The sequence below is a fragment of the Longispora sp. NPDC051575 genome, from assembly GCF_040681875.1.
In the GTDB taxonomy this organism is placed as follows: Bacteria; Actinomycetota; Actinomycetes; order Mycobacteriales; family Micromonosporaceae; genus Longispora.
In genome coordinates this window covers 228168-283219 of the sequence record NZ_JBFAZP010000006.1, presented here as the reverse complement: position 1 = coordinate 283219, position 55052 = coordinate 228168, and the positions used below count along the sequence as shown (strand labels likewise).

The 55052-nt window shown below is 72.9% G+C and carries 52 protein-coding genes, 1 tRNA gene and 2 pseudogenes (2 of these 55 cut by a window edge); 21 read left to right on the top strand and 34 right to left on the bottom strand.

Annotated features, from left to right (window positions below; genetic code table 11):
• From AB0M43_RS18845 to AB0M43_RS18820, 6 genes are all read right to left on the bottom strand, one after another.
• Nucleotides 1-326, bottom strand: the 5' end (the start) of a protein-coding gene (locus AB0M43_RS18845) for an insulinase family protein (protein ID WP_363726271.1). It extends 1354 nt beyond the left edge of the window; the window shows 326 of its 1680 coding nt (coding positions 1-326); its start codon is at nt 324-326; the stop codon falls past the left edge of the window.
• A gap of 4 nt (nt 327-330) precedes the next feature.
• Complete coding sequence (locus AB0M43_RS18840; protein ID WP_363726269.1) at nt 331-1275, bottom strand: hypothetical protein; 945 nt, start codon at nt 1273-1275, stop codon at nt 331-333.
• Nucleotides 1276-1427: 152 nt separating this feature from the next.
• Nucleotides 1428-1568: transfer RNA gene (locus tag AB0M43_RS18835), tRNA-OTHER, on the bottom strand.
• Nucleotides 1569-1688: 120 nt separating this feature from the next.
• On the bottom strand, nt 1689-2420 hold the full coding sequence (locus AB0M43_RS18830; RefSeq protein WP_363726267.1) for a hypothetical protein: 732 nt from the start codon (nt 2418-2420) through the stop codon (nt 1689-1691).
• A gap of 11 nt (nt 2421-2431) precedes the next feature.
• Nucleotides 2432-3322 carry a phosphotransferase gene (locus tag AB0M43_RS18825; RefSeq protein WP_363726262.1) on the bottom strand — a complete coding sequence of 297 codons (891 nt, stop codon included), beginning with the start codon at nt 3320-3322 and terminating at the stop codon, nt 2432-2434.
• A gap of 181 nt (nt 3323-3503) precedes the next feature.
• The gene (locus AB0M43_RS18820; protein ID WP_363726261.1) at nt 3504-3995 is read right to left on the bottom strand and encodes an ACT domain-containing protein; all 492 of its coding nucleotides are present in this window, start codon (nt 3993-3995) and stop codon (nt 3504-3506) included.
• 90 nt (nt 3996-4085) lie between these two features.
• On the opposite strand from AB0M43_RS18820, the gene AB0M43_RS18815 reads away from it, so the two are divergent.
• Complete coding sequence (locus AB0M43_RS18815; RefSeq protein ID WP_363726259.1) at nt 4086-4817, top strand: SDR family oxidoreductase; 732 nt, start codon at nt 4086-4088, stop codon at nt 4815-4817.
• Between the two features lie 819 nt (nt 4818-5636).
• On the opposite strand, the pseudogene AB0M43_RS18810 reads toward AB0M43_RS18815, so the two are convergent.
• Nucleotides 5637-6827: pseudogene (locus AB0M43_RS18810) on the bottom strand (DEAD/DEAH box helicase); the annotation flags it as partial.
• 348 nt (nt 6828-7175) lie between these two features.
• Nucleotides 7176-7844: a hypothetical protein gene (locus AB0M43_RS18805; RefSeq protein ID WP_363726257.1), complete on the bottom strand. Its 669-nt coding sequence runs from the start codon at nt 7842-7844 to the stop codon at nt 7176-7178.
• 77 nt (nt 7845-7921) lie between these two features.
• Here AB0M43_RS18805 and AB0M43_RS18800 point away from each other — a divergent pair, with 77 nt between their 5' ends.
• Nucleotides 7922-8407, top strand: a complete 486-nt coding sequence (locus AB0M43_RS18800) for a hypothetical protein (protein WP_363726255.1) — start codon at nt 7922-7924, stop codon at nt 8405-8407.
• On the top strand, nt 8404-8895 hold the full coding sequence (locus AB0M43_RS18795; RefSeq protein ID WP_363726253.1) for a DUF2203 family protein: 492 nt from the start codon (nt 8404-8406) through the stop codon (nt 8893-8895). Before AB0M43_RS18800 ends, AB0M43_RS18795 begins: the two co-directional genes overlap by 4 nt.
• Nucleotides 8896-8929: 34 nt before the next feature.
• Here the strand turns inward: AB0M43_RS18795 and AB0M43_RS18790 are convergent, their stop codons facing one another.
• Together AB0M43_RS18790 and msrB are read right to left on the bottom strand one after the other, a co-directional pair.
• Entirely contained in the window at nt 8930-9277 is a 348-nt protein-coding gene (locus AB0M43_RS18790; RefSeq protein WP_363726251.1) for a DUF1801 domain-containing protein, read from the bottom strand.
• Nucleotides 9278-9286: 9 nt separating this feature from the next.
• Nucleotides 9287-9700 (bottom strand): peptide-methionine (R)-S-oxide reductase MsrB, encoded by a 414-nt coding sequence (msrB, locus tag AB0M43_RS18785; RefSeq protein ID WP_363726249.1) that lies wholly within the window; start codon nt 9698-9700, stop codon nt 9287-9289.
• 39 nt (nt 9701-9739) lie between these two features.
• Between msrB and AB0M43_RS18780 the strand changes: the two genes are divergently transcribed.
• Nucleotides 9740-10186, top strand: coding sequence for a hypothetical protein (locus AB0M43_RS18780; RefSeq protein WP_363726247.1), 447 nt, complete (start codon nt 9740-9742; stop codon nt 10184-10186).
• Nucleotides 10187-10266: 80 nt separating this feature from the next.
• Here AB0M43_RS18780 and AB0M43_RS18775 read toward each other — a convergent pair whose 3' ends face one another.
• Nucleotides 10267-11223, bottom strand: coding sequence for a helix-turn-helix domain-containing protein (locus AB0M43_RS18775; RefSeq protein WP_363726245.1), 957 nt, complete (start codon nt 11221-11223; stop codon nt 10267-10269).
• Between the two features lie 70 nt (nt 11224-11293).
• Between AB0M43_RS18775 and AB0M43_RS18770 the strand changes: the two genes are divergently transcribed.
• Nucleotides 11294-11848: a rhodanese-like domain-containing protein gene (locus AB0M43_RS18770; protein WP_363726244.1), complete on the top strand. Its 555-nt coding sequence runs from the start codon at nt 11294-11296 to the stop codon at nt 11846-11848.
• Nucleotides 11849-11898: 50 nt separating this feature from the next.
• Here the strand turns inward: AB0M43_RS18770 and AB0M43_RS18765 are convergent, their stop codons facing one another.
• The gene (locus tag AB0M43_RS18765) at nt 11899-12735 is read right to left on the bottom strand and encodes an aldo/keto reductase (RefSeq protein WP_363726242.1); all 837 of its coding nucleotides are present in this window, start codon (nt 12733-12735) and stop codon (nt 11899-11901) included.
• A 108-nt stretch (nt 12736-12843) separates the two neighbouring features.
• Between AB0M43_RS18765 and AB0M43_RS18760 the strand changes: the two genes are divergently transcribed.
• Nucleotides 12844-13071, top strand: coding sequence for a DUF6289 family protein (locus AB0M43_RS18760; protein WP_363726240.1), 228 nt, complete (start codon nt 12844-12846; stop codon nt 13069-13071).
• 18 nt (nt 13072-13089) lie between these two features.
• Here the strand turns inward: AB0M43_RS18760 and AB0M43_RS18755 are convergent.
• Nucleotides 13090-13416: pseudogene (locus tag AB0M43_RS18755) on the bottom strand (GNAT family N-acetyltransferase); the annotation flags it as partial.
• A 282-nt stretch (nt 13417-13698) separates the two neighbouring features.
• On the opposite strand from AB0M43_RS18755, the gene AB0M43_RS18750 reads away from it, so the two are divergent.
• Nucleotides 13699-14040, top strand: coding sequence for a hypothetical protein (locus AB0M43_RS18750; protein ID WP_363726238.1), 342 nt, complete (start codon nt 13699-13701; stop codon nt 14038-14040).
• A 113-nt stretch (nt 14041-14153) separates the two neighbouring features.
• Here the strand turns inward: AB0M43_RS18750 and AB0M43_RS18745 are convergent, their stop codons facing one another.
• Together AB0M43_RS18745 and AB0M43_RS18740 are read right to left on the bottom strand one after the other, a co-directional pair.
• On the bottom strand, nt 14154-14627 hold the full coding sequence (locus tag AB0M43_RS18745; protein WP_363726236.1) for an NUDIX domain-containing protein: 474 nt from the start codon (nt 14625-14627) through the stop codon (nt 14154-14156).
• The gene (locus tag AB0M43_RS18740; RefSeq protein ID WP_363726234.1) at nt 14624-15340 is read right to left on the bottom strand and encodes a TauD/TfdA family dioxygenase; all 717 of its coding nucleotides are present in this window, start codon (nt 15338-15340) and stop codon (nt 14624-14626) included. Before AB0M43_RS18740 ends, AB0M43_RS18745 begins: the two co-directional genes overlap by 4 nt.
• 632 nt (nt 15341-15972) lie before the next feature.
• On the opposite strand from AB0M43_RS18740, the gene AB0M43_RS18735 reads away from it, so the two are divergent.
• Nucleotides 15973-17169, top strand: coding sequence for a helix-turn-helix transcriptional regulator (locus AB0M43_RS18735; protein WP_363726232.1), 1197 nt, complete (start codon nt 15973-15975; stop codon nt 17167-17169).
• Here AB0M43_RS18735 and AB0M43_RS18730 read toward each other — a convergent pair.
• From AB0M43_RS18730 to AB0M43_RS18685, 10 genes are all read right to left on the bottom strand, one after another.
• The gene (locus AB0M43_RS18730) at nt 17159-17617 is read right to left on the bottom strand and encodes a GNAT family N-acetyltransferase (RefSeq protein ID WP_363726978.1); all 459 of its coding nucleotides are present in this window, start codon (nt 17615-17617) and stop codon (nt 17159-17161) included. The two genes, AB0M43_RS18735 and AB0M43_RS18730, sit on opposite strands and share 11 nt — an antisense overlap.
• Before the next feature lie 33 nt (nt 17618-17650).
• Complete coding sequence (locus AB0M43_RS18725) at nt 17651-18352, bottom strand: hypothetical protein (RefSeq protein WP_363726230.1); 702 nt, start codon at nt 18350-18352, stop codon at nt 17651-17653.
• Nucleotides 18337-19821, bottom strand: a complete 1485-nt coding sequence (locus AB0M43_RS18720) for an alpha/beta hydrolase (RefSeq protein WP_363726228.1) — start codon at nt 19819-19821, stop codon at nt 18337-18339. Before AB0M43_RS18720 ends, AB0M43_RS18725 begins: the two co-directional genes overlap by 16 nt.
• A 13-nt stretch (nt 19822-19834) precedes the next feature.
• On the bottom strand, nt 19835-20026 hold the full coding sequence (locus AB0M43_RS18715) for a hypothetical protein (RefSeq protein WP_363726226.1): 192 nt from the start codon (nt 20024-20026) through the stop codon (nt 19835-19837).
• Nucleotides 20027-20106: 80 nt separating this feature from the next.
• Nucleotides 20107-21027, bottom strand: coding sequence for a DNA double-strand break repair nuclease NurA (locus AB0M43_RS18710; RefSeq protein ID WP_363726224.1), 921 nt, complete (start codon nt 21025-21027; stop codon nt 20107-20109).
• Between the two features lie 12 nt (nt 21028-21039).
• Nucleotides 21040-23469, bottom strand: a complete 2430-nt coding sequence (locus AB0M43_RS18705; protein WP_363726222.1) for an SMC family ATPase — start codon at nt 23467-23469, stop codon at nt 21040-21042.
• Complete coding sequence (gene sbcD / locus AB0M43_RS18700) at nt 23469-24599, bottom strand: exonuclease subunit SbcD (protein ID WP_363726220.1); 1131 nt, start codon at nt 24597-24599, stop codon at nt 23469-23471. Before sbcD ends, AB0M43_RS18705 begins: the two co-directional genes overlap by 1 nt.
• 190 nt (nt 24600-24789) lie before the next feature.
• Entirely contained in the window at nt 24790-26508 is a 1719-nt protein-coding gene (locus AB0M43_RS18695; protein WP_363726218.1) for an ATP-binding protein, read from the bottom strand.
• Nucleotides 26509-26619: 111 nt separating this feature from the next.
• Nucleotides 26620-29742: a BTAD domain-containing putative transcriptional regulator gene (locus AB0M43_RS18690; protein ID WP_363726216.1), complete on the bottom strand. Its 3123-nt coding sequence runs from the start codon at nt 29740-29742 to the stop codon at nt 26620-26622.
• A 130-nt stretch (nt 29743-29872) separates the two neighbouring features.
• A complete protein-coding gene (locus AB0M43_RS18685; protein ID WP_363726214.1) occupies nt 29873-30874 on the bottom strand; it encodes a potassium channel family protein in 1002 nt (333 codons plus the stop codon).
• Nucleotides 30875-30912: 38 nt separating this feature from the next.
• Between AB0M43_RS18685 and AB0M43_RS18680 the strand changes: the two genes are divergently transcribed.
• Complete coding sequence (locus AB0M43_RS18680) at nt 30913-31236, top strand: hypothetical protein (RefSeq protein WP_363726212.1); 324 nt, start codon at nt 30913-30915, stop codon at nt 31234-31236.
• A 155-nt stretch (nt 31237-31391) separates the two neighbouring features.
• On the top strand, nt 31392-33131 hold the full coding sequence (locus tag AB0M43_RS18675) for an ABC transporter substrate-binding protein (RefSeq protein ID WP_363726210.1): 1740 nt from the start codon (nt 31392-31394) through the stop codon (nt 33129-33131).
• A 39-nt stretch (nt 33132-33170) separates the two neighbouring features.
• Here the strand turns inward: AB0M43_RS18675 and AB0M43_RS18670 are convergent, their stop codons facing one another.
• Nucleotides 33171-33899 (bottom strand): winged helix-turn-helix domain-containing protein, encoded by a 729-nt coding sequence (locus AB0M43_RS18670; protein WP_363726208.1) that lies wholly within the window; start codon nt 33897-33899, stop codon nt 33171-33173.
• A 247-nt stretch (nt 33900-34146) separates the two neighbouring features.
• On the opposite strand from AB0M43_RS18670, the gene AB0M43_RS18665 reads away from it, so the two are divergent.
• Nucleotides 34147-35055: a GNAT family N-acetyltransferase gene (locus AB0M43_RS18665; RefSeq protein WP_363726206.1), complete on the top strand. Its 909-nt coding sequence runs from the start codon at nt 34147-34149 to the stop codon at nt 35053-35055.
• A 111-nt stretch (nt 35056-35166) separates the two neighbouring features.
• Here AB0M43_RS18665 and AB0M43_RS18660 read toward each other — a convergent pair whose 3' ends face one another.
• Nucleotides 35167-35658, bottom strand: a complete 492-nt coding sequence (locus AB0M43_RS18660) for an Lrp/AsnC family transcriptional regulator (protein WP_363726204.1) — start codon at nt 35656-35658, stop codon at nt 35167-35169.
• 78 nt (nt 35659-35736) lie between these two features.
• On the opposite strand from AB0M43_RS18660, the gene pdhA reads away from it, so the two are divergent.
• Genes pdhA through AB0M43_RS18645 form a run of 3 tightly spaced genes read left to right on the top strand, consistent with a single transcriptional unit; the run spans nt 35737 to nt 39274 of the window.
• On the top strand, nt 35737-36891 hold the full coding sequence (pdhA, locus tag AB0M43_RS18655) for a pyruvate dehydrogenase (acetyl-transferring) E1 component subunit alpha (protein WP_363726202.1): 1155 nt from the start codon (nt 35737-35739) through the stop codon (nt 36889-36891).
• Nucleotides 36888-37907, top strand: coding sequence for an alpha-ketoacid dehydrogenase subunit beta (locus AB0M43_RS18650; RefSeq protein ID WP_363726200.1), 1020 nt, complete (start codon nt 36888-36890; stop codon nt 37905-37907). The genes pdhA and AB0M43_RS18650 overlap by 4 nt, the downstream gene beginning before the upstream one ends.
• Nucleotides 37904-39274, top strand: a complete 1371-nt coding sequence (locus AB0M43_RS18645; RefSeq protein WP_363726199.1) for a dihydrolipoamide acetyltransferase family protein — start codon at nt 37904-37906, stop codon at nt 39272-39274. The genes AB0M43_RS18650 and AB0M43_RS18645 overlap by 4 nt, the downstream gene beginning before the upstream one ends.
• Before the next feature lie 57 nt (nt 39275-39331).
• On the opposite strand, the gene AB0M43_RS18640 is transcribed toward AB0M43_RS18645, so the two are convergent.
• Nucleotides 39332-39580 (bottom strand): hypothetical protein, encoded by a 249-nt coding sequence (locus AB0M43_RS18640; protein WP_363726197.1) that lies wholly within the window; start codon nt 39578-39580, stop codon nt 39332-39334.
• Nucleotides 39581-40145: 565 nt separating this feature from the next.
• Between AB0M43_RS18640 and AB0M43_RS18635 the strand changes: the two genes are divergently transcribed.
• Both AB0M43_RS18635 and AB0M43_RS18630 read left to right on the top strand, forming a co-directional pair.
• Nucleotides 40146-42659 (top strand): LuxR C-terminal-related transcriptional regulator, encoded by a 2514-nt coding sequence (locus AB0M43_RS18635; protein WP_363726195.1) that lies wholly within the window; start codon nt 40146-40148, stop codon nt 42657-42659.
• A 183-nt stretch (nt 42660-42842) separates the two neighbouring features.
• Nucleotides 42843-43406 carry a hypothetical protein gene (locus tag AB0M43_RS18630; RefSeq protein ID WP_363726193.1) on the top strand — a complete coding sequence of 188 codons (564 nt, stop codon included), beginning with the start codon at nt 42843-42845 and terminating at the stop codon, nt 43404-43406.
• A gap of 50 nt (nt 43407-43456) precedes the next feature.
• Here AB0M43_RS18630 and AB0M43_RS18625 read toward each other — a convergent pair whose 3' ends face one another.
• The 4 genes from AB0M43_RS18625 to AB0M43_RS18610 all read right to left on the bottom strand — a co-directional run bounded on the left by AB0M43_RS18625 (nt 43457) and on the right by AB0M43_RS18610 (nt 46631).
• Nucleotides 43457-43762, bottom strand: coding sequence for a hypothetical protein (locus tag AB0M43_RS18625; RefSeq protein WP_363726191.1), 306 nt, complete (start codon nt 43760-43762; stop codon nt 43457-43459).
• A gap of 65 nt (nt 43763-43827) precedes the next feature.
• On the bottom strand, nt 43828-44532 hold the full coding sequence (locus AB0M43_RS18620) for a helix-turn-helix domain-containing protein (RefSeq protein ID WP_363726189.1): 705 nt from the start codon (nt 44530-44532) through the stop codon (nt 43828-43830).
• Between the two features lie 255 nt (nt 44533-44787).
• Entirely contained in the window at nt 44788-46137 is a 1350-nt protein-coding gene (locus tag AB0M43_RS18615; protein WP_363726187.1) for a hypothetical protein, read from the bottom strand.
• 104 nt (nt 46138-46241) lie between these two features.
• Nucleotides 46242-46631 (bottom strand): hypothetical protein, encoded by a 390-nt coding sequence (locus AB0M43_RS18610; protein ID WP_363726185.1) that lies wholly within the window; start codon nt 46629-46631, stop codon nt 46242-46244.
• A gap of 339 nt (nt 46632-46970) precedes the next feature.
• Here AB0M43_RS18610 and AB0M43_RS18605 point away from each other — a divergent pair, with 339 nt between their 5' ends.
• A complete protein-coding gene (locus AB0M43_RS18605) occupies nt 46971-47654 on the top strand; it encodes a response regulator transcription factor (protein ID WP_197004746.1) in 684 nt (227 codons plus the stop codon).
• 82 nt (nt 47655-47736) lie between these two features.
• On the opposite strand, the gene AB0M43_RS18600 is transcribed toward AB0M43_RS18605, so the two are convergent.
• Nucleotides 47737-49002 (bottom strand): HAMP domain-containing sensor histidine kinase, encoded by a 1266-nt coding sequence (locus tag AB0M43_RS18600; RefSeq protein WP_363726183.1) that lies wholly within the window; start codon nt 49000-49002, stop codon nt 47737-47739.
• A gap of 600 nt (nt 49003-49602) precedes the next feature.
• On the opposite strand from AB0M43_RS18600, the gene AB0M43_RS18595 reads away from it, so the two are divergent.
• A complete protein-coding gene (locus AB0M43_RS18595) occupies nt 49603-50856 on the top strand; it encodes a glutamate-cysteine ligase family protein (protein ID WP_363726181.1) in 1254 nt (417 codons plus the stop codon).
• 11 nt (nt 50857-50867) lie between these two features.
• Entirely contained in the window at nt 50868-51467 is a 600-nt protein-coding gene (locus AB0M43_RS18590) for a TetR/AcrR family transcriptional regulator (protein WP_363726179.1), read from the top strand.
• 121 nt (nt 51468-51588) lie between these two features.
• Here AB0M43_RS18590 and AB0M43_RS18585 read toward each other — a convergent pair whose 3' ends face one another.
• On the bottom strand, nt 51589-52722 hold the full coding sequence (locus AB0M43_RS18585) for a CaiB/BaiF CoA-transferase family protein (RefSeq protein WP_363726177.1): 1134 nt from the start codon (nt 52720-52722) through the stop codon (nt 51589-51591).
• 77 nt (nt 52723-52799) lie between these two features.
• Here AB0M43_RS18585 and AB0M43_RS18580 point away from each other — a divergent pair, with 77 nt between their 5' ends.
• Together AB0M43_RS18580 and AB0M43_RS18575 are read left to right on the top strand one after the other, a co-directional pair.
• Complete coding sequence (locus AB0M43_RS18580; protein WP_363726176.1) at nt 52800-54374, top strand: AMP-dependent synthetase/ligase; 1575 nt, start codon at nt 52800-52802, stop codon at nt 54372-54374.
• Nucleotides 54367-55052: the 5' portion of an acyl-CoA dehydrogenase family protein gene (locus tag AB0M43_RS18575; protein ID WP_363726174.1), read on the top strand. 421 nt of this gene lie beyond the right edge of the window; 686 of the gene's 1107 nt are visible here — the first part of the coding sequence; its start codon is at nt 54367-54369; its stop codon lies beyond the right edge, outside the window. The genes AB0M43_RS18580 and AB0M43_RS18575 overlap by 8 nt, the downstream gene beginning before the upstream one ends.

Sequence of the window (55052 nt, the reverse complement as noted above, 5' to 3'; positions counted from 1 at the left end):
TCGGTGCGCAGGATCTCCTTCTCCGTCTCCAGCCGCTCGACGGGCAGGTCGGTCAGCGACTCGCACACGCCGGTCAGGTAGGCCACGATGTCGGACTCGGAGCCCTGCATGTGGAAATGGGTGACGACCCCGCCGGTCGTGCCGTTGAAGTGGTAGTCGGTCTGGCCGTGCCGGTGCAGGGCCAGGTGCTCGACCAGGTGGGTGACGCCCGACCTGGCCAGGGTCTCGTCGGCGGTGCCGACCCGGAAGAACAACCCGGCCTGCATGGGGCCGCTGATCGGGGCGAGGAGGGTCGGTACCCCGTCGACCTCGGTCTCGTGGATCATCGGATCAGCCCTTCGCCCGAGCGTTCTTGCGGAACCACAGGAAACTGGTCACGTTGTCGTTGCCGTGGTAGCTCCAGGGCAGTGCGGTGGCCTCGGCCCCGATCATGTGGAAGTAGCGGGCGGCGGCGGTCTGGTCCCCGTGCAGGGCCGTCGCCATCGCGAACGTGTTCAGCGCGTACGCGGCCCGGTAGCCCGCGCGCCGGAACGCCGGGTGGTCCACGGACCGCGCGGCGGCCTCGGCCACCTCGGCGCGGACGTGCGCCTGGACGATGTACCTGTTGGCCTCGGCCCGGTCCATGGACAGCCAGCGTTCCAGGTGCCAGGTGGCCACGAGCGCCCCGCTCAGGGAGCCCTCCGGTGCGGCGAGCGCGCACTCCCGGGCGAAGGCGTGGGCGTCCTCCCAGGTCCCGCCCCACTTGGGGCAGAGCTGTTGCAGGATCTGGGCCTGGGTGCCGAAGCTGTGCGGGGCGTGCCGGGCGGCGTGGTCGTAGCGCCGCCGCGCCTCGGACTGGCCCAGTTCCAGGCCCCGGGTCGTCAGGAGACGCATGGTCCAGGCGCTGGTGTCGGCCGGTTCGCGGGCGGTCACCTCGATCAGGAGCCGCTCGGCCTGGCGCAGGTACTCGTGGAAGGCGCGGAACTGGACCTGGGAGACGTGCTCCGCCCCGTAGCCGGAGCGGGCCTCCCACCCCAGTTCGATCAGGCGGGCCGCGAGCAGGGTCATCGGGAGGGTCGCCCCGGGGGCCTGTCCGACGACCGTCCGGAGGAAGTCCTCGCTGCCGCCGATCTCGCCGACGAACCGCACCACGAAGCTGTGGTCGTCGGGGTCGTCGAGTCCGCCGAGGAACGCCGACACGGCCGGCCAGTCGTGGCTCCGCACGGCCGCACGGAGCGCCGCGAGTTCGGGTCGGGTCGCCGCGGGGTCCGTACTCACGGGGGGAAGGTCGGTCACCGGCAAGATCATAGGGGTAGTTGGTGAAGCCCGGGGGTGTAGCCAACCCCCGGGCCTCTCGTTGCCGCCCAATTGCTGACACCAGCACTTTTAAGGGAACGGATCAGTCGTTACAGACTCGCGTCCTACCGTTGGACCATGTCCCCACGAAGCGGGGACAGCGGGAGTTGAACCCGCATCTCGACGTCGAATCGTCCGTACCCGGTCGATCTGGTGTTCGGCGGCGAATGCTGAAGCTGGAGCGAGAGTCTGAGTTTGCGGGACGGCTGCCTCTGCCAGTTTGGGCCACTCCCGCGCGAGTGCGGGAGGGAGGATTCGAACCCCCACCTGTACCTAGCCCCATCAGTCTGAACGTCTCAGTTTCAGTGTGCGCTTCCGCGCGTCCCCGGCTCCCCGGAGACGTCTTCCTTCGACTACCGGAACAGGTAGCCGAAAACCTTGTCGCCCGTGGCGCGGTCGGTCACCTCGGTGTTGTTGGCCTCCTCGCGGGCGAACTTGACCGCCTGCTGGAGCTTCTCGACCCGCTCCAGGAGTTCGGCGACCCGCTTGGCGGGCAGGGCGCCGGAGAACTTGACCGTGGTCCAGTACCCGATGGCGATGTCCTCGTAGTAGACCTCGACCTGCGCCGGGTGCTTCTCGGTGGCCTCGGCCTTCACGTGGTTGCGGGGCACCTTCTTCGTCCGGATGGTGCGGACCGGCTCGGTGGACCAGCAGTCGGCCGAGTCGTTGAACACCCAGGACTCGGCGGCGTCGAGCACCGGCAGCTTCTTGACGAACGTGTGCAGGTCGGTGAGCTGCTTCTCCAGGAACAGCAGGTACGTCACCGGCACGTCGGACAGCAGCACCCGCTCGTCGACGACGACGTCGGCGCGGGCCACGCAGTTCGTGGCGTCCTTCGAGGCGGTCACGTCGAACAGCTTGGTGAGCCCGACGCCGACCTGGCGGAGCACGTCCTCGGCCCGGGTCTGGACCTTCGTGGACTCCGGCGGCAGCTGCTCGCCCTCCTCATCCTTCGGCTGGTAGCTGCGGGAGATGCCGGACAGCAGGGCCGGCTTCTGCACAGCGTGGTGCGCCTCGGTGAGTTCGTGGAAGGACTTGCTCTTGACGCCCTTCTCGACGGCGATGATCTGGTTCAGCTTTGCCATGGTCGCAGAGCCTAGGCGACCGCGAACTCCCGTCGCAAAGCGATTTCGTCCAACCGTTCGACAACCTCGTCCAGGGTGGACAAACCGGTGCGCCAGCGGCCGGCCCGCCAGACCAGGCTGCTCATGGCCCGCAGGTCGGCCAGCAGCGGGACCGCCGCGAGCTCGGCGTCGGTGAGGTCGACCCGGGACCGGTAGCCGCGCAGGAACGCCGCAACCTCCTCCGCCGTGTCCGTGCTCTGCGCCAGCCCGGCGGCCAGGTCGTTGACCCGCAGGTCCAGGCCGGCGATCTCGAAGTCCAGCACGGCCGTGACCCGGCCCCCGTCGAGCAGCGCGTTGCCGGGCGCGAAGTCCAGATGACAGATCGACACCGGAAGATCCACGAGCATTTTCCGGTACGCCGCGTCCGTCTCCCGCGCGCATCGGTCCATCCTGTCCAGCCCAGGATGCGGCCCGCAGGCGGCCCGCAGGTCCCCGAGGAGCACGTCGAGTCCGGGCACGGCCGGGTGCACCTCGTCCAACGACACCCGCCAGTCCGTCGGGGCCAGCCCGGGGTCCAGCGTGCCCAGGGCGGCGTCCAGCTCCCCGAGCGCGGCCCCGAGCGCCTCCCCGTCGGCGCCGCGCCGCCCGGCCGTCCCCGGCAGGTACTCGAACAGCGCCGCCGGCCCGTCCGCCGTCTCCCGGACCGGCCCGACCGGGGTGGGCACCCGGAAGGACAGCCCCGCCGGGCCCAGCGCCGCGAGCAGCCGGTGTTCGGCGAGCACCCGGTCGAGGCCGAGATTGCGGTAGACCCGCAGCACGTACGTGTCGTCCAGGGTCCACACGGCGTTGTTGGTGCCCTGTTCGGGCCGCCGGACCGACCGGGCGCGCACGCCCCAGCCCCGCGCGAGTTCCACCGGATCCATCCGGCCAGGCTAGGCGGCCGCCTCCCACCCCGCACCCCGATTCCGGCCGCCCCGGTCGATCTACCCCGAGCCCGGGCATTCCCGACGCGAACCGCCAGCACCCCCGCCCCCGGCCCGCCCCCGGCGCGTCCATTCCGTTCGGCCCCGCCCGGACGCGGGCCGCAAGCGGCCCGCCACGCCCCTACACCGCAGGCAACTCCCGAATCCCCGGCGCCTCGAACAACCCCGCCAACGCCGGCTCCACATGCGTCCCCATCCCCCCGCGCGCCGCGACCATCCCCACCAGCACCGGCCCGGTCACCGCCCCCGGCGCCACGACCAGGAACTCGTCGATCACCTTGTCCCCCAACGGATGCACCTGGATGGTGAGGATGTTGACGTCCAACTCGGCCAGTCCCGTGCACAGCGCCGCGAGCCGCCCCGGGGAGTCGGCGACGGTGGTCCGGATCCGCCACAAGGTGTCCCCGGTCGCGGCCGGGGTCCGGGGCGCGCGGACGTGCCGGTGCGCCCACCAGCGGTGCGCGCCGGAGCACAGGACCAGTGCGGCGGCCAGGCCGACGAGGATCCACGGGCCGCCCTGGCCGTGTCCGAGGGCCCCGGCGAACAACTCGGCCACGGCGACGGCCGTGAACAGGGCGGCGAGCTCGATCAGGTCCTTCGACAGAGTCTTCATGCGCCACAGCCTGGTCACCATCCGTTACGGCTGTGCTGTTCCGCTGTGACGTTCGTGTAGCCGATTCCTACTTCCCGGTACGGTCGGGACATGACGGAACTCGTGACTGTGGTGACCGGCGGCAGCCGGGGGATCGGGGCGGCCACCGTGCGCCGGCTCGCGGCCGGGGGGCATGCCGTGGTGGTCGGCTACCACGCGGACAAGGAGGCGGCGTCCGCGCTGGTGGCGGAGGTCCGGGCCGAGGGCGGCCGGTGCGTCGCGGTCGCCGGGGACACCGTCGACGAGGGGTACGTGGCCCGGCTGTTCGGGGCCGCCGCCGAGTTCGGGCCGGTCACCGGGCTGGTCAACAACGCGGGCGTCACCGGTCCGCTCGGCCCGCTCGCCGACCAGACCACCGAGAACCTGCGCCGGGTCGTGGACGTCAACGTCGTCGGCTACCTGCTGTGCTGCCGGCACGCGGCCCGGACCATGGCGGCCGGCGGCGCGATCGTGAACGTGTCCTCGGCGGCGGCGACCCTGGGCAGCCCGGGGGAGTACGTGCACTACGCCGCCACCAAGGCCGCCGTCGACGCGATGACCGTCGGGCTCGCCAAGGAGTTGGGCCCCGCCGGCCTGCGGGTCAACGCCGTGGCTCCCGGCACGGTCTACACGGACATGCACGCGACGATGGGCGACCCGGGCCGGCCCGACCGGATCGGCGCGGGCACCCCGCTGGGCAGGTCCGGGCAGCCGGAGGAGATCGCGGCGGCCATCGCGTGGCTCCTGGGCCCGGACGCCTCGTACACGACGGGCACGGTCCTCCGCGTCTCCGGCGGCCGCTGACCAGCCCACCGCCGCCGTACGGGGCGCGAGGCCACCGCGTCGGCCCGGAGTGCGGCTTCCGGCTCCCGCGTAGGGCAGTGGACCAGCGGGCGCAGCCCTGGTCGGGGCCGTCGGTGTCCCGGGTGTCGCCGAGGGCGCGCGTCCCCGGGGGCCGAGGCCGCCCGGTGAGGGTGGCCGGGGTTGGCGGGGCGGGCGGGCCGGCCGACGGAGACCGGGTCGGGGCCCACCGTAGCCGTCGAAGGATCTTCAGGTGTGAAAGAGCCCCCGGCAGGTCGGTGACCGTGCCGGGGGCTCTGTCGGAGAATGTCAGCTGCCGCTGCGACGGCCGCCCGCGCGGGACTGCGTCGAGAACGCCACGATCCCGCCGTTGCGGGCCGGGGAAGCGCCCGCCGAGGAACCGCCCCGACGCGGCGACGGCACACTGCCGCCCGCCCCGCCCGAGGCCCGGCCCCGACCGGAACCGGCGGCGCGCCCGGCACCGTCGGAACGACCCGCGCCCTCGGCCCGACCGGCACCGGCCGACCGGCCCGAACCCGCCTGGCCCTGCGCGGAACCGCCCTGGCCCGAGCCGCCGCGACCCCGCCCGGCGGAAGCCGCCCGGCCGGAACCCTCGCCGCGACCGGAGCCGCCCGACGCCGCGCCGCGACCGGAGCCGCCAGCGGCAGCCCCCGCCCGGCCGGAACCGTCCCCGCGACCGGAGCCGCCGGAACGCCGGCCACGGCCGGAGCCGCCGGCCGAACCGCCGAGCGTGCCACCGGCCCGCGCGGCCTCCAACGACATCGCGACGCCCACGGCCGCCTCGGACGGCGCGACGAAGACGCGCTCGCCCGGGGCCAGCTCCTGCAGCAGCGGGTGCCCGGGGCTCAGCTTCGTGGTGGTCGGCGAGATGCCGGCCTTGCGGGTCAGGTCACGGACGTCGCTGACCTGCTCGTTCGTCATCAGGGTGATCACGGTGCCGGAGTTGCCGGCCCGGGCGGTGCGCCCCGAACGGTGCAGGTACGCCTTGTGCTCGACCGGCGGGTCCGCGTGGATCACCAGGGTCACGTCGTCCACGTGGATGCCGCGCGCCGCGATGTCCGTGGCCACCAGGGTCTTCGCCGAACCGTCGGAGAACGCCGCGAGGCTGCGGGTCCGGGCGTTCTGGCCCAGGTTTCCGTGCAGCTCCACGGCCGGCACGCCCGCCGCGTTGAGCTGGCGGGTCAGGGTCTTCGCCCCGCGCTTCGTCCGGGTGAACACCATCGTGCGGCCCGGGGCGGCGGTCAGGTCCGCGAGGATCGGCAGCCGCTCCTCCTTGCGGATGTGCAGCACGTGGTGCGCCATGTCGACGACCGGCGACTGGGCCGAGTCGACACTGTGCGTGATCGGGTTGCTGAGGAACCGCTTGACCAGGACGTCGATCCCGCCGTCGAGGGTCGCGGAGAACAGCAGCCGCTGACCCACCCGGGGGGTGGCGTCCATCAGCCGGCGGACGACCGGCAGGAAGCCCAGCTCGGCCATGTGGTCGGCCTCGTCCAGGATCGTGATCTCGACCGCGTCGAGGTGCACGTTGCCGGTCTGCAGGTGGTCGGCGAGCCGGCCCGGGCAGGCGACGAGGATGTCGACCCCGGCCTTGAGTGCCTTGATCTGCGGGCCGGCGCCGACGCCGCCGAAGACGGTGAGGGTACGCAGGCCCATCGCCTTCGCCAGCGGGGCCAGCGTGGCGTCGATCTGGGTGGCCAGCTCGCGGGTCGGGGCCAGGATCATCGCGCGGGGACGGCCGGCGCGGCGCGGGGTGCCACTGGCGGCCAGGCGGGCCATCAGGGGCAGCGCGAACGCGTACGTCTTCCCGGAGCCGGTCCGGCCCCGGCCGAGCACGTCGCGCCCGGCGAGGGAGTCGGGCAGCGTCGCGACCTGGATGGGGAACGGCGACAGGATGCCGTTGTCCTCGAGCACCTTGACCAGCGGCGCGGGCACGCCGAGCTCGCTGAAGGTGGCGTCGGTAGAGGTGGTGATGGGGCGGCTAGCCGCCATGAGAACTCCGAACGTCGAAGGGTCGTCCTGCCCGGCGCAGACCTCGTAGGTCGCGGCGCGTGGTGGGCGACATGAGAATCGGTCCGCGGCAGAACCGGGCGGACCACGATCCAGTCTACGCTATGCGCCCAGGTCAGAGGGATGGGTTCCTGGTCACGGTGGACGTGTCGGGGAAGATGGGTGTTCGGTAGGTGTTGGGGGGAATGGGCCGGGGAGGTCGGTTCCGGCCCTGGGCTGCGGCTCCGGAGCCGTGACCGGCTGGCTCAGCCGCGCGGCTGACGCGGGCAGGGGTGCGACCGGCTGACCTGGCCGCGCGGCTGACGCGGGCAACCGGACGGTCCGCGTCGCCTACCGCCCGAGCAGGTCCGCCACCCGGGCCAGCGGCGCCGCCATCCCCGGCACCCGGGCCACGTCGATCCGCCCCTGCTCCCACATCAGCAGCTCCCGCCCCCGCAGGCTCCACACCGGCACCGTCCCGGACAGGTGCGCGTGGATCAGGGCCGGCCCGACGAGCCGGAGCGCGGACCCCGGATCCTCCGCCACCACCTGGAACAACGCGTCGAACTGCCCGTGCCCGGTGGCCGCGCCCCGGTCCCCGAACAACTGCCGCCCCAGCTGCGAGACGACGCCGCGCCGCTGCACCGACACCGCCGGGAACTCCTGGTCCAGCATCAGGGTCACCACCACGTACCGGTGCGTGGTGGTGGACGTGTTGTCCCCGCTGCCGGTGGTCTCCGTGTACGAGTACTCCCCGACGGCGGTCGGCCGGGCCCCGAACCGCCCGAACAGCGCCAACGACACCCCGCGCCGGTTGCGCCCCGGCAGCCTCGGGGTCCAGTCCGTGGCCGGGGCCGGCGCGAACGTCCACCCGTTGGCCACGGCCCACTGCCGCAGGCCCTCCCGCCGGGCCCGCTCGGCCTTCGCGGACGCCTGCGCCAGGAACACGACCGCCACGACGACCCCGACGAGGACGAGCACGCCGACGCCGCAGCAGGCCAGGAGCACGATCGGCTTCATGGGGCCACGGTAGTGCGGCCCCGCCACCCGTCCGACCGATCACGCGCGGTGTCGGTGCCGCGTGCGATCCTGGGCGGATGGACAAGCCCTGGCAGCACCTGCCCCCTCGGGCCCGCGCGATCGCCACCACCACGACCGAGGCGGTCGACGCGGCCCGGGCCGGCGATCCCGAAGCGTTCGGCGAGGCGACCGGCCGGCTGGCGGAGTTCAATCCCGAACAGATCCGACTGGTACTCGGCGCGGTTGTCCGCACCCTCCTCGAGGACCAGCACGCCGAGGGCCTCACCGGCGACGACGTGCAGGCCGGGCTCGCCCGCTGCGTCCGGTCCACGATCGACTGGTTCCCCGAACTCGACGCCTCCGTCCTGGTGGTCCTGGTGACCAGCGCGTTCGGTGTGCACCCCGAGGAGGACGAGGTCGCCGCGCCCACCCCGCTGGCGGTCGCCCGGCACGCCACCCTGCTGATCGCCGACCTGGTCGCCGCCGAGGACAGGCCCCTGGCCGGGTACCTGGTCGCGTCGCTCGCGGAGATCGCCCGCGCGGAGACCGTGGAAATGCCGTGACCGACCCCACCACCCCGGACCCCGACCAGCCCTCCGACCCGTCTCCGACCGGGGACGGGTCGTCGGAGCCGGATTCCGGCGCGCCCCACCACGACGGGCTCCTCGACCCGTCCCCGGGTCCGGCGCCCGACCCGGGTCCGGTCACCCTCGACGAGGCGCGCGCGGTCCTGGCCCGGCTGCGTCCCCGGCTCGATGCCCTGATCGCCCTGCGTGCCGACTTCGCGGAACTCCAGGTCGACCTCGCCACCGACGGGGTGAGTCCCCTCGGCGGCCTGGCCGAGGCCAAGAGCCTGGAGGCGCGCCTGTTCGCGGCGGTCGAGCACGTCGCCGCCCAGGGAGCGCAGGTCAAGGGCTTCGCCCCGCTGCTGCTGGACTTCCCGGGCGAACGCGACGGCGTGCCGGTGCTGTGGTGCTGGCTGGAGGGCGACCAGGACATCGACTGGTACCACCGCCAGGACGCCGGCTTCGCGGCCCGTCGCCGGGTGTAGCGGACCACCCGGGTCCGGTGCCGCGCCCGGCGGACTACCGGGCCCGCTGCCGGACCAGGTAGGTCACCACGCGCTCGATCAGGTCGTACGGCACCGGTGCGCCGAGCGGGAACCGCACCGTGGCCTTGGCGGACCGGTACGGGGCGAGGTCGCGTTCGAGGTCGGCGTCGACCGTGGTGACCGGGTAGAGGCTGACGTGGTGCTTCCAGCCGGCGTAGTACACCAGGTAGGTGCCGTCCAGGGTGAACGCCGGGATCTGGTAGCTGATCTTCTCGTCGGCGTCGGGCACCAGCAGCCGGATCCGCCGCCGGATCTCCCGCAGGATGCCCCGCACGTCCCCGGGGAACGAGTCGATGTACTCCTCGACGGTCGCGAAGGCCACGGGACCAGGCTAGTCCCCGGCGGGCTCCAGCGTCAGGCTGATGGAGTTGATGCAGTAGCGCTGGTCGGTCGGCGTCGGGTAGCCCTCGCCCTCGAACACGTGCCCCAGGTGCGAGTCGCAGTGGGCGCAGCGCACCTCGACCCGCTTCATGCCCAGGGTGGTGTCCTCGATCAGCTTCACCCGGTCCTCGGCGAGGGGGGAGAAGTACGACGGCCAGCCGCAGTGGCTGTCGAACTTCGTGTCGCTGCTGAAGAGCTCCGTGCCGCACGCGCGGCACCGGTACACCCCGATGGTCTTGGTGTCCGTGTACTCCCCGACCCACGGCGCCTCGGTGCCGGCCTCGCGGAGCACCCGGTACTCCGCGGGGGTCAGGCGCTCGCGCCACTCGGCCTCGGTCGTGGGCAGTTCGCTGTGCTCGGTCATGACACCAACCGTATGCGATCCCCGATCGTTAATCCTTACGTGTTGGTGAGCTATCGGCCCGGTTGGAAGCAGACCCTGTGCCGCACGGCGTTCCGGACCGCTCTGTGCGGGGCCGGCTTCGCGATCCTGGTCCTGCTCGGCGCGCCCGGCTGGCTGCTGGTCCTGGCCTCGGCGGCGGCGGGCACGGCGCTCGCGGCCGGCCTGGTGCTGCACCGGTCGCTGGGGGTGGTGGCCGACGAGGAGGGGCTGCGGTCGACGACCGGGCCGCGCCGGTTGCACGTGCCGTGGGCGCGGATCGCGGACATCCGGGCCGAGCGCCGGCGCGGGGCGACCGTGCCCGTCGTGTACTGGGATTCGGGGGCCGTGTGGCGGCTCCGCGCGCCCTATGACGGGGTGGGGTGCGCCCGGGACCCCGAGTTCGAGCAGAAGGTCTTCGCGCTGCGCAACCTGTGGGAGACGCGGCGGGCCTGGGTGCGGGCGGAGTAGCCGCCGCGCCGGTCACGGGGCCCCGCCCCTGCCCGGGACTGCGCAGCCCCGGGCCCGGGCTTCCGGTGGCGACCGCGCGCTCAGGCCCGGAACGCCTTCCGGTACCCCGAAGGCGACGTCCGCAGCGCCTTGGCGAAGTGGTGCCGGTACGTCACCGCCGAGTCGAACCCCACCGCCGTCGCGATCTCCTCCACCGGCAGTTCCGGGGACTCCAGCATCGGCAGGCTCGCCGCGATCCGCTGCCCGATCAGCCACCGGATGGGCGGCACCCCGACCCGCGCCGTGAACCTGCGCTGGTACGTCCGGGGGGCCAGGTGCGCGGACCGGGCGAGATCGGAGAGCGTCAGAGGGGTACCGAGCCGCTCCAGCGCCCACGCCATCGAGTCCGCGATCGGGTCCCCGACCTCCGGCTCCGCCACGGCCGCCTCGATGAACTGGGCCTGCCCGCCGTCCCGGTGCGGCGGGATGACGAGGCGCCGGGCGACGGTGTTCGCGATCCGGGCCCCGTGGTCGGCGCGCACCAGGTGCAGGCACACGTCCAGGCCGGCCGCGCTGCCCGCGCCGGTGATCACGTCGCCCTCGTCCACGTAGAGCACGTCGGGATCGACGGACACGAGGGGATAACGGCGGGCGAGGAGGTCGGCGTATCGCCAATGGGTCGTCGCTCTCCTGCCGTCCAGCAGCCCCGCACCGGCCAGCGCGAACGCCCCGGAGCAGATCGACACCAGCCGCCCGCGCACGGACCGCAGCGCGGTCACCAGGGCGGGGGACGGGTCGCCGTGCACCGAGGCCACCCCCGGGATGATCACGGTGTCCGCGCTGGTCAGGACGTCGAGCCCGTGGTCGGCGACGATGCCGAACCCGCCGACCGCGCGCAGCGGCACGCCGGGGGTCTCGGCGCACACGTCGAGGGTGTACCAGGGGACGTCCAGCTCCGGGCGGGGCAGCCCGAACACCTCCACGACGACGCCGAACTCGAACGGCGTCATGCCGTCGTAGACCAGGACCGCGACGCGGTGCGGCTTCGAGATCATCATGGCGGAATCTTAGCGGTACCCGTCGCCAGCGCCACTATTTCCGCCGACCCCACCTCGGCAGACTGATCCCATGACAACCTTTCGGGCCACCGCGTCCGCCGCTCCCACCCAGGTCGAGCCCCTGGCCCCCGCCTCCCCGGCCGCGCGGCTCCCCGCCGCCCCGGCCGCGACCCGGGCCTCCGTGATCACAGAGATCCCCGCCGCCGACCCGGCCGCCGCCCACGCCCACTTCGCCGGCAGGCTCTCCTTCGAGGTCGACCCGGCCGACGTCGCCCACGCCCGGGAGGCCGGCCACGACGACTTCCTCCTGCTCGACACCCGCGCCAAGGGTGCCTACACGAAGTCGCACGTCCCGGGCGCGGTCAACATCCCCGAGAGCGGCATCACCGCCGCGTGGCTGGCGGAACTCCCGGCGGACAAACTCCTGGTCACCTACTGCTGGGGCCCCGCCTGCAACGGCTCCACCAAGGCGGCGATGCGGATCGCGGCGCTCGGCCGCCCGGTGAAGGAGATGATCGGCGGCTACGAGTACTGGGTCCGCGAGGGCTGGGCGACCGAGGGCCGCCGCCCGCTGGACGCCCGGACGGCCACCCCGAAGCCGACCGACCTCGGCCTGTACTGCTAACGCTCCGGGGCGGCCGGGCGCGGGGCCGCCGGACGGCCCCGCGCCCCGGATCAGCGGGTCAGGGCCGAGATCGCCGCGAACTCCTCGTCGGTCAGCTCGACAGCCCGGGCCCCCATGTTCTCCTCCAGGTGCGCCACCTTCGACGTCCCCGGGATCGGCAGCATCACCGGCGACCGGCGCAGCAGCCACGCCAGCGCCAACTGCACCGGCGTCGCGCCGTGGTTCCGCGCGATCTCCTCCAGCGGGCCCCCGGGGCGGGCCAGGTCGCCGGTCGCGATCGGGTACCACGGGAAGAACGCGATCCCGTGCTTCTCGCAGTGGTCGACCACGGGCTCCCAGTCGCGTTCGACCAGGTTGTACATGTTCTGCACGCTCACCACCGGCACGTACTCGCGGGCCTGCTCGATCACCTCGACCGTCACCTCGGACAGCCCCACGTGCCCGATCTTGCCCTCCCGGCGCAGTTCGGCCAGCTCCCCGAACTGCTCCTCGGCCGGCCGGGTGGGGTCGACCCGGTGCAGCTGGTAGAGGTCGATCCGCTCCAGCCTCAGGCGGCGGAGGCTGTCCTCGACCTTGGCCCGCAGGTCGTGGCCGTCCATCACCCAGCGCCCGGGGCCGGGCCGGTTGAAGCCGCCCTTGGTCGCGATGACCAGGTTCTCCGGGTACGGGTACAGCGCCTCGGCGATCAGCTCCTCCGACACGGCGGGCCCGTACGAGTCGGCCGTGTCGATCAGGTTGACCCCGAGGTCCACGGCGCGGCGCAGGACCCGGATGGCCTCGTCGTGGTCGGCCGGCGGGCCCCAGACGCCGGTGCCGGTGATCTGCATGGCCCCGAACGCGAGCCGGTTGACCGTGTGCTCTCCGCCGAGCACGAAGGTAGATGTCATGTCGGAGACGATACCGGCCCGTACCCGACGGATATTGAGGTTGGTCATTGACCTGGGTCGTGTGGGGCGCGACGATGGCGGCACCCACCGTCCAGAGAGGACTCAGACATGATCCGTCGCGCGATGCTCGTCAGCGCACTCGTCGTCGCGGGGCTCACGGCCACCGCCCTCCCCGCCCAGGCCTTCCCCGAGGGCCCCTTCATGGTCGTCTACGCCTACTTCTCGGACGCGGCCAAGACGCAGCTCATCGGTCAGACGTGGAACGCGGGCTGCGGTTCCGCCGGCTCCTGGGGCTCGACCGCCGGCTACCGGACCGTCTACTTCACGGCCTGCTGACCGCGGTCGGGCAGTGCACTACACGGACGCGGCCGGTCCCGCCGGCAGGGTGAGCTTCATGCCCTCGTGGCTGGCCACGAACCCGAGGTCCGTGTAGAACCGCTGCGCGTCGGTCCGCGACTTGTCCGTGGTCAGCTGGACCAACGCGCAGCCGTGTTCCCGGGACGTCTCGATCAGCCACCCGAACAGCCGCCGGCCCAGGCCCCCGCCCCGTCGGTCGGCCCGGATCCGGACCGCCTCGATCAGCGCCCGCTCCGCGCCCTGCCGGCTGATCCCGGGGATGAACGTCAGCTGCGCGCAGCCGACCACCTCCCCGTCGTCGTCCAGCACGATCAGCCGGTTGCGCCGCTTCCCGTGCGGTGCGCGCTAAGCCTGCGAGCGCCGATTTGCTGGGTCGTATCGACGAAACAGTTGGCTCCATTTTCTCGCCCGTCCGCCAAAGCATTCTCATCCAGGTGGCCACATGTTCGCATGCATCGGGGATGCGGCCGTCATGGCTCTCGGGCTGATGTTGGCTCGTTTCGGGAGGATCGCCGCTGGCCACGCGCCACAGCTCATCGGGTACCTGAAGAAGATCCGCAAACTCAGAGTCATGGAGGAGAATGAAGGGTGGACAGAGGGGGAGCCATGAGATTCGAGTACCTTGAGCAAGGGTTTGGCGTTCTGTTGCTGGCCGAGTATGCGGCGCCGTCCTTTCCGGCGATCGAACTCGCTGAGCTGGTCAATCGGGCGGCCTCATTGATCAACAACGCCAACGATGGATTCAATTCGACGGATGAGCATGAGAGAAGCAGGTTCATAGGTAACGCGAGGCCATTTCTTCAGTCGATTGCCGCCGAGTTCAAGAATGCCAGTGAGCAATCAAACGAGATGCTCTCAGGCGAGATGAAGGAAAGAGCGCGAGCCGAATTGCACGCGCTCGTTACTGTCCTGGTTCCTCACTATCTCCGCCTACGCGAGACAGACTGACAACTGCCCTCGCGCCGCTTCAGGTTCCGGCGAGCTGTCGAGCGAGTTGCCTTGATTAACGGTTCGTGCAGCTTCGTCACCCGACGCAGGCACCTTAGGCAACCCACATCCAGCTAGGTGACGGCGACGATCGCAGCTGTAGCCCATTGGGAGACACGCCAGTCCGCAGGTAGCGCGGACACGTCCAAAGGCATCCACCGCGTGGCGGCTATTTCCTGGTTGACGTTCAGTTCCGCGGTCGTGGCCCGTCCGCGCAGGATGGTGAGGTGGTCGTGCTTGCCTTCCTGGGTCGTCAGGTGCTCGGTGACCACCGTGACGGCTGGGCCGAGCTCTAGGCCGAGCTCCTCCCGGCACTCCCTGCGGGCCGCCTGCTCGGGGGATTCATGGCGCGGCTTGTAGCCCCCGCCGGGGAGACCCCACAGGCTCCGATCGCCGTACGAGTGCTGCACGAGCAGGAACAGTCCCGGGTCGTCCGGGTGCAGGATGAGCACCTTCACGCCGAACTTCTTCGGCTTGAAGGTCTTCCAGTAGATCTGGCGTAGCTGGCTCGCTAGCCGGAGCAGGGGTACCGGGATGCCTCGCTTCATGCCGCCTTCTCTCGATGCAGCTCGACAGTGCGGAAATGCGGGTCATCGTAACGGAGGCGGAGCATTGTTCTCTTGCCAACATACGGCTGACGCGTATGGATCATGAACCTGTTGTTCACCAGCAGAAGGTCACCCGGACGCCAGACGTGAACCAGGACTAGTGAACCATCAAGGGCTCGCTCGGCAGCCTGGTAGAACTGTTGCTCGGTCATCCCTTGCGGGAGGTTGAGCACCGTGTTGGTGTGGACCTGCGACCGGTACCGCAGGACCCGGCCATAGTCGGGGTCATCCCAGATCAGTGGATGCGTGGCCTCTTGGTTCCGGTAGATCGTGCTCCAGTAGCGCATGGACACCCCGAGCAGATCCGGGAGTTCCGCGACCAGAGCCTTCGCAGCCTGGCGGCTATCGTAGAGGCACGTTGCCCCACCTTCCGGCGAGGGGAGCAGACAGCCCAACGCGAAGCATTGCAGCAGCTCGGTCTCCGGGTAGGTCAGGCTCTCGGTATGCCGAGGCAACCAGGTCGGTGACCCTTCACCCTCTAGGGTCACCACGCCGATCGAGCTAGCGCCGGTGACCAGCCCGACGGAGGCTGCGACCTCCGTCAGTGCATACGCCGACGGAGCCGAGCGGAGATTCACGAACCCCCGGAGTGCGATCTCTTCGCGAACGTCGTCGAGATCGAATCTCCACTCACCAAAGCCATTGGCGAACAAGGGTCACCCTTTCCGTGGGTAGCGAACTCACGACGCGTTCCTCCCTGGCAATGGTTGGACCGGGGTTTGCTCCGTCGTCCGGACGGCAAGTCGGGGCATCGTGTGGAACATGCCTCGGTAGGTGGCGCACGGAACGCGCCTGAGCTTGACCATGGCCAGCTCGGGGAACTGGTCGCACTGCTCCTTCGTGTACCTTGCCCACGACAGTCCCGACCGCTTGCACGCCGGGTGGATGCATTCCGGAGTACGGCTCATACTGGCGTGCTTCCCGACTTGGCGATGAACCTCGCAGCCGCGATGCGGTAATAGCACGGCACGTATACGGCCAGGTTTTCGACTCTCATGCACTGCACGCAGGTGCCTATCGGGCTCTCGACATGGGTCTCGATGATCTTCTCTGCCTCAGCCTTGTTTTTGATCTCTACCGCAGTAGTCATGGATACGCGCCTCACCTCATGGGGATGTGGTGAGCAGTCCCCCGCTGGTGCCTTTGCTGATGACCATGCGGCTGTCGACAGGTGCGGAACTGGCCTGCCTACCCAACCAGCGGGGGACGCTCTGGACACAGCGTCACCCTTCGGCCACGATCGTTGAAGTAGGTGGCCGTATCCCCCCTGTATCCAGTCGGAGCCATGAACGATTTCGACGCACCAATGGGCGCGATCCTCAAGCAAGCGAGGGACGCCGCCGGCCTGTCGCTGACCCAGATGACGGAGCGCCTCTACCGGTCGCGCGGATATCTGAGCAATATCGAGAACGGCAACAAGCCGGTCCCGGCCGACGTCATCGAGGGCTATGAAAGCGTCCTCGGCGTGGGTGATCTACTGTCGAGGTTGGCTGCCGTGCAGGAGGTGGAGGACGACTTGTACCGTCGCGTGCTTCTCCACTGGCTAGTAACCCTGGCTCCTGTCGGAGTCACCGCACCTGAACTCGCCGAAGCTATGAGAGCGAGCATCTTCGAGGCGATCGAAGGTGCCCCCGACTGGAGCGAGGTGGCGGCGGAACACGGCCGGACGTTCACGGCCACCCCGGAGCGTGAGCTTGGCCCGCGCCTTCTCGCTGACCTGGTGGTGCTCCGAGAGCGCATCAAGGAGGCGCCCGGAGATCTTGAAGCCCTTCGGGCTGCCGCTCAGCTATCCACCCTGCACGCGATGACTCTCACCAACACCGGTCAGCAGCTGCCAGCTTCCCGCTGGTATCGAACGGCGCACGCAGCGGCTCGCAGGAGTGGCGATCTTGTGCTGGACGCTTGGGTTTCGGGACGGCAAGCCTTCAGTCGGCAGTACGGCGGGGGAAGCGCCGCTGAGGTTCTGCTCCTGACCGAGGCCGCTCTTGCCGGACCGCCCATCCGGTGCGTCGGTCTCGTGGAGACCCTCGGCGCGCGAGCACGCGCGTACGCCTACCTGGGGCAGGCTCGGAAGGCGAATGCGGCGTTGGAGGCGGCGTATGAGATAGCCGACCAGATTGATCCTGGCCCACCCGATTCGCCATTCGGCGTCGCTACCCGATTGCCGATGATCGCCGCCTACGTGTACAGCTACACCGGTGATCGCAAGGCCGCCGACTCGCGGGACGCCGTGAGTGCGGCGATGTCCAAGAAATCGGCCCGCTGGGTTGCTCAGGTTGAGTTGTACGAGGCTCGGGCACTGGTGGCGTCAGGGGAGCCGACCGAAGCGGTTCGGCACGCCACAAACGTGCTTCAGGCTCTGTCCCCTCAGCAACGCAATTTGGCTGTCACCGGGTTGGCCGCAGATGTTCTGGCGGCCCTGCCCGCGCCCGAGCGTCGCAGTACCGATGCCAGTGATCTTGCGGCCTTGATCAGCGCGTGAGGGCTAGCTTCATGCCGAGATGGCTGTCGGTGAAGCCCAGCGACTCGTAGAACCGATGGACGTCCATTCGGCTTCGGTCGGTCGTGAGCTGGACAAGGCCGCAGCCTGACGCACGGGCCTGGTCAATGGCCCATCCGACGAGTTGGCGACCAAGGCCGGAGTTGCGCATGTCGGCGCGAATCCGGACTGCCTCAATGAGGCCGCGACGCATTCCGCCTCGACTCAGACCCGGGATGATGGTGAGCTGCAATGTTCCGATCACCGCGCCGTGGAGGTCCGCCACCATGAGGTACTGGAACGGGTCCGTGTCGATGTCCCGGAACGCGATGACATACGAGTCACTGTCGGGGGCGGCCTCGCGGGCAGAGCCCAAGGGATCATCAGTCAACATGGCGACGATGGCTGGCAGGTCATCGAGGCGGGCGTGGCGGATCTCAAGATCGGATATCACTTCGCCAGCTTAGCAGTACGCTTGTACGGTTTAGCTGGAGGTGGGATTCCTACGGTCCATGATCCGTTCGGTGGCCTCCAGGACCTGCCACCACCAGGACACCGCCCGGTACCGGTGCGGGGCGGCCACCGCGCCGAGCACCCCGGCATCGAGCCGCCCGGCCCGTTCGGCGGCCTCCGTGACCAGGCTCGTCGCGGCCAGCACCCGGGGCGCGGCCAGCAGGGCGAGGGGCCGGCCCCGGCTGGCGAACAGCGCGCCGAGCATCGTCACCGCCGCGTCCAGCGCCTCCGGGGCCACCGCGCCGGTGCTGTCGGCGGGCAGCGGCTCCCACCCGCCGGCCGGGTTCAGGAACTGCGGGCGGGCCTCGGTGGGCAGGGACGCGGCGAGGATCCGGCCGATCCCGAACAGATCGAAGACCTCGACGACGGGTACGGGTGCCGTGTCCCGGTCCTCCTCCGGAGAAGGGCGGCCGGCCGGGGTCCCCTCCGACGCCGGGTGACCGGCCGGCGCCTCCGCCGGGTGCGCGCCGTCGTCGGGCCGCACCTCCGCACCGGCCACAGGGCCGTCCCCGGACGGGTCCGGGCTGGACGGCACGGTCCCGCCCACGTGCGCGACCAGGGCCTCGGCCGTGGGGAACAGGTACACCCTCTCGGGGCCGCCGAGGAAGTCCCGCCCCGACCACAGCACATGCCCCGACCCGGCCGGCAACCGCAGGATCAGGTGGCGGGGCATACCGTGTCCGGGGCCGGGGCCACCAGCTCGATCAGGTACCGGTTGACGGCCTCGGTCACGCACCGGGTCTCCGGGTACGCCGTGTGCCCCTCCCCGTCCCAGGTCAGCACCCGCCCGGTCCCGAGCAGCCCCGCGAGCGTGGGCGTCTGCTCGTACGGCGTCGCGGGGTCGCCCCGGGTGCCCACCACGAGCAGCGGCGGCGAGCCGGTGGCGGCCCCGGCGGCGTACGGGTCGCGCCCGCCCGGCCAGTAGACGCAGCTCAGCAGCCCGATGGCGAGGTTCGCGCCGAACAGCGGGTACTTCGCGCGCCACTGGCCCTGCAACGCCCGGACCTGATCGGCGGTCGGGTCCTTCGCGGAGTCCGCGCAGTTCACGGCGGTGTTGGCGTCCAGGAGGTTGGAGTAGCGCCCCTTGGCGTCGCGGCCGTAGTACCCGTCGGCGATCGCGAACACCCGGTCGGGGTTCCCGCCGCGCACGTCGGCCAGGGCGCGGGCCAGTTCGGGCCAGTCGCCGCGCTGGTACAGGGAGCCGACGATGGCCAGGAACACCCAGCCGGCGGTGGCCTTCCGGTTGCCGCGCGCGGCCGGTTCCCGGCGCGCGGCGGCGAGGACCCGGTCCACTGTGGCCCGGGCGTCCGGCCCGACCGGGCAGGTCGAGCCCGCCGTCCGGCACCAGGCGGCGAAGTTCGTGAACGCGCGCTCGAAGCCGGCGGCCTGGCCCTCGGCGGAGGCGACCGCGTCCTTGTCGGGGTCCACGGCCCCGTCGAGCACGGCGGCCCGGACCTTCCCCGGGTACTGGTGCGCGTAGACCGCGCCGAGCAGCGTGCCGTACGAGTAGCCCAGGTAGCTGAGCTTCTCGTCGCCCACGGCCACCCGGATCGCCTCGATGTCCTGGGCGGTCTGCCGCGTCGAGTACACCTTGAGGGCGTTTCCGTATTTCGCCCCGCACGTCTCGCCGATCTTGCGGAACTGCGCGGCCACCTCGGCGAACGCCGCGTCGCTCACCGGGTCGGGCTCGGCGGCGGTCGCGGCGTCCTTGTCGGCGTCGGACACGCACTCGACCGGGGTGGACCGGCCGACGCCGCGCGGGTCGAACCCGATCACGTCGAACCGGCGGAGCAGCTCGACGGGGGCGGCCGAGGCGAAGTACGCCGCGTAGTCCACACCCGAGGAGCCCGGCCCGCCCGGGTTCAGGACGAGCGAGCCGATCCGGTCCCGCTGGCCGGTGCGCCGGGCCCGGAGCAGCGCCAGGTCCAGGGTCGCGCCGGCCGGCTGCGCCCAGTCCTGCGGGACGGTGAGGGTGGCGCAGTCCAGGGCGGTGTTCGCGGGGACCCGCAGGCCCTTGCACGGGGTCCACGCGAGGGCCCCGCCCGGTTTCGGCTCGTCCCACCGCCCGGTCGGGCCGGTACAGCCGGCGAGCGCCGCCGTCAGGGCGAGCAGGACCGCGACACTTCTGTTCCCCGTGGACATCCGGGCAACGGTATCAGCGCAGCGGGTCGCGGCCCGTCACGTCGAGGACGAGTCGCCGCAGGTCCGCCAGGTCGCCGGGCGGCGGCGGGTACACCCCGGTGAGCACCTGGGCCAGGCAGTCGGACTCGGCGGCGTCGAGGGGCACCTGCCACCGGCGGCCGTCCGTCCGGACGTCGAGGAAGTGACCGTGATTGTCGTGATGCACAAAGGCGTACATGAATATGACCTCCCAAATTGGAAAACGAGAACATATCCAGGAGGTGACGGGTACGAACCAAGACTTGTTCAGACCACGGCGAGTCGCAGCGAACGGTGCAGGAGTCGCGCGTCGCCGAGCAGCGCCCGGAGCCGGCGTTCCAGGCCGCCGATCGGCAGCAGGTTCTGCGGGGCGCGCGGGTCCTTGTAGGGGCTGGACGCCAGGCGGGGCAGGGTCACGGCCGACAGGTCGGCGAGCGCCACGGCCTCGGCCAGCGACAGTTCCGCCGGGCACTCGACCCGCACCACCCCGGCCCAGGGCGCGCCGTCCCCGCCGGGGAGCTGCACGTACCAGCTGAGCCGGGGGAAGGGGCTGCCCAGCCGGAAGATGGGCGTGCGCTGCCCGGAGTCCAGCACGTTGACGACGGACGTGTGCGACGGCGGCAGGTACTGCGCCCGGTGCGTCTTGATGTACCCCAGCACCCGGGGCAGCGTGGACCGGCCCTGCAACGGCCCGTCCACGATCAGGAGGTCGTGGTCGTCCCCGGCCTGCTGGGCGACCCTGATCTCCAGCTCGCGCAGCTTGGACTGGATCCCGGCGTCCAGCTTGGCGGGGTCGTCGCTGCCGACCGGCACGGAGATGTACGTGGCGCCGCGCACCGGCATCGCGGCGACCCGTTCGGCGGTGAACAGGGCGCGCTCGACCAGCGGGGCGTCCAGGGTGGCGCTGCCGGCGGCGAGGTCGCAGGTGACGACCCCGGCGGCGTAGGAGGCGGCGACGCCCAGGCTCGGCGGGCCCGGTTCGCCGGAGTCGAGCCAGACCCGGGCGTCGATCCGCCGGACCCCGTCGACCAGCCGGATCAGCCGGGCCTCGGCGACGGTGCCGGGGGTGACCGGTCGCCAGTCCGACATCTCCAGGTCGGTCTCGACCTCGGTCTTGCTGGGGGCCCGGTCGTCGCCGGAGAGGGAGGTCCCGTAGCCGGGATCCCACGTGTCGACGTGCATTCTCATACCGGACATCTCTCAGGTCACCCGCTCCACATAGGCGCTCTGGGCGTTCTTGCGCACCTCGTAGCGCACCGGGATCCGTTCGGCCAGGGCGGGGACGTGGGTGACGACGCCCACGAGCCGGTCGCCGCGCGCGGCCAGGTTCTCCAGCGTCGCGGCCACCATGTCCAGGGTGGCCGCGTCGAGGGTGCCGAACCCCTCGTCGAGGATGATCGCGCCGAGCGTGGTGGCGTTGCTGGACATCCCGGCCAGCCGGTCGGACAGCGCCAGGGCCAGCGCGAGGGACGCCTGGAACGTCTCCCCGCCGGACAGGGTGCGCACCGCCCGGTGCTGTTCGGCGTCGTGGTGGTCGACGACGTAGAAGTCGCCCTTGTCGTGCCCCAGCTCGTACTGCCCCGAGGACAGCTCCATCAGCAGCGTCGACGCGCCGTCCACGAGCTGGTCGAGGGCCTCGGCGAGCAGCCAGCGCTTGAAGTTGTTGGCGTTGAGGTGCTGGGCGAGGGCCTTGGCGACCGTGACGTCCCGCTGGTGCCCGTCGCGTTCGGTCGCGAGCCGGGCGGCCCGGTCCCGGGCGTCGGTCAGACCCGCGAGCAGGGCGGACGCGCGCTCGACGGCGACGGCCGCGTCCCGCACCGGGTTGCCGGTCCGGGGCACCTCGGCGGCGGCGAACAGCGCGTCGACGGCGGCCCGGGCGGCGGTCAGCGCCCCGGCGGCCCCCGACGCGACGAGGGCGGCCCCGTCGCGGGCGGCCCGCAGCGTCGCGGCCCGGTCGCCGGCCCAGGCGGCGAGCGCGGCCCAGGAGCCGGCCAGGTCCTCGCGGTCGGCGGCCGGCGGGCCGAGGACGGACAGGCCGTCGCGGACCCGGTCGTAGCCGGCCCAGGCGCGCTGCACGGCACCCCGGGCGGCGTCGAGCTCGGTGCCGCAGGTCAGGCGGTGTCGGCGCAGGGTGCGCAGTTCGGAGCCGGCGGCGTCGAGGCGCTTGGCCAGGTCGTGCGCGGCGGCCAGGGACGCGGCCACCTCCACCCGGTCGGGGCGGCCGACGAACCAGGCGGTGGCCCGTTCCAGCCGGGCCCGGGCGTCGTCGAGCTTCGTGCGGGCCGCCGCCTCCTCCCGGTCGGTGTCGCGGTGCCGGCGCAGGGCGGCCTCGTGCCCGGTCCGGGCCGTGGTCACGTCCCGCTCGGCGGCGGTCAACAGCGCGCTGGGGGGTACGTCGGGCACCTCGTCCACCGTCCGCAGGCACACCGGGCAGTCGTCGCCGGCCCGCAGATGGCCGCGCAGGGCCGCCGCGAGTTCCCCGGTGCGGGCCGCGTCCCGGGCCGCCTCGGCCGCGCCCAGGGCCCGCGCGGCACCCTCCAGCGTGGACGTGGCGGCGGCGTGCGCGCCCTCGGCGAGGGCCAGCGCGGCGGCGTGCCGGTCGATCTCGGCGGGGATCTCGTCGGCCCGCTCGTACGCGTCGAGGAGTTTGGCCAGGCTCGCCGGGTCGCCCGCGGTGTCCCGGGCGCGCAGGAGCTGCTCCTCGGCGGCCTCGGCGCCGGCGACCTCCGCGTCGGCGCGCGCGACGGCCGCGAGCGCGTCGGCGGCCCGGACCACCAGGGTGTCGGTGTCGGCCGGGGCGGTGACCGCGCCGATGGTCCGGAGCTGGTCCTCGGCCGCGCGCAGGCCCTTGGCGGCCTCGTCGGCGGCGGTCTCCGCCGAGGCCAGGCCCGGCAGTGCCGCGTCGACGTCGGCGGCCAGCGCGCCGAGCCGCTCCAGCCGGCGGCTGGCGTCCGCGAGCGCCTCGTCGGTCGGCACCCCGCCGGCCAGCTGCCGTTCGATCGACTTCAGCTCGCCCTCGGCGACCAGCGCGACCTCGTGGGCCTTCTCCCGGACGGTGTCGTAGACGCCGAGGCCGAGCAGGTTGACCAGGATCTGCTGCCGGCTCGCGGGGGTGGCGTGCAGGAACTCGGCGAACGCGCCCTGCGGCAGGATCACGCACGTCACGAACTGCTCGTACGGCAGCCCGACGGCCTTCTCCACCGCCGCGTCCATCTCGCTGGGCGAACCGGCCAGCACGTCCCCGAGCTGCTCGGCGTCCAGCCCGGTGTCCAGGGTGGACAGGTCGAAGTCGGGGTGCAGCCGCTCCAGCCCCGCGTGCTTGGTCTGCGGGGTGCCGGCCTTGCCGATCCGGCGGACCACCCGGGTCGCCACGTACCGCGCGCCGCCCGCCTCGAACACGAGCCGCACCCGGGCCTCGGCGGCCGACGGGCCGAGCACGCCGCCCACCCCGCCGCGCTTCCCGGACCGGGGCACCGTGCCGTACAGGGCGAAGCAGATCGCGTCCAGCAGGGTGGACTTGCCCGAACCGGTGGGCCCGACCAGGGCGAACAGGTCCGCGCCGGTCAGATCCAGGGTCGCCGGCTCCCGGAACACCGTGAAACCGGCGACGTCGAGCCGTAGCGGACGCATCAGTGCAGCTCCGTGTAGATCTTGTCGAACAGCTCGGCGACCGCGCGGTCGTCGTGGCCGGCCTCGGTCAGGTAGCTGGAGAACAGTTCCTTCGCGCCCCGCCCGGCCCGCACCGCCCGGTCGGCCTTGCGCGCGTCGGCGAGCATCGCCGGGTCGACCCGGATCTCCAGCGCGTTCGGCAGGAAGGACTGGGCCTCCTCGCGCAGGCCGGCCCGGGGCTTCTCCGAGACGTACGCCCGCAGCCACGCGTCGCCGGTGTCCAGGGCACGCAGCTCCTCCAGGGTGCCGCGCACGGTCTTGAGTTCCCGGGCGCTGCGGATCGGCACCGGGCGCACCTTCGCCGGGGTGTCGGGGGTCACCTCCACGAGCACGGCGGACGGCTGGTTGTCGGCCTCGCCGAAGTCCACGGCGAGCGGGCTGCCCGAGTACTGCACCCGGGTCGGGCCCACCACGTCCTGGGTGCGGTGCAGGTGCCCGAGGGCCACGTAGTGCGTGCTGGTCGGGAACACGGCGGTCGGCACCGCGTACTGCGCCACGGTGTGCGCCTCGCGTTCCCCGCCGCCCATCCGGCCGCCGACCATGGTCAGGTGCGCGGTGAGCAGGTTCACCGAGTCGCCGGTCTGGTCCTTGGTCAGCGCGCGGACCAGCCGGGCGACGTGGTCGGCGTAGAGCTGGTCGGCCTCGGCGGAGGTCAGGTCGAACATCTCAGTGGCCCGGACGGCGTAGCGCTGGGACAGCCAGGGCAGCGCCGCGCACCGCCACGGCTCCCCGCCGTCGGTGATCCCGGTGACCACCAGGTCCCGGCTGATCGTGCCGCGCAGCGAGATCCCGGCGGCCTCGGCCCAGCCCCGGTGCGCCTCCAGCGCGGGCCCGTTGTCGTGGTTGCCGGCGATGGCCACCACCGCGCCGGCCCGTTTCCGCAGCGCCGACAGGGTGCGGGTGACCAGGCGCTGGGATTCCGCGCCCGGGGCGGCGGTGTCGTAGAGGTCACCGGCGACGATCACCAGGTCCGGGTGCTCGGCGGCGCACAGTTCGACGAGCTCGTTCAGTACCCGGATGTGTTCCTCTGCTCGGGCATTGCCTTTCAGGACCTTTCCGACATGCCAGTCGGAGGTGTGCAGAATCTTCACGCGCACTCCGTCCGGGCCGCCGGTTCGCTCATGTGTGCCATCGTGCCCCATCGGCACTGATCATCACGGGCAGGCACGCCGGTGCGCGTTTGACGGAAACACCATTCGACGGGTACTGATCCCGCGCGCCCCCACGCCCCACCGGCCCGGCCCGGCCCCGTGCGGGTCGACGGCCCGGGCCCTCGCCGGTCTAGAACGGGATGTCGTCCAGGTTGTCCCCGGCCAGCGAGAACGGGTCCGCACCCTGCGTGACCGACCGCTGCGCGCCGACCGGCATCGGCCCCGCCTCGCTGGGCCGGGTCGCCCACGACGGGAACGGGAACTCCACGACCAGCGGCACCGGGATCTCCGGCTGCGCGATGAACATCGTGCCCGGCTTGGCCAGCAGCACCCGCTGGCGCTGCGAGGCGGGCAGGAAGCCGTACTCCGGCCGGGACGCCTCCGCCGGGTCCAGCCGGCCGACCACCCGCACCGCCGAGTTGCCCACGATCCGGCGCTCCACCTCGCTGGCGGTCTGCTGCGCCCCGATCAGGATCACGCCGAGGGACCGGCCGCGCTCGGCGATGTCGAGCAGGATCTCCTTGATCGGACTCGTCCCGTCCCGCGGCGCGTACTTGTTCAGCTCGTCGAGCACCACGAACTGCAACGGCTTCGCCGAGCCGGCCTTCTCCTTGCGCTCGAACTCCGTCCGCAGCGTGACACCGACCACGAACCGCTGCGCCCGGTCGGGCAGGTTGTGCAGGTCCACGACGCTGACCTGCGCCTCGGACGTGTCGATGCCGTGCGGCCGGCGCGGCAGGTCGCCCCGGATCAGCCGGCCCAGGTCCTTCTTGCTGCCGATCAGCCGCCGGCTGAACGCGTTCACCGTGCCCAGCCCGATGGCCTGCCCGCCCCACGTGGTGCGGGTCTCCTCGTCGGCGAGCTGCGCGCACACGTAGTCGACCAGGTCCTCGTACGAGTTGAGGCGCTGGCCGTCGACCACCACCCCGCCGTCGGCCGGCGTGGCCACCTTCGCCAGGTGCGCGGCGACCTGGTGCACCACCATCGTGTACTGCTGCCGCTCGTCGTCGGCGTCGGCGAACACGAACGGCAGCAGCCGCAGGGCGCAGAAGTCCGCCAGCGTCCAGTAGAAGGCGTCCACGCCCGTCGTGCGGCACGCCACGTCCGGGGTGCCGGCGGCCGACCCGGCGCGCGGCGGCGCGAACACGGCCACCGATTTGAACGGCCCCGCCGGCATCCCCAGCTCCGCGTACTTCGCCCGGGTGTCGTCGTCCAGCTTCGCGTTCGGGTGGTCGAGGAGCAGCAGGTCCTCGCCCTTCACGTTGAAGATCAGCGCCTTGGTGTTGGCGACCTCCGCGCCGAGCACCCCGGAGTGGAACACGGAGTACAGCAGCCAGGTCGCGAAGCTCGTCTTGGTGGCCACGCCCGAGATGCCCGAGATAGACACGTGCGCGCCCCGGGTGCCGTCGAGGAAGTCCGCGTTGAGGAACACCGCCGCGCCGTCCCGGCCCAGGCCGAGGGGGATCCGCCGTTCCATCCGGTCGAAGTACAGCGCGGAGGCCCGCTCGTCGCCGGTCGCCCGGTGCACGGCGCTGCCGGGGCGCGGCGGCACGTACACCTCCGGCTCGACCCGGGTCGTGGTGATCTCCGCCGCCTCCTGCACCTCGGCGGGCAGCTGACCGGCGGAGATCGCGAACACGTCCGACTCGAACTGCGCGCCCTCGTGCCGGGCCCTGACCTGGGTCACCACCCCGGAGATCGCCACCGGCTCGCGGCCGGGCACCTCACGGCGGGTGACGACGACATCGTCCAGTTGCAGGTACGCCCCCGGTCTGACGGCCACCCAGAAGGCCAGGGGCGTGGCGTCCACCGTACCGAGCACGAGGCCAACGGGATCGCTCTGCGTCATGTGCCCCATCGTGCCCTACCGGCGCACGCGCCGCCGCCGGGCCGTCCAGGTTCGCCGCCGGGTCGCCGAGCGCGCGGCCGGCGGGTGGCCCCGGGCGCCGCCGACCGGGTGTCACGCGGAGTCGAGGAACGTCCGCGCGCGGGCCTGGCCCGGGGTGTGCCCGGACGCGCGGTACAGCTCCAGCGCGCGCTCCGCGTGCCCGGCGCGGTCCCGCCCGCCCAGCACCGTGGCCAGCGCCAGCTCCGCGTGCCCCTCCACCATCTGGCTGCCGATCTCGCGGGCCGTGGCCACCGCCTCGCGGGCGACCGCGACCGCCTGGTCCGCCTCGCCCAGCAGGTGTCGCGCGTACGCCAGCCCGACCAGCGCGTCCGCCTCCGCGTACCGGTGACCGGCGTCGCGGGCCGCCCGCAGCGCCCGGCCGTGCAGGTCGGCCGCCCCGGCCCCGTCCCTCCGGAGCACCGCCGCGTCGCCGAGCACGCCGAGCGCCTCCGCCTCCAGGGCCGGGTACGGCCCCGCCCCGCTGAGTTCCAGCGCCGCCCGGCCGAACCGTTCCGCCAGGTCGGCGCGGCCGGCGTCCCGGTGCGCGCTGGCGAGCCGGTTGGTGGCGCGCGCCTCGCCCTGGTGGTCGCCGGCCTGCCGGTACAGCTCCAGGGCCGCGCCGAACTGTTCGAGCGCGCGGTCGACGTCGCCCTGGATCAGGTACACGTCGCCCAGGCTGTTCGTGGTGGCCGCCACGGTGCTGCCCGCCCCGTCCTCCCGGTACAGGTCCCGGGCCTGCCCGAGGTACTCGACCGCCCGGTCCAGCCGCCCCGCCCGCAGGTGCACGACGCCCAGGTTGTTCAGGTTCACCGCGACCTGCCGGGTCCGGCCCAGCCCCCGGTTGAGGACGGCGGCCCGCGCGAACAGCCCGGCGGCCTCGTCGAGCGCGCCGGCCCCGGTGCGCAGCACCCCGAGGTTGCTGAGCGCGGCGGCGGCGCCCTCGTCCCAGCCGGACCGCTCGCTCAGGCCCAGGGCCAGGGTGTCGTGCTCGACGGCCCGGTCGAGCCGGCCGCCGTTGCGGTGCAGCAGGGCCAGGCTGGCGTGCAGGGCCGCCTGGGCGCGCTCGTCGCCCGCGCCGGTCGCGGCGGCCATGGCCGTGTCGGTCACCCGGAGCCAGTCGACCGCGTTGTGCCGCAGGTCGTAGTAGCCGCGCAGGGTGTCGGCGAGCAGCCAGGCCGTCTCGGGGGTCCGGCGCGCGCAGTACTCGATGGTGGCGTTGAGGTTGGGTCTCTCGGCGTCCAGCCAGGCGAGCGCCCCGGCCCGGTCCGCGAACGGCGCGGCCTCCCCGGCGGGCACCGGCAGCCGGTTGTACTGCGGATACAGCAGCGTCGCGGCGACGTCGGCGCGCGCCAGGTACCAGGAGGCCAACCGCCGCACCGCATCCGCCCGGGCCGCCTCGTCGTCCTCCAACGCCGCGCGTTCGCCCGTGTAGTTGCGGGTCAGGTCGTGCAGCCCGTACCGGCCCGGCGTCGGCTCCTCCACCAGGTGCGCGGCGACCAGCCGGCCGAGGATCCCGGCGGCCTCGGCCGCTCCCGTCCCGGTCAGCACCCCGACGGCGTCCGCCGTGCTGTCCGGCCCCGGGGCGAGGCCGCACAGCCGGAACACCCGGGCGGCCGGGGCGCCGAGGGTGCGGTACGACTGGTCGAACACGGCCCGCACCGAGGACTCCGGGTCGCCCGCGACCTCCAGCCCCGACAGTCCCTCGCTGGCGCGCAGCTCGGCGACGTGCTCGCGGAGGGTGCGCCGGGGCTGCTCGGTGAGCAGGGCCGCCGAGATCCGCAGCGCGAGCGGCAGGTGCCCGCACAGGTCGGCGAGTTCGGCGACGGCCCCCGGTTCGGCCGCGCACCGGTCGGCGCCGATCACCCGGGTGAGGAGGGCCGCGGACTCCTCGGCCGTGAGCACGTCGAGGTGCAGCCGCCGGGCGCCGTCGCGGGCCACGAGGCCGGACAGCTTGGCCCGGCTGGTCACGAGCACCAGGCTCCCGGAGCTCGCCGGCAGCAGCGGGCGGACGTGCTCCGGGCTGTCGGCGTTGTCCAGCAGCAGCAGGATCCGGCGGTGCGCGAACAGCGTCCGGTACATGCCCTGCGCCTGTTCCAGGTCCGCCGGGATCTCGTCGGCGGCCACCCCGACGGCCAGCAGGAGGCCGGTCAGCGCGCCGAGCGGTCCGACGGCCGGGCTCGACGAGTAGCCGTGCAGGTTGACGTAGAGCTGGCCGTCCGGGAAGTGCCGGCGGACCAGGCGGGCCCAGTGCACGGCGAGGGCGGTCTTGCCCACGCCCCCGGTCCCGTCGATGGCGCTGATCAGCACCACCCCGCTGTGCCCGTCGCCGGAGGGCAGCAGCGCGTCGAGCTGCGCGAGTTCGGCGACCCGGCCGGTGAAGTCGGGCACGTCCGGGGGCAGGGTTGACGGCGCGGGCTGCGCGGGCGGTTCGGCCGGCCCGGGGGCGTCGAGGGCCGGGTCGTCGCGGAGGACCGCCACGTGTGTCTGGCGCAGCGCGGGGGAGGGCTCCAGCCCCAGTTCCGCGTCGAGAAGATCCCTGATCCGGGTGTACGCGTCGAGCGCCTCGGCCCGGCGCCCCGACCGGTACAGCGCGAGGATCTGCGCCTCGGCGAACCGCTCGTGCAGCGGATGGCGCCCGATGAGGTCCGCGAGCTCGGCCAGGATCTCCTGGTGCCGGCCCTGGTCGAGTTCCGCGGTGACCAGCAGGTCCGCCGCCCCCAGGAACAGCTCGTCGAACGGGGGCCGGACGAGTTCGCGCACCCGGTCCGTGGCCTCGGGGCCCAGCAGCGGTCCCCGCCACAGGGCCAGGGCGGGGCGCAGGAGCGCCGACCGGTCGGCGGGGGCGCCGGCGGCCCGGGCCCGCTCGTACCGGGCGCGGAAGCGGTGCAGGTCGACGAGGTCCGCGTCGCCCTCCAGCAGGTAGCCGCCGGGCCGGGTCACCAGGTGGAAGCCGTGCCGGTCCGCGCCGACGGCGGCCAGCCGGGCGCGGAGCCGCGACACCTGGACCTGGAGCGAACTGCGGGGCTGGGCGGGGCCGTCGGCGTCCCACAGGAGGTCGACCAGCCGTTCCGTCGACAGCACGGTGCCCAGGTGGACGAGCAGCAGGCCGAGGAGGCCGCGTTCGAGACGCTTCCCCAGGTCGACCGGCCGGCCGTCGTGCTCCGCCCCGACGGTGCCGAGGACCCGAAACTCCATGCGCAGAGGCTATCGGCCGGACCGTCCGGCCGGCACCCGTTCGTCCACGGTGACCCGTGGCCCCGACGGCCCGGAGCTGACCGCCCGGCCCCGGCCGTGCCCGGACCCGGCCGCCCGGTCCCGGCCGCTCCTACGTCGTGATGACCACGAGCAGGTCCCCGGCCTCGATGGTCGCCACCTGGTCGTAGTGGTACTTGCGCCCGGCCCGCAGGATCGCCACGATCAGCGCGTCGCACTCGGCCGGCGGCTTCCCGACCTCCTCGGACGTCGGCGCCCGCTCCACGATGTCGAGCCCCTCGCCGGGTACCAGCAGCTCCGACATCGTGTCGGAGATCTCCGGGTTCGTGGTGGCCACCCCGAGCAGCCGGCCGGCCGCCTCCGAGGAGGTGATCACCGAGGTCGCGCCGCTCTGCCGGACCAGCGGCGCGTTCTCGGCCTCGCGGACGCTGACCGCGATCACGGCGTCCTTGTTGAGCTGGCGGGCGGTCAGGGTGACGAGGACCGCGGTGTCGTCGCGGTCTGCGGCGACGATGATGTGGCTGGCCGCCCCGGCGGACGCGTGCCGGAGCACGCTGCTGCGGGTCGCGTCGCCGAGCACGCCCGCGTACCCGTCGGCGGTGGCCTCCTTGACCAGTTCCGAGTTGCGGTCCACGACCACGATCTGCCCCACCGGCACCCCGTTGCGGACCAGCGTGTCGATGGCGCTGCGCCCCTTCGTGCCGTAGCCGACGACGACGGTGTGTGCGCGCAACGTGGACCTCCACCGGGTGAGCCGCCACTCCTGGCGGGTGCGTTCGGTCAGTACCTCGAAGGTGGTCCCGATCAGGACGACGAGGAAGGCCACCCGCAGCGGGGTGACGACCAGGATGTTGACGATCCGGGCGGTGTCGCTGACGGGGACGATGTCGCCGTAGCCGGTCGTGGACAGGCTGACGGTCGCGTAGTAGAGCGCGCCGAGCAGGTCCAGGCTCTCGTGGTTGTTGTCCTTGTACCCGTCGAGGTCCACCGCCACGGCCACGAACATCACCGCGAGCAGGACCAACGCGATCAGTACCCGGCGGCCCATCCGGCGCAGCGGACCGACCTCGGGCAGCGGCAACCGCACATTCGCTGGCTCACGTCTGCCCGTCACGCTGAGTAGCCTACCGGGCGTCGCCTACTCTTGGTCCCGTGAAGACACGTGGAAACATCGCCGCCGCCCTGCTGGCCCTGTTCCTGGCCGTCCCCGCCCTGGCCGCCTGCAGCTCCGACGGGGCGAAGACCAGTTGCAGCCTCGACTCGTGCACCGTCACCTTCGACCGGGGTGTCGCGGCGTCGACCAGCATCCTCGGCGTCGAGGTGAAGTTCGTCGGCGTGGACAACGGCCAGGTGAAGCTGTCCGTCGCCGGCCAGGAGGTCACCGCCCCGGTGTCCCAGGAGACCGACGTGGCCGGGATGAAGGTCACCGTGCAGAACGTGACGGACACCGAGGTGGTCGTGCAGATCGCCCGCTGAGCCGCCGGTCGCCGGGCATCCGCGCGGGGTGCCCGGGCCGCGACCTCCGCGAGACCCGGCCGTGACAGTAAGGCTGGGAACGAAAGGCCTACCCTCCCGCGCGCCCCGCTTCCTACGGTCGGACCAGGAGAACCGACTCGACACAGGAGGCCGTGATGCGGCGGAGCGCAGTACAGCTCGTCGTGGGCGCACTGGCCGTCGGCCTTGCCCTCACCGGGTGCGAGAGCACAGGAAACACGGGCACGGACGGCGACAAGAACGCAGTCAAGCAGGACATCATCATCGACCGCGAGGGGAAGACGCCGACCCCCGCGCCGGAGGTTCCGGGCGCGAAGAAGGGCGGCCAGATCAACTGGCTGCAGGACGGCGAGTTCCAGCACTTCGACCCCCAGCAGATGTACTACTCGGACTCGCTCAACGTGGGTACCCAGGTCATGTTCCGCATGCTCACCACGTTCGTGGAGGACCCCAACGGCGGTCCGCTGAAGCTGGTCGGCGACCTGGCCACGAACACGGGCGTGTCCTCCGACGGCGACAAGACGTGGACGTACACGCTCCGCGACGGGATCAAGTTCGAGGACGGCTCGCCGATCACCTCGAAGGACATCTCCTACGGCGTGGCCCGGTCGTTCAGCACGTACGGCGACCAGGGGATGCAGTACATCCAGAACGCGCTGGACCCGAAGCGGGCGTACAAGGGGCCCTACACCGGTGACCTGAACGTGCCGGGGATCAAGACGCCGGACGACAAGACGATCGTGTTCACGTTCCCGCAGCCGCACGCGGAGTTCCCGTACCTGGCGGCGTACCCGACCGTGGTCCCGGTGCCCAAGGCGAAGGACAGCAAGGACAAGTACGAGGACGAGTGGGTGGCCTCCGGCCCCTACAAGCGTCAGGTGCAGAAGAAGGACCAGTTCATGATCCTGGAGCGCAACCCGCACTGGGACGCGAAGAGCGACCCGGTCCGGCACCAGTACGTGGACACCATCAAGTTCGACTGGTCCGTCAACCGCACCAGCCAGACCAACCGGCTCAAGGCCAGCGAGGGCGACGACCAGACGGCCGTGATGTCGGCCTCGGTCGCGCAGCAGGACATCTCCACGGTGTCCGGCGACCCGGCGCTGAAGAGCCGGACGATGGAGGCGGCGACGCCGTTCACCAACTTCGTCTACATCAACACGACCCGGGTCACCGACCTGGACGTCCGCAAGGCGCTGAACTACGCCTTCGACCGGGACTCGTTCGTCAAGGCCCTCGGCGGTCAGAAGGTGGCCCGGCCGGCGACCACGATCCTGGCGCAGACCGTGCCGGGCTTCAAGAACTACGACGTGTTCCAGGCGGGCCCGAGCGGCGACATGTCCAAGGCGAAGAAGCTGGTCGAGGGCAAGAAGGTCCCGAAGCTGGGCTACTGCTTCCCGAACACCGCCAACGGCCAGAAGAACGCGGCCGTGGTGCAGGCGGCGCTCCAGCGCGACGGCGTGTTCGACGTGGCGCTGGTGCCGGTGGAGACCAAGGAGTACTCCAACGTGGTCGGCGCGTCCGCGACCACCTGTGACCTGATCGCCAACGGCTGGGCGGCGGACTTCCCCGACGGGGCCAGCACGCTGCAGGTGCTCTTCGACGGCTCCGGCATCCGGCCCACGGGCAACCAGAACCTGTCCTACCTGAACGTCCCGTCGCTCAACGAGGAGTTCGCGAAGCTGGCCCTGATGGGCGACCGCGCGAAGGCCGCCCCGCTCTACGGCGACCTCGACGAGAAGATCATGCGGGAGTACGCGCCGGTCATCCCGACGCACTACCTCCGGGCGTACCAGCTCAACGGCACGAAGGTGGGCGGCGCGTTCATGAGCCCGCTGTACGCGCAGGTCAACCTGACCGGCATCTACGTCAAGTAGTCCTGCCCGCTGACCGCCGCCCCGGCCCGGGGGCGGCGGTCACCGCGTCTCCAGCATCCGTTCGCCGAGCGGGGTCAGCGAGTGCAGCACGGACTGGCCCGCCCGGCGGGTGCTGATCGCCCCGGCGGAGCGCAGGATCGTCGCGTGCTGGCTGGCCGTGGCGGCGGACACCCCGGTGCGCAGTGCTAGTTCACTGGTACTGGCCCCGCCCGCCGACAACACGCTCAGCATCGCCGCCCGGGCCCGCCCGATCAGGGCACCCAGGTCGCGGGGCTCGGGGACGGGTTCGGCCGCCGCCGGGTACACCAGGATCCGGTCTTCGTGCAGTTCCGGCCGGCGCCAACAGAACACGGAGGGCTGCAACAGGAGCCCGCCGCCGTCGAGGCGCACCTCCCGGTCGGGCCCCGGAACCTCCAGCACGGGCGCGTCCCACCGCACGGCCGGGTGCAGGGTACGCAGCAGCAGCCCCGTCCCGCCGTCCAACAGTGCCCGGGTCCGCCCGGCCCGGTCGGCGGCCACCCGGGACCGGATCTGCTCCCAGTGCGGGGTGACGGCCAGTTCCCGGAACCGTTCGGCGGCCGTCGTGTCCTCGCGGTCCGTCAGCGCCCGGGGCAGCCGACCGCGCAGGCCGCGCCGCCAGTCCCCGAACGGGGAGGGGCCGCCGTCGAAGAGCACCCGCAGCCCGTACCGCAGCTCGAGGTCGGCGTCGGGTTCGGTCGCGACGCTGGTGTTGGCCACATCGGCCAGGGTGAAGTGAATGCGGAGCATGGGGACACCTCCGACCGCAGCGTAGGGTCGCGCTGGTCACGTCCCTCCACGCCGGACGATCACGTTCCCATTACCTTGATCACGATTGGGCATCCTTTGCGCCCCGCCGGTGATCCAGGTCATCCGATACCCGCCAACCGGCGTCTTCCGTCCACTTTCCGCAGCTGACCGGTACCGGCGTCCGCGCACCGGGGTGTTCCCGGGAAAACCGGCTGCCGACCACCCGGCTTGGGCCTAGATTGCGTGCATGACCCAGTGGCGCCCACTCTCCGCGACCGACCTGCCCGCCCTCGCGGCCCTGACCCGGTCGGTGCTCGCCGTCGACGGCGGGCTCCCGCAGTCGGCCGACGAGGGCTTCGTCCGCAGCCGGTACCCGCTCGGCGGGGCGTCGCCGGACTCCGGTGCCGGGACGGTCGGCGGCTTCGAGGGCGACGAGCTGGTCGCGGCGGCGGCGGTCCGCCCCGTCGGCCCGGCCGCGGGAACCCCCGGTCAGCCGGGCGTCGGCCTGACCGGGCTCGTCGGCCAGGTCGCCCCCGCGCACCGGGGCCGTGGCCTGGGCCGGCACCTCCTCGAATGGGGCCTGGCCCGCGCGGCCCGCCCCCGGGTCGAGTCGGAGTCCTGGACCCCGGCCGTCGACCGCCTCCTCACCCGCTACGGCCTCGAACGCACCTTCGGCGAGCTCGTCATGACCTGCCCGCTCGCGGACCTGACCGTCGTGCCGTTCCCGCCGGGCGTGACCGTGGAGGAGTGGCGGCCGGGCAACGAGGCCGACTTCTTCGCCGCGTACGACGGCTCCTTCCGGGACCGGCCCGGCTTTCCCGGCTGGTCGGCGGAGGAGTGGATCGACTGGATCAGCGGGGACGAGGACGACTTCCGCGCGGACTGGGCGCTGCTGGCCCGCGACGCCGACGGCACCCCGGCGGGGTTCTGTGTCGCGAGCCCCGACCACGCGATCGGCCAGGCGGGGGTGCGTCCCGAGTGGCGCCGCCGGGGTCTGGGCCGGGCGCTGCTCACGGAGTCGGCCCGCCGGATGCGCGACGAGGGCGCGACCTCCGTCCTCCTGATGGTCGCCACGAACAACCCGTCCGCCACGGCCCTCTACGAGTCCCTGGGCTACACCGAAACGGGCCAGCGCGCCCGCTACGAACACGCCTGACGCCCCGGCCGACCGGGCGCCTCTGAGCCCCGGTCGGCCCGACCCTCACCAGCTGAGCCCACCACCCGGCCCCACCTCCCGCCCTCACCCGCCCGGGCCCCGCGCGCCGGCCTAGTGCGGCCCCGCCCCCGTCGCCTCGTCGAACACCAGCCACGTCCTGGTCCCCTTCACCCCGGGGATCTCCTGGATCTTCTCCAGCACCAGGTGCCGCAGCGCCGCGTTGTCGGGCGCGCGGACCAGCACGAGAATGTCGAAGTCGCCGCCGACGAGCGCGATGTGGTCCACGTACCGGATCACGCGCAGCCGGGCCACCACCTCCCGCCAGGTGTTCTGCTCGATCGTGACCATCACGTACGCGGGGGTGCCCAGCCCGGCCCGTTCCGGGTTGAGCCGCGCGCCGAAGCCGAGGATCACCCCGTCGGCCACCAGCCGGTCCACCCGGGCGTACGCGTTGGCCCGGGAGATGTGCAACTTCTCGGCGAGCGCGCGCATCGAGAGTCGTCCATCGACGGCCAGCTCGGTCAGGATCCTGTGATCCAGGTCATCCAGAGGTCTCGCGGTATCCGGTTTGTCCGGCGCGGAAAAAGACGATTGGTCGCTCACAACCGTCGAGCCTAGCCGATTGTCGCGACCTGGGAGACCAGGTTGATCAGGCGTCTCGAAACGCGGCACCATGCGGATATGACAACGACGTCGACACGGGGTAAGACGCCCAAGGCCCCGGCGCGGGCGGTCGCCAGGACCAGTCCCGAGGCCAAGGCCGCGAGCGCGCTGCTGCCCGCCGAGCGCCCCATCCGCTTCCTGGACGAGCGGGGCGCCCGCGTCGACGAGCACGACGGCTACGGCGAGCCGCCGGTGGAGCTGCTCGTCCAGGCGTACCGGAAGATGGTCGTCGGTCGTCGCTTCGACCAGCAGTGCACCGCGCTGACCAAGCAGGGCCGGCTCGCCGTGTACCCGTCGAGTCACGGCCAGGAGGCCTGCCAGGTCGGCGGCGTGCTCGCCCTGCGCGCCGACGACTGGATGTTCCCGACCTACCGCGAGTCCGTCGCCCTGGCCACCCGGGGCATCGACCCGGTCGAGGCGCTCACCCTGCTGCGCGGCGACTGGCACTGCGGCTACGACGCCGCCGCCTGGCGCACCGCCCCGCAGTGCACCCCGCTGGCGACCCAGACCATCCACGCGGCCGGCGTGGCCTACGGCGAGAAGCGCAAGGGCAACGACTCCGTCGCGCTCGCGTTCATCGGCGACGGCGCGACCAGCGAGGGCGACTTCCACGAGGCGCTCAACTTCGCCGCCGTGTTCAGCGCGCCGGTGGTGTTCCTGGTGCAGAACAACGGGTACGCGATCAGCGTCCCGCTGGCCAAGCAGACCAAGGCCCCGTCGCTGGCCTACAAGGGCGTCGGCTACGGCGTCCGCTCCGAGCGGGTCGACGGCAACGACCCGGTCGCGGTGCTCGCCGTGATGCTCGCCGCCGTCGAGCACGGCCGCAGCGGCAACGGCCCGTTCCTCGTCGAGGCGCACACCTACCGGATCGACGCGCACACCAACGCCGACGACGCGACCCGCTACCGGGAGGCCGGCGAGGTCGAGGAGTGGCGCACCAAGGACCCGGTCGCGCGGCTGGCCGCCCACCTGCGGTCCGTCGGGGCGCTCGACGACGCCCTCGAGGCCCAGATCAAGGACGAGGCCGAGGTGTACGCGGCGAACCTGCGCGAGCGGATGAACGCCGACCCGGTCCTCACCCCGACCGACCTGTTCGAGCACGTCTACGCCACGCCCACCCCCCAGCTCGTCGCCCAGCGCGCGCAGCTCCTCGAAGAACTGGCCGCCGAATGAGCACCACCGCCCTGGCCGCGCCGACGGTCACCATGGCCCAGGCCCTCAACACCGCCCTGCGCGACGCGCTCAAGGACGACGACCGGGTGGTCGTGTTCGGCGAGGACGTCGGCGCGCTCGGCGGGGTCTTCCGGATCACCGACGGGCTGACCCGCGACTTCGGCGAGGACCGGTGCTTCGACACCCCGCTCGCCGAGGCCGGCATCATGGGCTTCGCGATCGGGATGGCCATGGCCGGGTTCCGGCCCGTCGTGGAGCTGCAGTTCGACGCGTTCGCGTACCCGGCGTTCGAGCAGATCCTGTCGCACGTGGCCAAGATGCGGAACCGGACCCGGGGTGCGATCACGCTGCCCATCGTCATCCGGGTGCCGTACGCGGGCGGGATCGGCGGCGTGGAGCACCACTGCGACTCCTCCGAGGCGTACTACGCGCACACCCCCGGCCTGAAGGTCGTGGCCCCGTCGACGGTCGCGGACGCGTACTCGCTGCTCCGCGAGGCGATCAACGATCCCGACCCGGTCGTCTTCCTGGAGCCCAAGAAGCTGTACTGGTCCAAGGACGAGGTGTCCCTGCCGGCCGCGACCGCCCCGTTCGGCCGCGCCGAGGTCCGCCGGGCCGGCACCGACGTGACCCTGCTCGCCTACGGCCCGTCGATGCCCGTGGCGATGGCCGCCGCCGACGCCGCCGTCGAGGACGGCTGGAGCGTCGAGGTCGTGGACCTGCGCACCATCAACCCGTACGACGACGCGACCATCGAGGCGTCCGTCCGCAAGACCGGGCGCTGTGTCGTCGTCACCGAGGCGTCCGGCTTCGCCGGGGTCGGCGCGGAGATGGCGGCCCGGGTGCAGGAGCGCTGCTTCCACGCCCTCGCCGCCCCGGTACTGCGGGTGGCCGGCTACGACATCCCGTACCCGCCGCCGAAGCTGGAGCACCACCACCTGCCCGGCGTCGACCGGGTCCTGGACACCATCGCCCGGCTCCAGTGGGACGACGTGCCGTTCGTGGGGTCCCGATGACGTCCGTCTTCAACCTTCCCGACCTGGGGGAGGGGCTGACCGAGGCCGAGGTCCTCGAGTGGCGGGTCGCGGTCGGCGACACGGTCGGCATCGACCAGATCGTGGTCGTGGTCGAGACGGCGAAGGCGGCCGTGGACGTCCCGTGCCCCTACGCGGGCACCGTGCTGGAGCTGCACGGCGCGGCCGGTTCGGTCGTGGACGTCGGCAAGCCCCTGATCACGATCGGCTCGCCCGACGGCAAGGTCACGCCCGACACGTACCGGGACGAGGAGCGGGCCGGGGCGAAGGAGCCCGAGTCGAAGGGCTCCGGCAACGTCCTCGTCGGCTACGGCACCGCCGAGATGACCGGCCGCCGCCGTCGCCGGCTGGGCGCGGTCCCGGCCGGCCACGCCCCGAACGGCGCGACGGCCACCGGTGCGGGCACCACCGCCACGGCCGCCCCCGGCGTCAACGGCACCGGCACCGCCGTGGCCGAGAAGCGGGCCCCGCTCGTCATCTCGCCCATCGTCCGCCGCCTGGCCGCCGACAACGCGGTCGACGTCGCGGCCCTCGCCGGCTCCGGCCTCGGCGGCATCGTCACCCGCCGGGACGTCGAGTCCGCGATCGAGGCGGCCCGGGTTCCGGCGCCGGCGCTGGCCGTGGTGCCGCGGGCGACCGCTCCGGCCGGTACCCGTCGCCTGGGTCTGCTCGACGAGCGGGTCCCGATCAAGGGCCAGCTCAAGGCCATGGCCGACCGGCTGACCCGCAGCCGCCGCGAGATCCCCGACGCCACCACCTGGGTCGACGTGGACGCCACGGGCCTGATGAACGCGAAGAACGAGCTGGCCGCCGGCTACCCGGACCACAAGGTCGGCGTCCTGGCCCTGCTCGCCCGGATCACGGTCGCCGGCCTGCTGCGCTACCCGCAGCTCAACGCGCAGGTGGACGGCGACGAGCTCGTCCGGCTGCCGTACGTGAACCTCGGGTTCGCCGCGCAGACCGAGCGGGGCCTCGTGGTGCCGGTCATCCGGGACGCGCACCTGCTGTCCACGGTGGAACTGGCCGACGAGATCGTCCGCCTGGTGGAGCTGGCCCGCGCCGGCCGGCTGGGGCTGGCGGACATGACGGGCGGCACGTTCACGCTGAACAACTACGGCGGGTACGGAGTCGACGGCTCCACCCCGATCATCAACCACCCGGAGGCGGCGATGCTCGGCGTCGGCCGGATCATCGACAAGCCGTGGGTGGTGGACGGTCAGCTCTCCGTGCGGAAGGTGACCCAGATGGGTCTCACCTTCGACCACCGGGTGTGCGACGGCGGGGTGGCCGGCGGCTACCTGCGCTACGTCGCCGACCGGGTCGAACGGCCGATGTTGCTGCTCGGCTGACAGGCACGGCCGGGGAACTCCGGCCGGCGGACGCTCGGGTCGTGGGCCCCCAACGGCTCACGACTCGAGTTCGACCACCTTGATCCGCTGCTCGCCCGCCGCGACGGCCGGGTCGTCGCGCCAGCGGTCGAACATGGCCAGCGCCTGGCCCCGGTCCCGCAGTTCGGTGCACTCCAGCACCAGCTCGCTGCCGGCCGAGTCGCGCGGCAGCCGGGTGCGCACGACCTGCCATTTGCCCACCGGCCACGTGGCGGGGCGGGTTTCCCCGTGATAGACAGGGGAGGCGTTGAATGGACGCTGCTCCACGAGTGGCTCCAGTTCTTCCGTGAGAATCGGGACGGGCGTCCCGGCGACCAACCACGTCGCCCGTCCTGGTTCGCTCTTTAACAAATCCTTTCACTGCCGCGCGAAGATCTACAAGTGCCCAGGTAGACGCATATTCGCAAGCCAGAGGGCCTGTAGCGCCACGATTCCGCACAGTCCCCACAGGACGAATTGATCACCATGCGTCGCATGGGTATGACCCATTGTATTGACGCGGATCGCCGCACGCCCAGGATGCGTGGACCCTGGCGACCTGCGGGCACCGTATGGCCGGCGGAGAGCGGATCGGTGCCGGGGCGTACCCGGAAAAGGGGTTTTGTGCCTTTGGGGCGACGGATACCCCCGTCGCCGCTGCGGAGTGCGACGGGGGCACCGTGCTCGCCCACCCGCCGAGGGCCCGGCCGCCAGTGCGTGTGCGGGGCCGGGTGCGGGAGGCGCCCGAGGCGGGTGTGCGACACCTACCCGGGAGGATGCTCCCGGTTCGGCGATCCGGGTATCCATCCGTAGGGGACACGTGAACAACTCCTGTGGTTAGGTGGACGGATCCATGACTACGACTCCGTTCGTCGGCCGCGACGGCGTCCTCGCCACCCTGCGGGCGACGACGTCGTCCGAGTCCTGGGTCGTGTTCGTCGAGGGCGAGGCCGGGGCGGGGACCTCCCGACTGCTCCGCGAGTGGCTCGGTGACCGTCCGGCGCTGAGGTTGGCGTGCCCGCCGTTGGACCGGCCGGTGCCGTGGGCGCCGTTCGAGACCGCCGGGCCGCTGTCCGGTCCCGCCGACGGTTCCGCCCCGTCGCCGGCCGACGCCGGGGCCGGGGTCGACCGGCTCGCCACGATGCGCCGGCTCCGCACCCTGCTGACCGGCCTCGTCGTCGTCGAGGACGCCCAGTGGCTCGACCCCGACTCCCGCGACCTGCTCCGCTGGGTCCTGGCCCGCCCGCCGCGCGACCTGCGCCTCGTCGTCACCTACCGCCCCGAGGAACTCCCCGCCCCCGGCTCCCCGCTCGGCCTGGTGACCACCCCGCTGCCGTGCACCACCGTCCGGCTGGCCCCGCTCACTGCCGCCGACGTCGCCCGCTGGGACCCGGCCGCCCAGGTGCTCGTCGCCGCCAGCGGCGGGGTCGCCGGGGTGATCGCGGAACTGCTCCGGCACGGCGACGCGCCCACCCTGGCCGCGCTCGTCGGGGCCCGGCTCGCCCGGCTGCGCGGCCCCGCCCTCGCCACCGCCCAGGCGGCGGCCGTCCTGCACGACCCGGCCCCGGAGGACACCCTGGCCGCCGTCGCCGGTGCCGACGGGCTGCTGGGCGCGCTGCGGGCCGGGATCCTGGTGGAACACCCGGGGCTCCTCTACGGGTACCGGTCCCCGCTGGCCGCCCACGCCGGCTACGCCCTGGTCCCCGGCCCGGTCCGGCGCCGGATGCACCTGCGCGCGGCGGCGGCGCTCACCGGCCAGGGGGTGCCCGCCGCCCTCGCCCGGCACAGCCGCCTCGGGGGCCAGCGCGCCGACTGGCTCCGGTTCGCCGAGGAGGCCGCCGAGAGCTGCCTGGCCGACGGTGACCTGGAGGTCGTGGTGGGGCTGCTCCGCGACCTGCTGGCGGAGAGTACGGAGGAGGACCTGGAGCTGCTGCGCCGGATGATCGAGGACCCTCGGCTGCCGGCCGCCGCGCGCGCCGAACTCGGCTCGGACCTCGGCGCCGTCCTCATGGACCGGCTCGGCCACGAGGGCGAGGGCCGGTGGGTCCTGGACCAGGCGCTCCGGGAGACCCCCGCCGAACCGCCGCTGACCGCGCGGGCGCTGGCGGCGCTCGGGTTCCCGTACATGCCGCCGGGGGATCTGCGGGCGCACCGGGAGTACCTGGCCCGGGCGGCCGCGTGCGGGGACGAGGACCCGGCGGTCAGTACGGCGGTGCTGGCCAACCAGGCGGCGCTGCTGATGGTCACCGGCGACCCCGAGGCGTGGCAGGTCGCCGAACGGCTCGTCGCCCTCGGGGACGAACCCGGCCGCCGCCGACAGGTGTGCCGGGGGCTGAGCAACCTCGCGGACGCCGCCGCCTGGCTCGGGCACTACCGGGCCGCCGAGGACTTCCTGAGGGCCGGCAGCCTGCTGGCCGTCCGGCCGTACGACACCGCCTCGAACGGGACGGCGTTCCGGCTGGACTGGGCCCGGGGCCACTGGTCGGGGCTCGCCGAACGGGTCACGGCGGAGGTCGACCGGGCCGCCAACCAGTGGTGGGCCGCCGAGGGCAACCTCGTCCTCGGCCTGCTCGCCCTGGCCCGGGGCGACCGGCCCCAGGCGGACGCCCGGCTGCACGCGTCCGGACTGGGCTGGGCGGCCGAGGCCGCCGTCCCCGTGGTCGCCGCCGCGTCCGGGGCGCAGATCCGGCTGCTGCTCGGCAACGACGACGTGGCCGGCGCGGCCCGGCTCGCCGACGAGGCCGTGGCCCGGATCCGGCTCAAGGGCATCTGGACCTGGGCGGCGGAACTGCTGCCGTGGGCGGTGACCGCGCTGCGCCGGGCGGGCCGGCCGGTGGACGCCCTGGTGGCGGAGTACGCGACCGCGATCGACGGCGCGGACGCGCCACTGGCCGCCGCCGCGTTGGCGTACTGCCGGGGCGAGTACGCCGCCGCCGAGGAGCGCTACGCGGCCCTGCCCCGGCCGTACGAGGCCGCGCTGTCCGCCGAGGCCGCCGCCCGGGACCGGCTCGGCAACGCCGGTACGTTCCCGGCGCCCGGCACGGCGGACCGGACGGCCGGGCTCGCGGAACTGGGGGCGGTCGCCGAACGGTTCGCGCTGCTGGGGGCGGGGTGGGACGCGGCGCGGTGCCGGTACACCCTGAGGGTGCACGGGGTGGTGCCCGCGCAACGGGGCGGCCGGCCCGGCTACGGCAGGCTGCTGTCCCCCCGGGAGCGGGAGGTCGCGGCGCTCGCGGCGGCCGGCCAGACCAACCGGGAGATCGCGGACGTGCTGTTCCTGTCGCCCCGGACGGTGGAGCAGCATGTGGCGACGGCGATCCGCAAGCTCGGGGTGGCCTCCCGGGCGGACCTGCCGCCCGCGCCCTGAGCCCGGGCCGGTCGCCGCCGGCACCCACGCCGCCGGCACCTTGGGCCCAGGCCGGTCGCCGCCGGTGTCGGGCCTGGTGCCGAGGTCGTGGTGCGCGGCGGCCCGGGACGCCGCCGACCGGGCCTCGCGGCGCCTCCCGAACTCCGGGGTGGACGCGGGTAGCCGGCGCGTTACTGTGGGGCGATGGTCTTGCGGCACCGGGATGACGGCGTGCATCTCGTCCTGCGTCCCGGCGGCGGCACCTCCGGCGCGCTGGCCCGCTACCTGGTCGTCGGCACCCTCGTGGCCGCGGTGCTCGCGGCGCTGCCGGTCGGCGTGATCGCCGGCCTGTTCCAGCTGTTCCCCGGCAATTCCGGCGGCACGGCCCACGCGCTGACCGCCCTCGGCCTCATCCTCTTCGCCTACTACCTGGTCCTCACCGTCGTCGGCGCCCGGCAGATCTGCCGCCTGGAGCTGTCCCCGCCCGACGCGCCGACCCAGGTCCGGGTCGTCCGGCTCGGCCGGTCGGAGCTGGTGCCCGTGGCCCGGCTGCACGGCATCGTCCTCGTCGAACACGTGCAGGACGGCGGGGAGCCGCACGCCGCCGGGGTGTCCGTGGAGCTGGACGTGGGCCGGGGGCCGGAGCGGTCCCGGTCCCGGCTGGAGGTCGACCCGCGCGCGCTGGCGGGGGACCTGACGGCGCTCGGCCTGCCGGTGGAGGTCCGCACGCACACGTTCACCCGGCCGCGCCGGCGGACCCGGCCGTAGCCGCAGGCCACGAAAACCGGCCGTAGCCACGTGCCCGGGCCGTGCCGGTATCAGCCGTAGCTGTTCAACAGGGTCGTCGCGAACCAGATCGCGTGCCCCGGATACGAGAACGACTTCGGCCCGATCGACACCGCCCAGCTGCCGTCGATCTGCCGGACCAGCAGCTGCACCTGGTAGGAGTAGCCGCGGACACTGCCGCCGAGCGCCCGCACCGTCACCTGGCGGTCCGAGCCGGCGGACTGGCGCAGCGTCACCACCCCGGCCTCGACATCGTCGAGCACCCAGAGTGGACCGACCGTGGCCAGCCGGGTGACGAGACCCTCACGGGCCGCTCGCAGACGGTCGGCGTAGGTCATCCTCGAACTTTACTGGAATCTCCTGTTGTGCTGATAAGTCATGTTCAGTTGATGAATGACTGTCCCTACTCGACGGTCAGCAGTTTGATCAGGGTCAGCGCGCACTGCCGCAGGACGCGTTCGACCTCGGCGCGCCGGTCGGCGTACGCGAGGACGGGCACCGTCACCGCGAGCGCCCCGTGCAGATGCCCGTTGGGGGAGCGCACCGGCACGGCGATCGCGGCATGGGGCGGGAGGAACTCGCCGACGTCGGAGGCGACGCCGGTCCGGCGGGCGGTGGCCAGGACGTGGGCGAGCCGGGCGTCGGGCGACCGGTCCCTCAGGTACTCGCGGCGTTCCTCGTCGCTCACCGCGCTGAGCAGGGCGCGGCCGAGGGCGCTGCGTTCGCCGACGGACCGCAGCCGGGCCGTCGTGAAGGGAGCGCGGGGCGTCTCGGGGCAGTCCACGGCGTCGACCACGGTGACGGCCCCGTCGCGGAGCCGGCCGAAGTAGGCGGGCGCGCCGACCCGTTTGTGCACGTCGCGGAGGATCAGCCGGACGGCCGGGTCGAGGTCCAGTTTGCGGTACCAGTGCTCGTAGAGGGTCGCGAGCTGCTCGCCGAGGCCGTAGCTGCCGTCGTCGTTGCGGATCAGGTACCCGTGGTAGTGCAGGGTGCCCAGCATCCGGTACGCGCTGGGCAAGGGTAGTTCGGTCCTGCGGGCGACGGCCTTGGCGCTGGCCCCGTCACCACATTCCGCGATGGCCTCCAGGACCCCGAGAGCCCGTTCCACCGAGCCTATGAGCCCTGCCGGGCGCAGCTCAGGCATGGCTTCCCCCTATCGAAGACGGCGTCTGTCCCAGCGAACCCTAGGGGCGCGGGGACATGGTCCGGCGGACACGATGTCCGCCGGACCACACCCCTTTTTTCCGGGTACGGGGCCTGGGCGCCCCGCCTTCCGGTCCCGGGGCCCGAGCGCGGGACCGGTGCGGGCCCCACGCCCGGACGCCGCCGCGCCCCGGTGCCGTCCCGCCGGGGCGCCGGGCCGCTACGCCTCGAACCCGTTCCGCCGGCGCCGGGCGAGCCGGAGCAGCAGCAGCCCGCCGCCGACCAGCGCGAGCCCGCCGGCCGCGTACCCGGCGATCTGCGCGCCGGTGACCGGCAGCCCCCCGCCGCCGGACGACAGCACCACCGGGGTCGGGGAGCCCGGGCCGCCGGGCGGGGTGGGCGTCGCGGTCGACGGGTGCCCGGGCGTGCCGGTCGGGTGCGGGTACCCGGATTCGGAGGGGGTCCCGGGCGTGGGCGTCGACCCCTGCGAACCCGGTGCGGTCGCCGCCACCGACAGCAGGCCCAGCCCGAGGTCGGCGACCGTCGCCCCGGCCAGGGTGACCCGCAGCCGCAGCGTGGCGGCCCCGGCGCGCACCGCGCCCCGGTCGGTGACCTCGGACGTGACCTGCCCGACGGTCAGCCGCACGCCGAGCACCGCCGTGGCCCGGTCCGAGACGATCCGGCCCGGCAGCGCGCGGGCGGCCACGGTGGTGTCGACGGTGGCCTCCGGGGTGTCGAGCCGCTGGACCTGGCCGCCGGGGAGGGTGACCTCCAGCAGCGGCGCGTCGTAGCGGACCGCCGCCTCGGACCGCCGGGCCGCGGAGACCACGGTCAGGCTCGGCTGGTGCAGGACCCGGACCCGGATCTGGTCGAACAGGGACACGTCGGCGATGCCGGTGGCGGCGGTGGCGGAGACGCCGACCCCGCCGCCGGGGAGCCGGACCGTCTCGGTGGCCGTGCGGGCGCTGGCGACGGAGCTGATCCGGACGAGCGGGGTGGGCCGGGTCACGCCGCCCAGGAGGCTCTCCAGGAGCGGCAGGTGCGGCGCCCCACCCTGGAGCACCTCCGCGCTCGTCACGGCCGTGCTGGCGGCGCTGAGGGCCGCCAGGTGCCCACAGCCGTACTGGTCCTGCCAGCGGGCCGAGGCGGTGGACTCGCCGACCCGCGCGCCGACCAGGCCGCCCGCGTCGAGGGCCCGGGCGACGGTGCTGACGGGGCGCGGGTTGTCGGCGGGCGCGGTCTGGCGGGCCACCGCGCCGGGCAGCGGTACGGACAGGCCGAGGAGCTGCGCGTCGGCGTACCGGGCCTCGGCGGTCGTGGCGGTCCGCCGGGTGCTGTCGACGTCGGCGTGCGCGGTGGCGACCCGCGCGTCGGCGAGGGGCGGGAGTCCGACGCCCAGCGGGCGCAGGTCGAGCAGGCCGAGGTGCAACAGGGTCGCGTCGGCGGAGGCCGTGTAGGGGGCGGGGTGGCACACCGGGGTGCCGGCGTGCGCGGAGGCCGGGGTCGCGAGCACGCCGGTCAGCAGGACGAGCAGCGCCGGGGCGGTACGACGGACACGGACCGTCGACATGGGACAGACCTCCAGGGCCGGGGATTGTTGATCACGGGGACCAACGGGCCGTGCCGGCGGAAGTCACGGGGTGTGGCAAAAACGTCGCACACCGAGAAAACGGACTAATAGTCCTCTTCGTACACTGTTATGGTCGGTTGGCGCGACTTCGACCAATAGGCATATATCGTGCTCACGTGATCGTACCCGACAAACCGGACCACGATGTAGTCCGCCTCCAGCCGGTACGCCTCGTACGAGTACCCGCTGCACGGGGCGAGCTCGATGAGGTCCACCTTGCCGGCCGAGTAGTAGAACATCGCCGAGCCGCCGCTCGCGGAGGCGTTGCGCACCTTCGGGGCCGCGCTCGACGTCGTCGGCGCGACGGTCGCCCGGTTCGGCCCGAATGTGGTCTCCGGGGTGGGGGTGGTCTTCATGTCCGGAGTCGGGGTCGGTTTCGGCGTCGTCTTGGTGTTCGGGGTGGGGCTGTTCTCCTCGTCGACCAGGATGTTCATGGTCGGAGTCGGCGACGGGGCGCCGCCGGGCGTCCGCCCAGCGGACGTCGGCGGCACGCCGGGAGTCCGGGTGGGGCCCGCCGGCTGGCCGATGCGGGGCGGCGGAGGCGTCACTGGCGGCAGCGTAGCTACTACTTTGAGTGAAGGCCTGGCGGCAGGAATCGGGAAATTCGGGACATCGGCGAGAGTGGCCGGCCGAGATGCGCGCACGCCGAGCCACGCCACGGTCACCGCCACGACAGTGACGGAGGTCCAGGCGGCGACAATGCCGAGAGCACGACGCACGTCGTTATTCTCCCGAACCTTGGCCCAAAGGCAACCCTAGATTACGGTCACATTATGGCCCGGGTGCTGCTGGTTGAGGATGACGCGGAGATCCGCGTGGCTCTGGTTCGTGCCCTTACTCAGCGTGACCATGTGGTGCGCGCTGTCGGTGAGGCCATGACGGGCATCAGGGAGGTGACCGGATGGGACCCGGATGTCGTCGTGCTGGACCTTGGGCTGCCCGATCTCGACGGGTCCGTCACGCTCTCGATGATCCGCGCCGTGTCCCGGGTGCCGGTCCTGATCGCGACGGCCCGTGACACGGAGTACGAGATCATCCGGATGCTCAACGCCGGAGCGGACGACTACCTGATCAAGCCGTTCTCCGCCGACCACCTGGCCGCCCGGATCTCGGCCGTCCTGCGCCGGGCCACGCCCCGCGAGCACGCCGCCGAGCTGATCGAGGTGGGCGGCCTGCGCCTGGACCTCGGGGCCCGCGACGCGAGCTTCGACGGCACCCCGCTGCGGCTGTCCAAGCGCGAGTTCGACCTGCTGGCCTATCTGGCGGCCCGGCCCGGCCGGGTGGTCGGGCGGCGCGAGCTGCTGACCGAGGTCTGGCACACGCCGTACGGCGGGGACGACCAGACCATCGACGTGCACGTGTCCTGGCTGCGCCGGAAGCTGGGGGAGTCGGCGGCCCAGCCGAAGTACCTGCACACGGTGCGGGGCGTGGGCGTCAAGCTCGTCGCGCCGGAGTAGGGCGCGCGGGGCGCCCGTCCAGGCGGGGCGTGCGGCCGGCGGGCACGCGGGTGTCCGGTGCCCGACGTGGTCCGGTCCCCGCCTAGCGGCGGAACGCGAGCGTGATCCGGGTCCCGCCCAGCGGGCTCGGCCCCACGGTCAGCGCGCCGCCCGTCGACTCCGCGACCCGGCGCGCGATGTCCAGCCCCAGCCCGGTGGACTCCCCGCCGCTCACCCCGCGCAGCATCGCCTCGTCGGGGGTGCCGATCCCGGGGCCCGCGTCGTCCACCACGAGCCGGACCCGGTCCTCGCCGGCGAGCACGGACACCTGGTAGGCGGTGCCGGGCGGGGTGTGCTGGAAGACGTTGCCGAGCACGGTGTCCAGCGCCGAGGCGGCGTCGGCCCGGCCCACGGCCACCGGTACCTGCCCGGTGAGGCCCTTGCCCCGCCAGGCGCGGCGCTGGTCGGCGGCGAGCACGGCCCAGTACTTCGTCCGGTCGGCGGCCACCGCCGCGATGTCGCACCGGGCCGGCTCCACGTCGTGCAGCGGCTCCCGGGCCTCCTCGATGATCGAACTGAGCTCCTGCTCCGTCTGCCGGGCGGCGTCGAGCACCCGGTCGCGTTCGAGGCCGGGCGGCAGCGCCTCGGCGTTCAACCGCAGGGCGGTCAGCGGGGTACGCAGCCGGTGCGACAGGTCCGCGAGCAGTTCGCGCTCGTTGGCGAGCAGGATCCGGAGCCGCTCGGCCATCTCGTTGAACGCGGCCCCGGCGGTGGCGATCTCCGGCGGGCCGCCCGGGACGACCCGGACGTGCACGTCGCCGGCCCCGAGCCGCCGGGCCGCGAAGGCCAGCTCCTCGCTGGCCCGGACCGCGCCCCGCGCCATCCAGGACGCCACGAAGCACGCGATCACGAGCAGGACGAGGCCGAGGAGGGCGGGCAGGCCCCACGCGGTCCGCATCTCGTGGGTGAGGGTGGCGTGCGGCACGTACCCCTCGACGACCACGCCGTCCATCGCCGTCAGGTACGACGTGCCCTTCGGCGTGGACACGGTGATCGAGCTCTTGCTGACCCGGGCGCGGAGGAAGTCGTCGTCGGAGGCGTGCCGGCCGCCGCCGATCGTGGTCCCGTCGGGCAGGGTCATGCCCAGCCGGGTCTGGCGCTCGGCGGGCAGCATCGCGAGTGCTTTGCGAAATTCGGCGGGGTCCGCCGTCGTGTGGGCGAACTGTGCCAGGGCGTCGGCGTCCCGCTCGGCCTGGAACAGCACCTGGGTGCGGGTCGAGTGGTAGGCGACGGCCGCGAGTGGCACGGCCCAGGCGAGGGTGACCAGAGCCCCCACCGCAAGAGCCACCAGCACGAACCTGCGTCTCATTCTGGCAAGGTACGCTGGCGCGCCGACTTAACCAATCGGCCGAATCGATCTTTGTCGGCCGACTGGTCGAGGCGGCGACGCGTTTGCGGAGACCTGACCGGTCCGGCCGAATCGATCTTTGTCGGTGCGGAGGTTATAGGGGCGGCGTTTTCCCATGTGCCGGGCACCTGGCAATGCGTCTCTGCGCGGATACGACCCGTCTGGCCGACTCGACCTTTCCGGCTCCAGCCGTCATGATGGCGACGGTCCCACAGTCTGGTACGCCCGCGGTCGCGCGCGGGGCATACCGGGCTGCCCCGGTGGCCGTGCCGTTCCGGCGGCTGGATCGTTGTCGTGTGGTCGGATCGCACCCCGCCGGGTGCCTCCGGGGCGACGGCCGGGCACGTGGTGTTTACAGTTTCGTGGTTCTTTCTTAGTGGCGTGACGGTGGCCGGGTGGTGCCAACCGAGCGACGCTTGGGGACACGAACCGGAGACGCGCCGATTATCGGTGGTGTCGCTGGACAAAATGGCTTCCGAGCCCGCTAATAGAGCACACCTCTCACGTCGTGTGCCGTGAGGCGTCTAGTCGTCGCATTCAGTCGGTCCGCAGGAGGGGGCGGTGAACGCAGTGCTGATCCAGAACATGCTGTCCGAGAAAGAAGCTACGGCCTATGTGGCCAGCGCGGGGTTCCGCGCCGGTTCTGTGGGTTCGGTCGGTACTGAGCTGGAATGGCTGGTGCGCGACCCGAGCGCCCCGCTGTCCCGGCCGGCGCCCGACCGGTTGCGCGACGCGGTGCGCGACCTGCCCGATCCGTTGCCCGGTGGCGGCCGGATCACGATCGAGCCGGGCGGCCAGTTGGAGCTCAGCTCCGGGGTCGGCGCGTCGCTCGCCGAGTGCGTCGCCAACACCCGAGCGGACATGGCGCTGCTGACCGCCGCCGTGGAGGCCGCCGGGCTGCGCCTGGAGGGCGGCGGGCTGGACATGCTCCGGCCGGCGTTCCGGGTGCTCGACACCCCCCGGTACGAGGCCCTGGAACGGTTCAACGACCGCTCGGGCCCCGAGGGCCGGGTCGTGGCGTGCAACTCCGCCTCGGTGCAGGTGTGCCTGGACTCCGGGGACGACACGGACGGCTGGCTCGGCTACCGGCGGCGCTGGTGGCTCGCCGACGCGATGGGCCCGATGCTGCTGGCCATCTTCGCCAACTCGCCCGGTACGGCCGGCGGGCACCGGTGGCGTTCGACCCGGCAGGTGCTCCGTTTCGCGATGGACGCGGGGCGCACCCGCGCGCCCCGGATGACCGACGACCCGCGCAAGGAGTGGGCCCGCTACGCGCTGGCCGCGAAGGTGTCCGTGGTCGCCTCCGAGGACGGCGCGGACTGGACGGCCCCCGAGGGGCTGACGATGCGCGACTGGCTGCGCGGCGGCGGCCCGCGCCCGGCGACGTACATCGACCTGGAGATGCACCTGGGGACGCTGGTGCCGCCGGTCCGCCCGCGCGGGTACCTGGAGTTTCGCATGATCGACCAGCAGGACGGCGAGAACTGGGTCGTCCCGGTCGCGCTGGTCACCGGTCTGATGGACGACGCGGTGACCGCCGAGCGGGCCGCCGAGATCGTCCGCCCGCTGCGGTCGCTGCGCCGGAACCACGACTGGGTGACGGCGGCCCGGCGCGGCCTGGGCGAGCCGGGGCTGACCGAGGCGGCCACGGCCTGCTTCGACCTGGCCCTCGAGGGGCTCGACCGGCTCGGCGCGCCCGCCGACATCCGGGAGCGGGTGGCCGACTTCGCGCAGCGGTACACGGTGCGGGGCCGGTGCCCGGCGGACGACGTGGCGGCGCGGCGGGTGCGCGCGGCGGTGGCCGTCGCCGCGTAATACTGACGGGCATGACGTCCAACCGGCAGGAACGCAGTGAGCGGACCCGCGAACGGCTCCTCGACGCGACGGTCGAGAGCCTGATCGAGATCGGGTACGCCCGCACGTCCATGCAGGAGGTGTGCACCCGCGCGGAGCTGTCGCGCGGGGCACAGCTCCACCACTTCCCGACGAAGGCCGGCCTGATGGCGGCCGCGATCGAGCACCTGACCCGCAAGCAGACGGAACGGGTGCTCCTGGTCGGCGAGAACCTCCCCGAGGGCCCGGACCGGATGGAGGCCCTGATCGACCTGATGTGGGAGGGCTTCTCCGGCCCGCTCGCCAAGGCGTCGATCGAGCTGTGGGTGGCGTGCGCCAACGACCCGGAGCTGCGGGCGGTGATGCTGCCGGTGGACCGGACCCTGGCGCACGCGACGCTGGAGCTGTGCCGGAAGTACGCGGGGACCGCCGATCCGAAGGTGGTGGAGACGATCGGCTGGCTGACGATCGACCTGCACCGGGGGATCGCCGTGGACGAGCTGCTCGGCGGGGACCCGAAGCGCCGGGCGCACCTGCTGGAGACGTGGAAGCGGATGGCCGTGGCCACGCTGCGCGAGGCCGACAGACCCTAGAACCCTTCGACGGGTACGAGGGGTGCGCGGCGCTCCGGGCGAGCGCTGGCCGGGCACCCGGTCACCCGGGCGGGGACTCCGGGCAGGCACGGTTCCGGCGCGGGGCCGCGTACCCGTCGGGTCAGGTTTGAATGATCGCGCCGGACGCGAGCAGCCCCTCGATGTCGGGCACGCCCCAGTCCGCCAACGCCTCGACCGTGTGCTCCCCGGGCCGGGCGGGCCGGCGGCCCAGCGCCCCGGGTGTGCGGGAGAACCGGGGCGCGGGGGCCGGCTGGACCACCCCGTCGTGCGCCACGAACGTGCCCCGCCCGGCGAGGTGCGGATGCTCGGGGGCCTCCAGGAACGTCAGCACCGGGGCCACGCACCCGTCGGAGTCGGCGAACACGGCGGCCCACTCGTCGCGGGTCCGGGTCGCGAACCGGGCGGCGATCGCCGCGCGCAGGGCGGGCCACTCGGACGGGTCGTGCCGGTCGGGCGCGTCGGTGAGCTCCAGGCCGGCGAGGAGTGCCGCGTAGAACCGCGGTTCGAGGGCCCCCACGGCCACGTGGCCGCCGTCGGAGCAGGCGTAGACGTCGTAGAACGGGGCGCCGGTGTCGATGAGGTTGGTGCCGCGCCGGTCCTGCCAGAAGCCGCCGTGCAGCAGCCCGTGCACCATCGTGGTGAGCAGGGCCGAGCCGTCCACGATCGCGGCGTCGACCACCTGGCCCCGCCCGGAGCGGCCCGCCTCGAACAGGGCGGCGAGCACGCCGACGGCGAGGAACATGGCCCCGCCGCCGAAGTCCCCGACCAGGTTGATGGGCACCTGCGGCGGCCCGCCGGCCCGACCGACCCCGGACAGCGCCCCGGTCAGCCCGAGGTAGTTGATGTCGTGCCCGGCGGTGTGCGCGAGCGGCCCGTCCTGGCCCCAGCCGGTCATCCGGCCGTAGACGAGCCGGGGGTTGGCGGCGAGGCACTCCTCGGGCCCGAGTCCGAGCCGTTCGGCGACCCCGGGCCGGAAGCCCTCCAGGAGGACGTCGGCGCCCGCGACCAGGCCCAGGACCAGCGTGGCGGCGTCGGGGTGCTTGAGGTCCACGGCCACGGACCGCCGGCCCCGGTTGAGCAGGTCGTGCTCGGGTTCGCCGAGCCGGAGGGACCCCTCCGGGCGGTCCAGCCGGAGCACCTCCGCGCCCAGGTCGGCCAGCAGCATCGCGGCGAACGGCGCGGGGCCGATTCCGGCGAGTTCGACGACCTTCAATCCGGAGAGCGGTCCGGGCATGTCTTCCTCCGTGGCTCGGCCTGTGCTAGAAAACACATGCAGTCTAGACTGTTTGCAAACTGACGAGGAGACCGTGGATGGAACCGGAAGAGGCCTACCCCGCGGCCCTCGCGGCGCCCACCCTCTGCGCGGCCCTGCGGATCACGGCCGCCGCCCGCCCCGACCAGATCGCCGTGCGCGACGCCGCCGGCACCCTCGAACTCACGTACTCCCAGCTCGTGACCCGGGCCGAGCGCCTCGCCGCCGGGCTCGCCGCCCTCGGGCTGCGCCGGGGCGACACGATCGCGACGATGCTGGTCAACCGGCCCGAGTTCCACGTCGTCGACATCGCGGCGATGCTGCTCGGCGCGGTGCCGTTCGCGGTGTACAACACGAGCTCGCCCGAGCAGTTGGCGCACCTGTTCGCCGACGCCGGGCCCCGGATCGTCGTCACCGAACCGCGGTTCGCCGACCGGGTCCGGGCCGCCGGGGTGCCCACCGTGCTCCTGGTCGACGAGCTGGCCGCCCTGGAGCGCGACGGGTTCGTCGAGGCCGAGGTCGGGCCCCGCGACCTGGTGACCCTGATCTACACCTCCGGCACCACCGGGCCGCCCAAGGGCGTCGAACTCGACCACGGCACGGTCCTGGCCCAGATCAACGGGGCCCGTGCCGCGCTGGGCATCACGGCCGGCGGGCGGACCGTCTCGTACCTGCCGATGGCGCACCTGGCCGACCGGTGGATCTCGCACTACACGGCCGTCCTGGTCAACGGCGGCACCGTCACCTGCTGCGCCTCGGTGGACGAGCTGCTGGCCACGGTGCCGGAGGTCCGGCCCACGGTGCTGTTCACCGTGCCCCGGCTGTGGCAGAAGCTCCGGGCGATGCTGGAGCCCGTGCTGCCCGCCGAGCTCACCCCGGAGGTCGGCGCGGCCGTCCGGGCCCGGATGGGGCTCGACGCGTGCCGCTGGCTGATCGTGGGCTCCGCGCCGACCCCGGTCGAGGTGCTCGACTTCTTCGCCGGCCTCGGGATCGAGATCCTGGAGGGCTGGGGCCTGACCGAGACCTCCGGCGGGGCGTGCGTGAACCGGCCGGGCGCCGTCCGGCGCGGCACCATCGGCCAGCCCTACCCGGGGCTGGAGCTGGCCCTCGCCGACGACGGGGAGCTGCTCTGCCGGGGCGACATCCTGGTCCGGGGCTACCGCAACGACCCCGAGGCGACGGCCGCGCTGTTCACCGCCGACGGCTGGCTGCGCACCGGGGACATCGGGACGATCGACCCCGACGGGTACGTGACCATCGTCGACCGCAAGAAGGAACTCATCATCAACGCGGCGGGCAAGAACATGTCCCCGGCGAACATCGAGAGCCAGCTGCGGGCGGCGAGCGCGCTGATCGGGCACGCGGTGTGCGTGGGGGACGGCCGGCCCTACAACGTGGCGCTGCTCGTGCTGGATCCCGTTCTGGCGGCGGAGCACGAGGACGTGGCGGGCGAGGTGGCGGCGGCGGTGGAGCGGGCCAACGAACGGCTGTCCCGGGTCGAGCAGATCAAGCGGTACGCGGTCCTGGACGCCGACTGGCAGCCCTCCGGGGACGAGCTGACCCCGACGTGGAAGGTGCGGCGGCGCGCCATCCACGCGAAGTACTCATCGGAGATCGAGGCCCTGTATGTCTGACCTTGACCAGCTGCGGGACCTCGCCCGGGTGTTCCTGGCCCGCGAGTCGACCCCGCACCAGCAGCGCTTCGCCGAACAGGGGCACGTCGACCGCGACCTGTGGCGGAAGGCCGGGGCCGCCGGGCTGCTGTGCCTGAGCGTGCCGGAGGCCTACGGGGGCGGGGGCGGCACGTTCGCCCACGAGGCGGTGCTGCTGGAGGAACAGGCCCGCGCCATGGACTCCAGCTTCGGCAACGCCGTGCACAGTGGGATCGTGGCGCACTACCTGGTGGAGTACGGCACCGGGGAGCAGAAGCGGCGCTGGCTGCCGGGGATGGCGTCCGGGGAGCTGGTCGGGGCGATCGCCATGACGGAACCGGGCACCGGGTCGGACCTCCAGGCCGTGGCGACCCGCGCGGTCCGGGACGGGGACGACTACGTCCTGACCGGCTCGAAGATGTTCATCACCAACGGGTACCTGTGTGACCTGGTGATCGTCGTCGCCCAGGCGCCGGGCGGGCTGTCCCTGCTCGTGGTCGAGGTGGGGGACTCCGTGCCGGGGTTCACCCGGGGCCGGCCGCTGCGCAAGATCGGGACGCACGGCCAGGACACCTGCGAACTCGCCTTCGACGGCGTGCGGGTGCCGGTGGCGAACCTGCTCGGCGACGAGGGCGACGGCATGGCCCAGCTCATGACCCA

What these genes read in the sequence shown, in the direction of transcription:
- AB0M43_RS18820 (WP_363726261.1), bottom strand. Translation starts at nt 3,995, where the DNA reads ATGAAGACTCTGTCGAAGGACCTGATCGAGCTCGCCGCCCTGTTCACG.
- AB0M43_RS18745 (WP_363726236.1), bottom strand. Translation starts at nt 14,627, where the DNA reads ATGAAGCGAGGCATCCCGGTACCCCTGCTCCGGCTAGCGAGCCAGCTA.
- AB0M43_RS18690 (WP_363726216.1), bottom strand. Translation starts at nt 29,742, where the DNA reads ATGGAGTTTCGGGTCCTCGGCACCGTCGGGGCGGAGCACGACGGCCGG.
- AB0M43_RS18610 (WP_363726185.1), bottom strand. Translation starts at nt 46,631, where the DNA reads ATGAACATCCTGGTCGACGAGGAGAACAGCCCCACCCCGAACACCAAG.
- AB0M43_RS18830 (WP_363726267.1), bottom strand. Translation starts at nt 2,420, where the DNA reads ATGGCAAAGCTGAACCAGATCATCGCCGTCGAGAAGGGCGTCAAGAGC.
- AB0M43_RS18585 (WP_363726177.1), bottom strand. Translation starts at nt 52,722, where the DNA reads ATGCCCGGACCGCTCTCCGGATTGAAGGTCGTCGAACTCGCCGGAATC.
- AB0M43_RS18635 (WP_363726195.1), top strand. Translation starts at nt 40,146, where the DNA reads ATGACTACGACTCCGTTCGTCGGCCGCGACGGCGTCCTCGCCACCCTG.
- AB0M43_RS18735 (WP_363726232.1), top strand. Translation starts at nt 15,973, where the DNA reads ATGAACGATTTCGACGCACCAATGGGCGCGATCCTCAAGCAAGCGAGG.
- AB0M43_RS18605 (WP_197004746.1), top strand. Translation starts at nt 46,971, where the DNA reads ATGGCCCGGGTGCTGCTGGTTGAGGATGACGCGGAGATCCGCGTGGCT.
- AB0M43_RS18760 (WP_363726240.1), top strand. Translation starts at nt 12,844, where the DNA reads ATGATCCGTCGCGCGATGCTCGTCAGCGCACTCGTCGTCGCGGGGCTC.
- AB0M43_RS18650 (WP_363726200.1), top strand. Translation starts at nt 36,888, where the DNA reads ATGAGCACCACCGCCCTGGCCGCGCCGACGGTCACCATGGCCCAGGCC.
- AB0M43_RS18770 (WP_363726244.1), top strand. Translation starts at nt 11,294, where the DNA reads ATGACAACCTTTCGGGCCACCGCGTCCGCCGCTCCCACCCAGGTCGAG.
- AB0M43_RS18615 (WP_363726187.1), bottom strand. Translation starts at nt 46,137, where the DNA reads ATGTCGACGGTCCGTGTCCGTCGTACCGCCCCGGCGCTGCTCGTCCTG.
- AB0M43_RS18825 (WP_363726262.1), bottom strand. Translation starts at nt 3,322, where the DNA reads ATGGATCCGGTGGAACTCGCGCGGGGCTGGGGCGTGCGCGCCCGGTCG.
- AB0M43_RS18800 (WP_363726255.1), top strand. Translation starts at nt 7,922, where the DNA reads ATGGACAAGCCCTGGCAGCACCTGCCCCCTCGGGCCCGCGCGATCGCC.
- AB0M43_RS18725 (WP_363726230.1), bottom strand. Translation starts at nt 18,352, where the DNA reads ATGCCCCGCCACCTGATCCTGCGGTTGCCGGCCGGGTCGGGGCATGTG.
- pdhA (WP_363726202.1), top strand. Translation starts at nt 35,737, where the DNA reads ATGACAACGACGTCGACACGGGGTAAGACGCCCAAGGCCCCGGCGCGG.
- AB0M43_RS18590 (WP_363726179.1), top strand. Translation starts at nt 50,868, where the DNA reads ATGACGTCCAACCGGCAGGAACGCAGTGAGCGGACCCGCGAACGGCTC.
- AB0M43_RS18765 (WP_363726242.1), bottom strand. Translation starts at nt 12,735, where the DNA reads ATGACATCTACCTTCGTGCTCGGCGGAGAGCACACGGTCAACCGGCTC.
- AB0M43_RS18665 (WP_363726206.1), top strand. Translation starts at nt 34,147, where the DNA reads ATGACCCAGTGGCGCCCACTCTCCGCGACCGACCTGCCCGCCCTCGCG.
- AB0M43_RS18695 (WP_363726218.1), bottom strand. Translation starts at nt 26,508, where the DNA reads ATGACGCAGAGCGATCCCGTTGGCCTCGTGCTCGGTACGGTGGACGCC.
- AB0M43_RS18580 (WP_363726176.1), top strand. Translation starts at nt 52,800, where the DNA reads ATGGAACCGGAAGAGGCCTACCCCGCGGCCCTCGCGGCGCCCACCCTC.
- AB0M43_RS18775 (WP_363726245.1), bottom strand. Translation starts at nt 11,223, where the DNA reads ATGATGATCTCGAAGCCGCACCGCGTCGCGGTCCTGGTCTACGACGGC.
- AB0M43_RS18815 (WP_363726259.1), top strand. Translation starts at nt 4,086, where the DNA reads ATGACGGAACTCGTGACTGTGGTGACCGGCGGCAGCCGGGGGATCGGG.
- AB0M43_RS18675 (WP_363726210.1), top strand. Translation starts at nt 31,392, where the DNA reads ATGCGGCGGAGCGCAGTACAGCTCGTCGTGGGCGCACTGGCCGTCGGC.
- AB0M43_RS18805 (WP_363726257.1), bottom strand. Translation starts at nt 7,844, where the DNA reads ATGAAGCCGATCGTGCTCCTGGCCTGCTGCGGCGTCGGCGTGCTCGTC.
- AB0M43_RS18750 (WP_363726238.1), top strand. Translation starts at nt 13,699, where the DNA reads ATGAGATTCGAGTACCTTGAGCAAGGGTTTGGCGTTCTGTTGCTGGCC.
- AB0M43_RS18600 (WP_363726183.1), bottom strand. Translation starts at nt 49,002, where the DNA reads ATGAGACGCAGGTTCGTGCTGGTGGCTCTTGCGGTGGGGGCTCTGGTC.
- msrB (WP_363726249.1), bottom strand. Translation starts at nt 9,700, where the DNA reads ATGACCGAGCACAGCGAACTGCCCACGACCGAGGCCGAGTGGCGCGAG.
- AB0M43_RS18720 (WP_363726228.1), bottom strand. Translation starts at nt 19,821, where the DNA reads ATGTCCACGGGGAACAGAAGTGTCGCGGTCCTGCTCGCCCTGACGGCG.
- AB0M43_RS18625 (WP_363726191.1), bottom strand. Translation starts at nt 43,762, where the DNA reads ATGACCTACGCCGACCGTCTGCGAGCGGCCCGTGAGGGTCTCGTCACC.
- AB0M43_RS18630 (WP_363726193.1), top strand. Translation starts at nt 42,843, where the DNA reads ATGGTCTTGCGGCACCGGGATGACGGCGTGCATCTCGTCCTGCGTCCC.
- AB0M43_RS18705 (WP_363726222.1), bottom strand. Translation starts at nt 23,469, where the DNA reads ATGCGTCCGCTACGGCTCGACGTCGCCGGTTTCACGGTGTTCCGGGAG.
- AB0M43_RS18645 (WP_363726199.1), top strand. Translation starts at nt 37,904, where the DNA reads ATGACGTCCGTCTTCAACCTTCCCGACCTGGGGGAGGGGCTGACCGAG.
- AB0M43_RS18670 (WP_363726208.1), bottom strand. Translation starts at nt 33,899, where the DNA reads ATGCTCCGCATTCACTTCACCCTGGCCGATGTGGCCAACACCAGCGTC.
- AB0M43_RS18710 (WP_363726224.1), bottom strand. Translation starts at nt 21,027, where the DNA reads ATGAGAATGCACGTCGACACGTGGGATCCCGGCTACGGGACCTCCCTC.